General features: G+C 47.0%; 34 protein-coding genes (1 of these 34 running past the window's edge). 17 read left to right on the forward strand and 17 right to left on the reverse strand.

What is annotated here, in order from left to right; genetic code table 11:
* On the forward strand, nt 1-1,314 hold the 3' portion of the coding sequence (locus HMPREF3190_RS05720) for an NCS2 family permease (RefSeq protein WP_066781217.1). 9 nt of this gene lie to the left of the window's left edge; only the last 1,314 of its 1,323 coding nucleotides appear in the window; the start codon falls outside the window, past its left edge; its stop codon occupies nt 1,312-1,314.
* 273 nt (nt 1,315-1,587) lie between these two features.
* Here HMPREF3190_RS05720 and HMPREF3190_RS05725 read toward each other — a convergent pair whose 3' ends face one another.
* Nucleotides 1,588-2,007, reverse strand: coding sequence for a flavodoxin (locus HMPREF3190_RS05725; protein WP_066781220.1), 420 nt, complete (start codon nt 2,005-2,007; stop codon nt 1,588-1,590).
* A 483-nt stretch (nt 2,008-2,490) separates the two neighbouring features.
* On the opposite strand from HMPREF3190_RS05725, the gene trxB reads away from it, so the two are divergent.
* The 3 genes from trxB to HMPREF3190_RS05740 are packed head-to-tail and all read left to right on the forward strand — an operon-like array spanning nt 2,491 to nt 5,808.
* Complete coding sequence (gene trxB / locus HMPREF3190_RS05730) at nt 2,491-3,456, forward strand: thioredoxin-disulfide reductase (protein ID WP_066781222.1); 966 nt, start codon at nt 2,491-2,493, stop codon at nt 3,454-3,456.
* A 58-nt stretch (nt 3,457-3,514) separates the two neighbouring features.
* Nucleotides 3,515-4,582: a peptide chain release factor 1 gene (gene prfA / locus HMPREF3190_RS05735; protein ID WP_066781335.1), complete on the forward strand. Its 1,068-nt coding sequence runs from the start codon at nt 3,515-3,517 to the stop codon at nt 4,580-4,582.
* A 53-nt stretch (nt 4,583-4,635) separates the two neighbouring features.
* On the forward strand, nt 4,636-5,808 hold the full coding sequence (locus tag HMPREF3190_RS05740) for a N5-glutamine methyltransferase family protein (protein WP_066781224.1): 1,173 nt from the start codon (nt 4,636-4,638) through the stop codon (nt 5,806-5,808).
* A 134-nt stretch (nt 5,809-5,942) separates the two neighbouring features.
* Here the strand turns inward: HMPREF3190_RS05740 and HMPREF3190_RS07680 are convergent, their stop codons facing one another.
* Both HMPREF3190_RS07680 and HMPREF3190_RS05750 read right to left on the reverse strand, forming a co-directional pair.
* The gene (locus HMPREF3190_RS07680; RefSeq protein ID WP_066781230.1) at nt 5,943-6,707 is read right to left on the reverse strand and encodes an Ltp family lipoprotein; all 765 of its coding nucleotides are present in this window, start codon (nt 6,705-6,707) and stop codon (nt 5,943-5,945) included.
* A gap of 86 nt (nt 6,708-6,793) precedes the next feature.
* Nucleotides 6,794-7,624, reverse strand: coding sequence for a uracil-DNA glycosylase (locus HMPREF3190_RS05750; RefSeq protein ID WP_066781232.1), 831 nt, complete (start codon nt 7,622-7,624; stop codon nt 6,794-6,796).
* Between the two features lie 405 nt (nt 7,625-8,029).
* Between HMPREF3190_RS05750 and tig the strand changes: the two genes are divergently transcribed.
* The 4 genes from tig to HMPREF3190_RS05770 all read left to right on the forward strand — a co-directional run bounded on the left by tig (nt 8,030) and on the right by HMPREF3190_RS05770 (nt 14,605).
* Nucleotides 8,030-9,619 (forward strand): trigger factor, encoded by a 1,590-nt coding sequence (gene tig / locus HMPREF3190_RS05755; protein ID WP_066781234.1) that lies wholly within the window; start codon nt 8,030-8,032, stop codon nt 9,617-9,619.
* A 78-nt stretch (nt 9,620-9,697) separates the two neighbouring features.
* Nucleotides 9,698-10,333, forward strand: a complete 636-nt coding sequence (locus HMPREF3190_RS05760) for an ATP-dependent Clp protease proteolytic subunit (RefSeq protein WP_066781236.1) — start codon at nt 9,698-9,700, stop codon at nt 10,331-10,333.
* Between the two features lie 56 nt (nt 10,334-10,389).
* Entirely contained in the window at nt 10,390-11,898 is a 1,509-nt protein-coding gene (clpX, locus tag HMPREF3190_RS05765; protein ID WP_082715193.1) for an ATP-dependent Clp protease ATP-binding subunit ClpX, read from the forward strand.
* Nucleotides 11,891-14,605 (forward strand): valine--tRNA ligase, encoded by a 2,715-nt coding sequence (locus HMPREF3190_RS05770; protein WP_082715194.1) that lies wholly within the window; start codon nt 11,891-11,893, stop codon nt 14,603-14,605. Before clpX ends, HMPREF3190_RS05770 begins: the two co-directional genes overlap by 8 nt.
* Before the next feature lie 274 nt (nt 14,606-14,879).
* Here HMPREF3190_RS05770 and HMPREF3190_RS05775 read toward each other — a convergent pair whose 3' ends face one another.
* The 7 genes from HMPREF3190_RS05775 to HMPREF3190_RS05805 all read right to left on the reverse strand — a co-directional run bounded on the left by HMPREF3190_RS05775 (nt 14,880) and on the right by HMPREF3190_RS05805 (nt 22,623).
* Nucleotides 14,880-15,644, reverse strand: coding sequence for an ABC transporter ATP-binding protein (locus HMPREF3190_RS05775; protein ID WP_066781238.1), 765 nt, complete (start codon nt 15,642-15,644; stop codon nt 14,880-14,882).
* A 48-nt stretch (nt 15,645-15,692) separates the two neighbouring features.
* Nucleotides 15,693-16,619 carry an ABC transporter ATP-binding protein gene (locus HMPREF3190_RS05780; RefSeq protein ID WP_066781240.1) on the reverse strand — a complete coding sequence of 309 codons (927 nt, stop codon included), beginning with the start codon at nt 16,617-16,619 and terminating at the stop codon, nt 15,693-15,695.
* A gap of 179 nt (nt 16,620-16,798) precedes the next feature.
* Nucleotides 16,799-18,394: an ABC transporter substrate-binding protein gene (locus HMPREF3190_RS05785; protein ID WP_066781241.1), complete on the reverse strand. Its 1,596-nt coding sequence runs from the start codon at nt 18,392-18,394 to the stop codon at nt 16,799-16,801.
* 6 nt (nt 18,395-18,400) lie between these two features.
* On the reverse strand, nt 18,401-19,309 hold the full coding sequence (locus HMPREF3190_RS05790; RefSeq protein ID WP_066781242.1) for an ABC transporter permease: 909 nt from the start codon (nt 19,307-19,309) through the stop codon (nt 18,401-18,403).
* On the reverse strand, nt 19,310-20,314 hold the full coding sequence (locus tag HMPREF3190_RS05795) for an ABC transporter permease (RefSeq protein ID WP_066781243.1): 1,005 nt from the start codon (nt 20,312-20,314) through the stop codon (nt 19,310-19,312). It lies immediately after the preceding gene.
* A 2-nt stretch (nt 20,315-20,316) separates the two neighbouring features.
* Nucleotides 20,317-21,111, reverse strand: coding sequence for a class I SAM-dependent methyltransferase (locus tag HMPREF3190_RS05800; protein WP_066781245.1), 795 nt, complete (start codon nt 21,109-21,111; stop codon nt 20,317-20,319).
* A 399-nt stretch (nt 21,112-21,510) separates the two neighbouring features.
* A complete protein-coding gene (locus tag HMPREF3190_RS05805; protein ID WP_066781247.1) occupies nt 21,511-22,623 on the reverse strand; it encodes an endonuclease/exonuclease/phosphatase family protein in 1,113 nt (370 codons plus the stop codon).
* A 327-nt stretch (nt 22,624-22,950) separates the two neighbouring features.
* On the opposite strand from HMPREF3190_RS05805, the gene panD reads away from it, so the two are divergent.
* The 7 genes from panD (at nt 22,951) to HMPREF3190_RS05845 (ending at nt 29,715) form a co-directional block, all read left to right on the forward strand.
* Nucleotides 22,951-23,334 (forward strand): aspartate 1-decarboxylase, encoded by a 384-nt coding sequence (gene panD, locus HMPREF3190_RS05815; protein WP_449674323.1) that lies wholly within the window; start codon nt 22,951-22,953, stop codon nt 23,332-23,334.
* A gap of 278 nt (nt 23,335-23,612) precedes the next feature.
* Nucleotides 23,613-24,464: a pantoate--beta-alanine ligase gene (panC, locus tag HMPREF3190_RS05820; protein WP_066781251.1), complete on the forward strand. Its 852-nt coding sequence runs from the start codon at nt 23,613-23,615 to the stop codon at nt 24,462-24,464.
* A gap of 140 nt (nt 24,465-24,604) precedes the next feature.
* Entirely contained in the window at nt 24,605-25,573 is a 969-nt protein-coding gene (locus HMPREF3190_RS05825; protein WP_066781254.1) for a bile acid:sodium symporter family protein, read from the forward strand.
* Complete coding sequence (locus HMPREF3190_RS05830; RefSeq protein ID WP_066781256.1) at nt 25,570-26,445, forward strand: hydroxyethylthiazole kinase; 876 nt, start codon at nt 25,570-25,572, stop codon at nt 26,443-26,445. The genes HMPREF3190_RS05825 and HMPREF3190_RS05830 overlap by 4 nt, the downstream gene beginning before the upstream one ends.
* Before the next feature lie 74 nt (nt 26,446-26,519).
* Nucleotides 26,520-27,275, forward strand: a complete 756-nt coding sequence (locus HMPREF3190_RS05835; protein ID WP_066781341.1) for a thiamine phosphate synthase — start codon at nt 26,520-26,522, stop codon at nt 27,273-27,275.
* 98 nt (nt 27,276-27,373) lie between these two features.
* Nucleotides 27,374-28,054 carry a response regulator transcription factor gene (locus HMPREF3190_RS05840; RefSeq protein WP_066781258.1) on the forward strand — a complete coding sequence of 227 codons (681 nt, stop codon included), beginning with the start codon at nt 27,374-27,376 and terminating at the stop codon, nt 28,052-28,054.
* Nucleotides 28,051-29,715 (forward strand): sensor histidine kinase, encoded by a 1,665-nt coding sequence (locus HMPREF3190_RS05845; protein WP_066781260.1) that lies wholly within the window; start codon nt 28,051-28,053, stop codon nt 29,713-29,715. The genes HMPREF3190_RS05840 and HMPREF3190_RS05845 overlap by 4 nt, the downstream gene beginning before the upstream one ends.
* Before the next feature lie 187 nt (nt 29,716-29,902).
* Here the strand turns inward: HMPREF3190_RS05845 and HMPREF3190_RS05850 are convergent, their stop codons facing one another.
* The 6 genes from HMPREF3190_RS05850 to HMPREF3190_RS05880 all read right to left on the reverse strand — a co-directional run bounded on the left by HMPREF3190_RS05850 (nt 29,903) and on the right by HMPREF3190_RS05880 (nt 35,349).
* Entirely contained in the window at nt 29,903-30,754 is an 852-nt protein-coding gene (locus HMPREF3190_RS05850; RefSeq protein WP_066781262.1) for a metal ABC transporter permease, read from the reverse strand.
* Entirely contained in the window at nt 30,747-31,418 is a 672-nt protein-coding gene (locus HMPREF3190_RS05855; protein WP_066781263.1) for a metal ABC transporter ATP-binding protein, read from the reverse strand. The genes HMPREF3190_RS05850 and HMPREF3190_RS05855 overlap by 8 nt, the downstream gene beginning before the upstream one ends.
* A gap of 36 nt (nt 31,419-31,454) precedes the next feature.
* Nucleotides 31,455-32,777, reverse strand: a complete 1,323-nt coding sequence (locus HMPREF3190_RS05860; protein WP_082715196.1) for a metal ABC transporter solute-binding protein, Zn/Mn family — start codon at nt 32,775-32,777, stop codon at nt 31,455-31,457.
* Nucleotides 32,778-32,848: 71 nt separating this feature from the next.
* The gene (locus HMPREF3190_RS05865; RefSeq protein WP_066781266.1) at nt 32,849-33,508 is read right to left on the reverse strand and encodes a ZinT/AdcA family metal-binding protein; all 660 of its coding nucleotides are present in this window, start codon (nt 33,506-33,508) and stop codon (nt 32,849-32,851) included.
* 453 nt (nt 33,509-33,961) lie between these two features.
* Complete coding sequence (locus HMPREF3190_RS05875) at nt 33,962-34,618, reverse strand: ZinT/AdcA family metal-binding protein (protein ID WP_066781269.1); 657 nt, start codon at nt 34,616-34,618, stop codon at nt 33,962-33,964.
* Nucleotides 34,619-34,932: 314 nt separating this feature from the next.
* The gene (locus HMPREF3190_RS05880; RefSeq protein ID WP_449674309.1) at nt 34,933-35,349 is read right to left on the reverse strand and encodes a Dps family protein; all 417 of its coding nucleotides are present in this window, start codon (nt 35,347-35,349) and stop codon (nt 34,933-34,935) included.
* 159 nt (nt 35,350-35,508) lie between these two features.
* Here HMPREF3190_RS05880 and HMPREF3190_RS05885 point away from each other — a divergent pair, with 159 nt between their 5' ends.
* Complete coding sequence (locus HMPREF3190_RS05885) at nt 35,509-36,381, forward strand: AraC family transcriptional regulator (RefSeq protein ID WP_066781273.1); 873 nt, start codon at nt 35,509-35,511, stop codon at nt 36,379-36,381.
* A gap of 247 nt (nt 36,382-36,628) precedes the next feature.
* Here the strand turns inward: HMPREF3190_RS05885 and HMPREF3190_RS05895 are convergent, their stop codons facing one another.
* Complete coding sequence (locus HMPREF3190_RS05895) at nt 36,629-39,958, reverse strand: leucine-rich repeat domain-containing protein (protein ID WP_066781278.1); 3,330 nt, start codon at nt 39,956-39,958, stop codon at nt 36,629-36,631.
* Nucleotides 39,959-41,045: 1,087 nt separating this feature from the next.
* On the opposite strand from HMPREF3190_RS05895, the gene HMPREF3190_RS05905 reads away from it, so the two are divergent.
* A complete protein-coding gene (locus HMPREF3190_RS05905; protein ID WP_449674305.1) occupies nt 41,046-42,098 on the forward strand; it encodes a bile acid:sodium symporter family protein in 1,053 nt (350 codons plus the stop codon).
* The last annotated feature ends 34 nt before the right edge of the window (nt 42,099-42,132 follow it).

Here is a 42,132-nt window from a genome sequence, read left to right on the forward strand (position 1 = left end):
TTTTTTAAGATTTCTGCCCGTCAGAGTACGCTGGGTACAGAAATTCTCGGTGGTCTTACCACCTTCCTTGCGATGGGCTACATTATTGCGGTGAACCCCATTATGATGCAAGTAGCTGGTATGCCATTTCAAGCAGCGCTTACCGCAACATGTTTTGGCGCGGCACTGATGACTATCATCATGGGTTTGGTAGCAAATCGTCCTGTAGCACTAGCATCTGGCATGGGTATAAACGCCATTGTTGCGTACAGCTTGTGCGAATCGCATGCACTTGGTGTTGATTGGCGCGTTGCGATGGGAGTTGTGTTCCTTGAAGGTATCGTTATTCTTATTTTGGTACTGTGCGGCTTGCGAAAAGCCATTATGGACGCCATCCCCGTAAATATTCGCCGCGCTATCGGCGTTGGCATTGGTTTGTTTGTGGCGTTTATCGGTCTTAAAGGCGGTGGCATCATCGCTTCAAGCCCTTCAACGTATTTGACGCTCGGACACTTAAGCTCGCCTGCGTGTATCGTGTCACTGGTGGCTATTGTGCTGGCGCTGGTGCTTGAAACTATCCACATGAAGGGCTCGCTTTTGATTTCAGTTATAGGCGCTACGATTGTAGGTATTCCGCTTGGCGTTACGAAATTGCCTGATCATTGGAACTTCGGGCTTGATTTTTCAAGCTTTGCGGCGCCGTTTCAAATTGACCCTGCGTCGGGAAGCATGGCACTTTTGGCAGTGCTTACCACGCCTGCTCTGTTGATGTTTGTGTTCTCGCTGTTGATGAGCGACTTTTTCGATACGATGGGCACGATTGTTGCTATTGGTGATCGTGCGGGCTTTGTTGATAAGCAAGGCAATGTTGAAGATGTTCAGTCGATTTTGACGATTGACTCGGTTGCCGCCGCTGTTGGTGGTTTTATGGGCGCAAGCTCGATTACTTCGTTTGCCGAGTCGACGGCGGGTGCCGCTGCTGGTGCGCGCACTGGTTTGTCGAGTATTGTTATCGGCGTGCTATTTGCTATCTTTGCGTTTTTTGCGCCTATCATCGGCATGGTAAGCGCTTCAGCTACCTGCGGCGCCTTGGTTATCGTGGGATTTTTGATGCTCAGTGGTATTCGTGAAATCGAGTGGGACCATCTTGAAACCGCATTTCCAGCGTTTATTACCATTATTGGAATTCCGCTTACGTACTCCATTACGAACGGCATCGGTTTTGGTTTTATTTCGTATTTGGTAGTAATGGCTGTTTTGGGTCGTATCCGTGAAATTAAACCGCTGATGTGGATTGCCGCTTTAGCATTTTTGCTTATGTTTGTTGTTAGCTAATACAAACGAAAAACGTATGGGCGTGTCACTGTTCTGAAATATTTATAAGAGGTATAAAAAACCCACCTCGTGCGGATGCATGAGGTGGGTTTTGTGGTTTACCAGTGGGTTGGGCTTTGCAACATATATTGGCAGGTGGTGTAACTGGCAGATGCCGCAGTGCGTTTGCGTTTGTGTTCCAGATATCGTGCTTGTGTTACAGGTACTGCGCTAGCGCGTTACACCATGTTGTTAGCGTTCTACAGCGCACTCGTTATCGTACGTTGTAATGTCTTACGCAAGAAGTGAGCCAAGGCGCATACACTCTGCTGATGCTTCCTCATCGGGATAGTCTTTTGCGATCAGTGAATCAACAACATTCACTCCAGCATTTTCAGCGCGCTGTTCCCACAACTCCATCCATTCGCCATCATTCCAGTCGTATGACCCAAACAGAGCAACTTTTTTATCGCCAAGCAGTGGTTCGACTTCATCATACATAGGAGCAAATTCGCTATCCTCAAGATCTTCGTCACCCATAGCAGGGCAACCAAACGCGATTGCGTCAAATTCTTTCAAGCGCGATGCATCAAAATCACTCGCTTGAATGATAGTAGGCTCGCCACCTTTGGCAGAAACGCCCTGCGCCACTAAATCGGCCATGGCTTCGGTATTTCCTGTGCCGCTCCAATATACAATAGCAACTTTACTCATAACATACTCCTTACTCATGTCGCGCCACGTGAGCTGTGGTGCATAAATTGTATAAGCAAGGCTTTTCCATTGGCGCTTGTATGCTCAGTGAGCAGCATACGCGCTGGTTGTGCGCTCGAAACACCACAAGGACAAGCCATAAACTGCGATGCATGGTGCCTAACGTTTATCTGTTGCACGTATAGTGAGCGGCAGTAATAATCAATTTGCCTGCTCATTTATCTGCGCACCAGCATTTTGCACGCACCGCATTGCACGAAGCGAATACTGTTCGCTTACTTTGTACAATAAATCGGTGCTAACTTAATGAAAATTATCCGCTGTGTCAATACATAACAAAAATTCCACGAATCTCTGTTCAAAATTTGTCCTTAGTGGTAAGGTCGTGCAAAATAGCAAAAGTATCACACTTTCAAATTCTCGCTTCATTTCATATAAAAATACAATAAGCTACTCAGTAAGGTAAAATGAGAGGAGATTGGTATGGCAGAAGAACTAACTCAAAACGAGGATACAAAGGTTTTTAATCCTGAAACAGATATTATAGATGTTGCTGTTATTGGTGCTGGCCCTGCAGGGTTAACAGCAGGGCTGTATGCTACGCGTGCAGGACGAAATGTTGTGGTGTTTGAAGAAATTGCACCAGGTGGACAGCTTGCTAAAACAGAAATCATCGAGAATTACCCTGGCTTTCCTGAGGGATGTGGTGGATTTGAGCTTGCATGGAATATGAAACAGCAAGCGGAACATTTTGGTGCTATCGTTAAAACCGATGGCATAACTGCCGTTAATTTCGAAGGTGACATCAAGCGTTTAATAGGTGCTTCGGGCGTCGAGTATAAAGCACATAACGTTATTATTGCCTCAGGTGCACGTCCGCGTAATTTAGGCATTGCGCGCGAGGAAGAGCTGCGCGGTAAGGGCGTTTCGTATTGTGCTACGTGCGATGGTAATTTCTTCCGCAATAAAACGGTGGTTGTTGTAGGCGGAGGCGATACGGCTGCAGCTGATGCTATTTATCTGTCGCGCATTTGCGAGAAGGTGTATTTGGTGCACCGTCGCGATCAGTTACGGGCTACGCAGGTGTATCACCAGCGTCTTGCCGATTTATCGAACGTTGAGTTTGTGTGGAATAGCGTTTCAAAGGAGTTCCTCGTAGGCGAAAACGGCTTAGTGTCGGGTCTTGTTGTTGAAAACAAACTTACGGGCGAGCAGCGTACTCTTGAGGCGTCAGGCGTTTTTGTGGCTGTTGGCATGCTTCCTAATACGGAATTTTTGAAGGGCGCGGTTGCATGTGATGAGCGCGGCTACATTATTGCTGATGAGCATGGCACAACGAATGTGGAAGGTGTATTTGCAGCAGGCGACGTTCGCACGAAAACGCTGCGTCAGGTATCGACGGCTATTGCCGATGGAGCGCAAACCGCAGAATTGGCAGCTGAGCGTTAAGACGCAGGCGTAGAGTGTTACAGGTTAAGTGAGGTAAAAGCATATGCAAGAAGTAAGCATGCGCGCGAAATTAGAAAAAATTGTTGCTGCGTATGAAGAGTTGCAGCAAAAAATGGGTGATCCGGCTGTTCTTGCCGATCAAAAGGAATATAACCGCCTTGCGAAAGAATACGCAAATCAAGGGCCGCTTGTGGAGCAGGCGCGCTCGTATATTCAGGCAGAAGACGACTTAAAAGCTGCAAAAGAGATGCTTGCTGATCCTGATATGAAAGAGTTTGCGCAAGAGGAAATTGCGCGCATCGAGCAGCGTTTGCCTCGTATTGAAGAAGACATCAAATTCATGCTTATTCCGGTTGATCCGGCCGATGAAAAGGACATTATCGTTGAAATTCGCGCGGGCGCGGGTGGCGATGAGGCGGGCATTTTTGCAGGTGACCTTTTTAAGATGTACGAGCGTTTTGCCCAGGAAAAACACTGGAAAATTGAGCTTTTGGACGTGTCGCCTTGCGATGCGGGCGGTTACAAAGAAATTCAGTTCAAGGTAAAAGGTGACCACGTGTATTCGGTTATGAAGTTTGAATCGGGTGTGCATCGTGTGCAGCGCGTTCCTAAAACAGAAAGTCAGGGGCGCATTCATACATCAACGGCAACGGTTGCGGTGCTTCCTGAGGCCGATGAAGTGGAAGTTGAAATTAATCCGAGCGACCTACGAATTGATGTGTATCGCGCTGGAGGTCCTGGTGGACAGTGCGTTAACACTACCGACTCGGCAGTGCGCATTACACATATTCCTAGTGGTTTAGTAGTACAATCGCAAGATCAAAAATCGCAGCTCCAAAACAAAATTGCAGCGATGGCGGTTTTGCGTGCGCGCTTATACGATAAAATGCTGGCTGAACAGCAGGCCGCTGAAGGTCAGGAGCGTCGCAATCAAATTGGCACGGGTGATCGTTCGGAAAAAATTCGTACGTACAATGCCCCGCAAGATCGCGTGACGGATCATCGTATCGGCTACAACGGAACGTATAACGGCGTGTTGTTGAGTGCGGGCGGCGCGGGCTTAGGCGAGCTGATTGTTGCGTTGCAGGCGGCCGATCGCGCAAAGAAACTGGAATCGTGCGTGTAGTGTGCGCGTGTGTGGAGTGAGTGGAATGAGTGTGTGTGGAGTGAGTGTGTGGAGTGAGTAACACCGTTGCGCAAGCGCTTTCGCAGGTAGAACACGAAATTGCGCGCGCGTGTCCACATGCTCAGGCGAAAAGCGAAGCCCGCTTGTTGCTTGCTTGGGCGTGCAACATTGACAGCACGCGTGTGCCGTGCGAAATGGAGCGGGTGGTGTCGCCCGATGAGGACGCGCGCTTACAGCAGGTGCGGGCGTTGCGCGTGCAGGGTGTTCCCGTGCAATACTGTACAGGGAAGGCGAATTTTCGCTACTTGACGCTTGATATTACGCCACAGGTGCTTATTCCGCGTCCTGAAACCGAGCTGTTGGTAGACGAAGTACTTGATGCGTGCAAATCGTTTGATGCGCACGTTGAAGGTGCTGCGGTGCAGCAGACGCCGCTCGTAATGGCGCATGATGTTCTTGATGAGGGATGCGACCAACACGTAGCGCAGCATGACGCGCAGTACGCCCAGTATGCTTCTGGTGCTACTGTTTCGCCAAATGGTGCGCTCGGTTCGCACAGCAGCACGTGCCCCCAAGCCCTTTCGGGTACATCTTCTTGCCATGAAGCTTCTTGCAATGAAACCCCGTCCCATGAAGCCTCTGCCCATGAAACCCCGCGCTATACCATCGTAGATATGTGCACCGGCTCAGGCTGCATTGGGTTGTCACTCGCGTATGAAAATCCGCACGTGCGCGTGCTGGCATGCGACATTTCTGCTGACGCGCTGCGCTGTGCGGCTCATAATGCGCAAACGCTGCATCTGGATGATCGTTTTTTGTGCTTTCAGGGTAACCTTGGAGAAGCACTTCGTGATGTTTTAAGTAAAACGCCTGATAATTCGCTTAAATTGCAGCCTGGCATGATTGATTGCGTGGTATCGAACCCGCCGTACATTCCTCATGCGGAAATGGCAACGCTGCCCTCTGACGTGCGCAATTTCGAACCCGTGCTGGCACTTGACGGCGGTGCTGATGGCCTTTCTGTGTTTTATCGTTTAGCGCCGTGGAGCTTGCAGGTGTTGAAACCAGGCGGTATGTTTGCGTGCGAACTACATGAAACCTGTTTAGAGCAAGCGCAGAACTTTGCGCGCTCGGCTGGTTTTGAGCGCGTGTCAATACGTCACGATTTAGCAGGTAAGCCGCGCATTTTGAAGGCCTACAAGCCCATTGCCAGTCCATCTGTGTAACGCGTCTTTACGCAGATAAATAGCATAAAGTTTTGTGTTTGACGGACTGTATTGAATAAAGCCCCTTACCATTGGGATGAGCAAGGGGCAGAAGAATAACGTAACATTATACGTACACCAAAGAGTATGCGCGTTTAATCCTGCAAATGTGCAACAGCGTATTTAGCTTCAGATGCAGTAAATCTTTCGCCGTATTTGGAAACTAGTTGGTCATAGATGCGTGCTTTAGACATATGCATGTTGTCTTGATGTTTTCTGGCTGTGATTAAGGCATTTGCATTCCAGTCTACCTTGAGGTGGTCGATTGCATATTGTGCGTCTTTAGCATCAAATTTCTCGCCGTATTTAGATGTTAGCTGGTCATAAATACGCTGTTTAGATAGGTGTAGAGCGCTGGCATATTTTTCTGCTTGAATTAATGCATTTGTTTGCGAAATAGTTGGTTTTGGGCCTTTTGAAAAGGAAACACTTATATAATCTCCCTCACGTATTTGCTTATCTGCGGGTGTACTTTGTGTAATGTATTTACCAGCTGGAACTGAATCTGAAAATTCTTCTTTAAAGGTACAATGTACTTTGTTTTCTTGACACCATTTGTTTATATCATCTTGCGTCATAGCGCTAAAATCGATGACACTTACTTTTGGTCGAGTATCTTCTTTTACGGGCTGATACACTTTCTCAGTCTTTGGTGGAGTGGTGGTTTTCTTTACCGGTTGTGGAGTATCAATTTTCATATTTCCAAGATAGAAAAGTATAACTGCCACTATCACAATCCAAAACCAAGCACGTCTGTAAAATGGCTCTTTATTTTTTTTCGTGTCGGGTGTTGTATTAGAAATATCAGGCGTTGCACTAGAAGGACGTTGGGGTTTTCCATTTTTGTCTTGGTCTGACATCAGTAAGCTCCTTCTTTTGATAAGTGAAAAAATCATTTCTTTAATAATCTATATAAAATAATTTAGTAATGCAAGTTTAAAGATAACTATAAGCGCCACTGAATGGGGGTGCAGCCGTGTTCTTGCAAGAATGCGTTTGCTTGTGAAAAGGGACGCGAGCCGCGAAACGGACGATAGGTGTCGCTTGCGCTTTGCCGTGCGGCAAGGGGAGAAGGGTGCTTCGCGCGCAAAACGAGAACGTGGGTTTTCTGAACAGGCGCGCTGTTCGCAGGCTGAGAGCATGCAACATTCCACAATTCGCATGCCGCGTGTTCGCGTGAAGGCGCATCCGCGTATGGCGGCACGTCACTGCGCCGTGCATGCAGTGTTTTCAGTGCATCGTTGCACATTTCGTTTGCGAAATTTCCCCAACAACACACTACTTTTGGCTGTTTCTGTACCAACGCGCACCGAAGAATTGCCTCGGTAACAGCGTGCCAACCAAGATTTTTGTGGCTATTCGCATAACCACGTTTCACACTCAGCGATGCATTCAAAAGCAGCACACCTTGGTGTGCCCACGGCTCCAAATTTCCCTGTGTCGGAAGTGGCAGCTCAAGGTCGTCGTGCAATTCCTTAAAAATGTTGCGCAGCGACGGCGGTACGCGCACGCCCGGATGCACCGAAAATGCCAAACCATTTGCTTGACGTTCGCCATGGTAGGGGTCTTGCCCGATAATGATTACTTTTACCTGCTCAGGAGCACACATTTCCAGTGCTGCAAAACGTTTCGCTTCAGGCGGACAGATTATAACGTCCGCATCCATTTGTTGATGAATAGCGGTATTGATCTGCGATAATCGGTTTATAACATGCTGTTTGTCGCTATCGAGCAAGCACGAAAACCACGCTTGTGGTATTTGAGTATCACAGGTCATGCAATTCTCCTTTAACGCGTAAGTTTCAATACGTAACCAGGTGGGAAGCATACAGACAGAGAACTCTCCAGGCAGAGAACTCTCCAGGCAGAGAACTCCACAGGCATAGTATAGCAAGACGTATCCAGTGATGTTGAATCGGGCATGCCGTTTCTGCTTGCTTGTGAACGTGCATTCAAGTTTGCTTGTGCACGTGCACTCAATTGCGTACATTTCCGCACACCGTTTAATCCGTAAAACTTATGCACTCTTGTTTAATTTTCTAATCTGCTTTTATTACGACACTGAGTGTGCGATAATTCAACATTGATATGCGGGTGGTGCTTGTATGCACGCGCCTTTGCACATGGCGGGCATTACACGCCCTTAAACGCCCTTATATGTTGGAAAAATGGAGGAACGTAATTGAAGACTTCTGCAGAGACACTCGAGAACAATTTTGCAAAAGTGTCAGTAACACTCGATGCCGACCAGGTGTCACAAGCATTCAAAAAGGAATATAAAGAAATTGCCGGTAAGTATAATTTTCCGGGTTTCCGTCGTGGCAAAGCTCCTCGTGCCGTTATCAATTCAATGTGGGGCGCTGAAGCTATTGCAGCTCAAGTAACGGAAAATCTCGTAAATGAGAATCATGCCGTAGCGGTTGATGAGTGCAATTTGTTCCCCATTGGTGCGCCTAAATTCGACGATAAACAGCCTATTCTTGCCCAGGATGGCAAGGAGTTAAGCTTCAGCTTTGAAATTGAGCTTAAACCTCATTTTGAGCTTTCAAGCTACGATCCCGTTACTATTGAAGTTCCTGCCGAGAAAGTATCTGACGATGCGGTTCAGCATGAAATCGATTCGATTGTAGCTATGTACTCAACCTATGAAGAAGCATCGAGCGCTACAAAAGCTAAAGAAGGTATGTCGCTTGACCTCGAAGTGAAAGCTACTGACGATAAGAAGAAGCCTGTTGCAGCGCTGTCATCGGACACGCGCTCGTATGTGTTGGGCTCGAATACGCTTACTGAAGCGTTCGACAAGGCACTTGTTGGCTTAAAGAAGGGCGAGAAAGCAAGCGTTGAAATTGCCATTAACGAAGATAGTAAAGCGCCGTTCGACCAATTTATTGGCAAAACAAAGAAAATTGTGCTTGATGTGAAAGTGAAAGCCATCAAAAAGAAGCAAGAACCACAGTTAACAGATGAGTTTGTGTCGAAGAATTTTGGTCACAAAAATGAGGCTGAACTGCGTGAATTCATCTTAAAGATGCTTCAGGAACAGCACGAACAAATGCTTCCACAAATTCGTGACAACCGTATGCTTGATGCGCTTGCAGCACGTCTTGAGGGCGAACTTCCTGAAAGCATGATCGCTTCTTACAAAGAGCAAATTTACAAGAACCTGTTTACTCAGTTGCAACAGCAAGGCGCCACACTTGACCAGTATATGCAGGCTCAGGGTATTACGTCTGCTCAATTGCATGATGATGTTGCCGAGCAAGCGCAAGAGCGTCTACGTCAAGATTTAGCGCTTGATGCATGGGCTGCTCACAATAAGTTTACGGTATCAGATGAAGACGTTTCTGCAGAGTTCGATAAAAGCGCTGTTGAAAACCCGCGTGCATTTGAAGCAGCATGGCGTCGCGAGGGCAAATTACATATGGTACGCGAAGGCGTGCTGCGTCAAAAAGCGGTTGCTTCTGTTGAAGAAACACTTTTAACAGTTGAAGAGCCAAAAAAGAAATCCGCTGCTAAAAAAGCTAAAGCTTCAGAGAAAACTGAAACAAAAGACACAAAAGCAGCAGATAGCTCAAAATCAACTGCTAAGAAATCGAGCAGCAAAGCTGAAAAAGCCGATAAAGCGCAGGAAAACGATAAAGCGGAAAAAGCTCCTGCAAAAAAGGCTGCTACTAAAAAAGCTTCTGCAAAAAAAGATGACACGAAGAACAGCGACACGAAAGCTGCTCCTAAGAAAACAGCAGCTAAATCGAGCGCGACACGTTCTAAATAAGCACGATTAACAACGATGCAACGGGCGCACTCACCTGAGATGCGTCCGTTGTTTTTATACGAGAAGAAAGGAAATACGATGACACAGTTTGAATCGAGTGTTACAACAGGTGCACTTATTCCGTATGTTATTGAACAATCACCTCGTGGTGAGCGCAGTTATGACATATATTCGCGCTTGTTAAAAGATCGTATCATCTTTTTAGGTGAAGCGATTGATGATAATGTTGCAAATTCGATTGTAGCGCAGTTGCTTCTTCTGGAAAGCGCTGATCCCGATAAGGATATTTCGCTGTACATCAATTCGCCCGGAGGATCGGTAAGCGCTGGCTTGGCTATTCTTGATACTATGAACTTTATTAAGTGTGATGTGTCAACGATTTGCATGGGTATGGCCGCTTCTATGGGTGCTGTGTTGCTTTCCGCTGGTACGAAAGGCAAGCGTCTTATTTTGCCAAATGCTACTGTTATGATTCATCAGCCATCTGGTGGAGCACAAGGCCAGCAAACTGAAATTGCTATTATGGCCGAGCAAATTTTGAAAACGCGTGCGCGCTTGAACCAAATTCTTGCAGATAATTGCGGCAGAAAGCTTGATGATGTGCAGAAAGATACCGAGCGCGACAACTGGCTTGATGCTAACGAAGCGCTCTCGTATGGCATTGTTGATAAAATTACCGCTTCGCGTAATTCACTTGCAAACGACAAGAAGTAACACTACATGCGTGGCATGGTAAGCTGCCTAGGTAGGTATATGAATGAGGAGATAAGGTGAGTAAGACTAACCGAGGATTTGATGACAATACAACACATGGCAACCCACCCGTTTGCTCATTTTGCGGTAAATCGGCCGATGAAGTTGATTCTTTGATCACAACGCCAGCTGGCGCATGCATTTGTGATGAATGTATTGCCATGTGCGCGAAAGTGGTTATGGAGCAGCAAAATGATGGCGCGTTGTCGTCATTGATGCACGATCCGGAAAAACGTAAAGCGCTTGCAGGCATGCTTCCGCTTGACGAGGAATATTTGCATCCCGATGAGGACGACAAACCGCTTACGCCTGAAGACGTTCTTCAGGCACTGCCAACGCCTAGCACCATTTATCAGCAACTTTCTGAATACGTTATTGGACAAGACGAAGCCAAGCGCGCGCTGGCGGTGGCGGTGTATAACCACTACAAGCGCATTAAAGTAAAGCTTAACGATGAGAGTGACGATTGCGAACTTGCTAAAAGCAACATCATGCTTTTGGGTCCGACGGGTTCAGGTAAAACGCTGCTTGCACAAACACTTGCTCGTAGCTTGCGTGTTCCGTTCGCTATTGCGGACGCCACTACGCTTACCGAAGCAGGTTATGTGGGCGAAGACGTGGAAACTATCCTGTTGAAGCTTATAACAGCAGCAGATTTTAATATCCCTATGGCAGAGATAGGAATTATCTACATCGATGAGATTGATAAAATTGCGCGCAAGTCGGAAAACGTTTCCATCACGCGCGATGTTTCAGGCGAAGGCGTGCAGCAATGTTTGCTCAAGATTGTAGAAGGTACTGATGCAAGCGTGCCTCCGCAGGGTGGACGTAAGCATCCTATGCAAGAGCTTATCCATATCAATACTACAAACATCTTGTTCATTATTGGCGGTGCTTTTGTTGGTCTTACTGATATTATTGCTGCACGAACAGGGAAAAGCGCCATCGGCTTTAATTCAGACGAGCCTTTAAGCTCAACAAAAGTAAGCGATGCACTGTTTAAGAAAACGCTCCCTGAAGACTTACAGAAATTCGGTATGATTCCTGAATTTGTGGGTCGTATTCCTGTTATTACGTCGCTTGATGCGTTGACGGAAAGCGACCTCATTCATATTCTAACGCAGCCGAAAAACGCGCTGGTAAAGCAGTATAAACGCCTGTTCAAATACGACGATTGTGAACTTCATTTCGACGATGGCGCCTTGCGTGCTATTGCTCATGAAGCCGTTGAACATAAAACAGGAGCTCGTGGTTTACGTGCTATTTGTGAGCGTGTATTGCGTCAATTGATGTACGATTTGCCCGATATTGCAGGTAATACGCGTGTTACGATTACCGAAAGCGATGTGTGTGGAAAAACGCAACCAACTATTGAACGTGTGGATGCAGGCGAGGGCGAAGGCGCGCGTTTGGATGCGCATGCGCATGACGCTGATGCGTGTAATGGCGATAGGGTAGCGTGTTTAACACAATCGGGTAAGGCGAACACTGAAAGCGTTTCAACAGAGGAGGACATTCATGAGTAATCAGCAGCACTCTGTATCTCATGATGAGCAACATTGCGCAGATAGCAAAGAGCAAGCGCCTGAGCAAAGCTTGGAACAGAAGCGTTTCTTAGAATGGAAGAATGCAGGTTTGTTCAGCAGAAGCAAGGGTTTTGGTACGCACGGCAATCAACCATTTACCGTTGTTATTCCGCCTCCGAATATCACAGGCATGCTTCATATGGGACATGCTCTTAACGATACCATTCAAGACGCACTTATTCGTCGTGCTCGTATGCAGGGCTATCAAACGCGTTGGGTTTTAGGTACTGATCATGCTGGCATCGCCACGCAAACAAAAGTGGACAAAAAGCTGGCGTCAGAGGGTATTTCGCGTCTTGATATTGGGCGCGAGGCTTTTATCGAGAAGTGCTTCGAGTGGCGCGAAGTTTACGGGCGCACGATTGTCGAGCAAATTAAAGGTATGGGCTGTTCGTGCGACTACGACAACGAGAACTTTACGCTTGATGAGCACTATGCGCGCTGTGTGCGTGAAGTGTTTGCAAACTGGTATCACGACAAGCTTATCTACCGAGGTAAACGCATTGTTAATTGGTGTCCGCACTGCACCACCGCCATCGCCGATGACGAGGCTGAATACGTGGAAGAAGATGGGCATTTATGGTATTTGCGCTATCCTTTGGCGGACGCAAGCGCAGATGAGCCGTATATTGTGGTAGCTACGACGCGTCCAGAAACGATGCTGGGCGATACGGGTGTTGCGGTAAGTCCACGCGATGAAAGCAAGAAGCATCTTGTAGGCAGAATGGTGAAGTTGCCGCTGGTTGACCGTAAAATTCCTATTTTTGCCGATTGGCATGTCGATGAGAATTTTGGTACTGGTTTTGTGAAAGTGACACCTTCGCATGACCCGAACGACTGGGCTATGGGTGAAGCACACCAGCTTGAGCGCATCAACATTTTCGATGAAACAGCGCACGTTGTTGATGGTTACGGGCGCTTTAGCGGCATGACGCGTGACGAAGCGCGTGAAGCGATTGTTGCTGCCTTTGATGAGCTGGGGCTTCTTGAAAAAGTGGAAGACCACCACCATTCGGTGATGACGTGCTACCGCTGCCATACAAAACTTGAGCCGTGGGAATCGGAGCAGTGGTTTGTGCGCGTTGATCCATTGAAAAAAGATGCAGCTCACGTTGTTGAAGATGGAGAGATACAGTTTTATCCAAGCCGTTGGAAGCACGTGTATTTGGACTGGCTGGAAAACCTTAAAGACTGGTGCATTTCTCGACAATTATGGTGGGGACATCGCATTCCTATGTATTATTGCGACGAGTGCGGTTTTGAAGACGCGTTCGTTGACGAACCCAGCTGCTGCCCGCAATGTGGAAGCGCCTTGCGCCAAGACACCGACGTGCTTGACACGTGGTTTTCTTCTCAGCTTTGGCCGTTTGCTACCCTTGGCTGGAACGCAAAAGACCAGCAGGGAAGCGAGCTTGCTTGTGCGTATCCGACACAAGTGTTGTCAACTGCGCGCGACATCATGGGCTTGTGGGTTGCGCGTATGGTGATGTCGTCGCTGTACTGTACAGGCAAAATTCCGTTTGAAAAAGTTATCATTCACCCAACGGTTATGGGAGCTGATGGCAAGCCGATGAGCAAATCGCGCGGCAACGGCGTTGATCCTTTGCGTTTGATGAAAGATTACGGCGCTGACGGTATGCGTTTTGGCTTGTTGTCGCAGGTAAGCGGCGCGCAAGATCTGCGTTTTAATGAAGCACAGCTTGAAGGCAGCCGCAATTTCGCGAACAAAATTCGCAACGCAGCGCGTTTTGTAGCGATGCACTTAGACAACTACACGCCCGGTGCACCCGAAGCGCGCACGCTTGCCGACAAGTGGATGCTTTCGCGCTTGTATCACCTGGTAAAAGACGTTGACGCCGCATTTGATTCCTTTGAGTTTGCCGACCTTACGCGTTCGCTGTACAGTTTCTTTTGGAACGAATTTTGCGATTGGTACATCGAGTTTTCAAAAAGCCGTTTGTCGGACGGCGCGCCAGCTGACGATAAAGTAGCCTGCCAGCGCAATTTAGTGTTTGTACTCAGTCAGTCCATTCGCTTACTTGCGCCTTTGATGCCTTTTATCACGGAAGATATTTATCAGGAACTGCGTGCTTACCAGCCTGAACAGGAACCTGCTTTCTTGATGAGTTGCTCGTGGCCTGAAGCTGACCAGTTCAAGCAGTTTGATTGTGCAGATGCCGAGCATGCGTTTGCAAGTTTATGTGAAGTAATCGGCGCATGTCGCTCGACGCGAGCGCGCTACGGGCTTTCGCCTAAAACAGCGTTGACAGTAAGTGTTGCAGCTGATAAAGCAGTACAGCATTCGCTTGAGCAACAGCAAATGCTTTTGTGTGCAATGGCGCATATCGATAAGCTTTGCTTATGCGATAGCGTCTCAAAAGAGAAAGAAGTGTGCTCAGTTATGGGTCACTACACCGAAACGTGCATCAACTTGCACGGCTTGGTGGATTTTGCAGCCGAGCTTGCACGCTTGAACAAAGAGTACAAAAAAGTTGAAAGCGACGTGCTGAAGTTCTCGAAGAAGCTGTCGAATGAAGCGTATTTAAGCAAAGCGGCGCCGGAGATTATTGCGAAAGATCGCCAAAAGTTGGAAGACGCTCAAAAAAAGCTTGCATCGCTTGAAGAACAGCGCACGTTGTTGGCGTAGCGGGGCGCTTTGTTGGCGTAACGGGTGGTGGAACGCTACGGGCCTTGACGGCGGCGTAGCGTGCGCCGCACCGCCTGCACCATCGCGCTGCGCCCTTGTCGCCTTCGAACAATGCCAGTTCACGAAGCACCGCCCGCGCTGGTGCGTCCCGCACCCGCGCGCGTGCCTTAGGTAGCTTACATTGGTATTGACGTGGGGAAAGATGTATTGTGGTTGACGTGGGAAAGCGTATTTTCTTGCGTTGATTGTGGAGGTAAATCCGCACCCGTCGCGCCTACAGCGTATAGATGCTTGCAATAAGTTTGCGCACGTAAGGATGCTCGCAGCTGCTTAACTCGCTTGCGGCACATTCGGTAACAATTCCCGCGTCTTTCATGACGATAATCCTGTCGCTCATGCGCTGCGCAACCGCTAAATCATGATGAACGAACAGCATTGACACCTTATGCTCTTGGCGCAAGGTTTCCAGCAGCTGTAATATTTTTTCCTGTACCGTCATGTCAAGCGCGCTTGTTACTTCATCAAGAACAAGCAGTTCAGGCTCACATGCCAGCGCCCGCGCGATGGATGCACGTTGAAGCTGACCGCCAGAAAGCTCGCTTGGGCGGTGACTTGCATAATGTTTGCTTAAACCTACACGTTCAAGCAAGTTCTCGCAGCGCTCGCGTGCCTGCGCGCGCGTGCACAGCTTGTATGATAGCAGCGCTTCGCGAATGGAATAGCCAACGGTGCGCAGCTGATCAAAGGTTTGCGTTGGATCTTGACTTACCATTTGAATTTTTTGACGCATCACGCGTTTTTCCTGGCGCGCAAGCTTACTTATATCCTGGTCATTCCAATAGATAGCACCTTTTGTTGGCCGTTTGAGGCCTGCAATAATAGTAGCAAAGGTACTTTTGCCAGCACCCGATTCACCAACCAGTGATATGCTTTCGTGTTCATTTATGCACAAACACGCATCGTTAAGCGCACAAAAAGTACGTCCGTTACTGCGATACGTTTTAGTAATGTGTTCAAGTTTCATCAGGTGTGATGCCATAGAAGTTCCTTCGCACTAACAGGTGACTAACAGCTTACTAGCAGGTGGCTAACAGGTATCCGATTGGGGTTGTGTTCGCGTTGCGCTCTTAAAGCGTGGAACAGACGCCAGTAGTTCGCGCGTACGTTCGTTTTGTGGGTGTTCAAGAACGCTTTTGCTTGAGCCTTGCTCGATAATGTGCCCGCTATCCATCACGATCAGCGAATCGCACATATGACCAGCCAGCGCAATATTATGCGTTACCATGAGGATGGCGGTGTTGCGCGTTGCATTCAGCTCGAGCAATTCATCAACGATGGCGCTTTGCGTTGTTGTATCAAGCACGCTGGTGGGCTCGTCGGCAAGCAGCAATTTTGGTTCAAAGATACAACCCATAACAATTGCCACACGCTGGAGCATTCCGCCTGATAGCTCGTGTGGATACGACTGCAATACGCGTTGCGGGTTAGAAAAATGCATACGCTTCATAAGCGCTATCAGAGCATCATGGTTATATGGCTTCGCGTGAACATGATATAGCTCTTCAATTTGCGCGCCCATTTTCATCAGCGGATCGAAGCGTTGACCAGGGTTTTGAAAAATCGTTGCAATATTATTCCCGCGTACGTGCTGCATATTTTCTTCTGTCAATTCAAGTAAATTGTTGCCTTGGAAATAAATGGCTCCTGTTGTGGTAGCTTGATGCGCAAGAAGTTGCACGATACTATGAAGCACCGTACTTTTACCCGCTCCACTTTCTCCTACAATGCCAACAATTTCACCAGGCATAATTGAGAAAGAAACATCGTACACGACATGATGTCCCTCGTAGCTAATATTGACATTATGTAAGCGTAGCAGTGCATCTTCAAAGGCTTTCTCATTAAAGCGCTCTGAGTTGTGTAGCGCTGGTTGATGAGATTGCTGCAGGAGAGTATTGAGCGCCGAAGAGGGCGTTACAGCATGTTTGGAAGATTGTGAGGAGCTTGTTGTCATACCAGTCCTTATACGGTAATCGTGCGTACCACGGGTGCTGAGAGTGTTTCCACTTGTGCACGAGTGGTACGCGTGCTGTGACTATCGCGCGCTTGCGTTTGCAGCTGCACGTTGCAGGCTTATTCTGCGTAACGTGTTTGTGCTGCAGAGGCACTGTATCAGCGCCTCAAATGCGCTTATTAGCGCAGTTCGTGAGTAACGCCTTGATAGTCAACAGGAAGCAATTTATAGCCTTGTACGCCTTTTGCTTCAACAACATTGATTACTGGGTTGCCGATGTATACGTTCGGGCAGTCCTGAATAAGCATCGACAATACATCTTGTGCCATTGCAAAACGACGCTTCTGATCGAACTCGCTATTCATGCGCTCGATAATTTCGTCAACCTTAGGATTCGCATATTTACCAGCGTTTTCAGAACCCTTAGAATTCAGATACAAATTCATGAAGTACGTTGGGTCACCATTACCAAGTGATGTTGTGTTGTACAAAATCAAATCGAAGTTGCCGCTGTAGAAGATTGTATCTACGTTTTCAAACAGCTGCGGTTTAATCGCGATGCCGATTTTCTTGTACGCGTCTTGCAATGCGGGTGCAAGTGACACCAGCTCAGCGCGGCTTGAATAATAAGCAAGCGTAAACTCAAGCTTCTTGCCGTCCTTTTCCAGAATGCCGTCGCCATCACTATCGGCATAACCTGCGTCTTTAAGGATCTTTTTGGCCTTTTCAACGTCGAACTTGTCGGCTTTCGAGCTTACTGCTTTCGTGTACGACAAGTAGTTCGGGAACGGCGTTGCGTTTGCTGCTAAGTTGCCGCCAAGCAGGTTCTCGCACAGCGTTTTGCGGTCGGTTGCAAGGCTCATTGCTTTGCGCAGCGCTGGGTCTTTCAGCAGTTCACCCTTGTTATTGCAGAACATCAAAACAGTACGAACACTTTCCGTTTGAAGCACAGTATACTTTTTGTCGGCTTTCATGGTCTTCAAATCGATTGCAGCAAGGTTGGCAGCAACGTGTGCTTCGCCGCTCTTGATGCCCATTGCGCGAGCGCTTGCATCGGCAACATGACGCACTTCAACCGTTGGAATAGCAGGCTTGCCTTGCCAGTAGTTTTCGTTTGCTTTCAGCGTAAAGGTTTCAAGGCTTGACACGTTGTCGCCCATGTAAGGGCCTGTTCCAGAGTGTGACGGATCTTTGTCAACCACATCAACATCCACAATACCAAACAGCGGCTCTGCAATCTCGCCAGGGAACGTAGCAACAGGCTTCGAAGTGGTGAAGATAATTTTGTCGCTGCCTTGAGCCTCTACGCCTGCAAGTTTCGACTTTTTCGGACCTTGCGGGTTTTTCGCCAGCGCACGTTCGATGGATTTCTTAACCGCTTGTGCATCTACTTCTTTGCCCGATTGGAATTTAACGCCCTTACGAAGGGTAAATTCCCATTTCAGAGGGTCGATATTTTTCCATTCAGTTGCAAGAAGCGGAATGATATTCATTTGCTTGTCGAAGGTTGCAAGCGTTTCGGTAAGGCCGTTGCGCTCGGTAAACCAACCATCCCACCTGTTAACAGGATCGAAGCTTTTTGCGCTTTGCGGGTACACGATTACAACTTTTTGCAAGCCCGAGCCGCTTGCTTTTTCCTTGCCGTCTTTTTCGTCTTTCTTAGGAGCACCGCCTGCGCAACCGCACAGTTGGCCCAGCGCACTGCACGCAAAACCAAATGCGGCAACCCCTCCTACAAACGATCGACGCGAAACAGTTTGTTTTGTTTCAGTCATAGTAAACTACCTTTCTTTACTAATTCTGCTGCTAAGAGCGTTCCCAAATATATTAAACACGAGCACGGTTAAAAATAGCGCGCATCCTGGGGGAACCATAAGGTGTGGAGTGGCAGCAAACCCAACGCGACCGTCATTGAGCATCGAGCCCCATTCGGGCGTGGGCGGCTGAATGCCTAAGCCAAGGAATGAAAAACTGGCAAGCGTCAGCAGGATATAACCAAAGTCGAGCATTGCCATACTAATAACATGCGGAGCAATATTGGGAAGCAGGTGCTTCAGCGCAATTTGAGCGTCGTTAAGGCCGTTCATCTTGCACGTTGCAACGTAGGGCTTCGATTTCAGTGTTAGAATAAGCGAACGCGTGAGGCGTGCATAGCGAATCCACGCCACCGCAATAATGGCGAGCACGGCGTTTATGATGCCGGGCCCAAGGATACCAACAATGGCAACACCCAGCACCAAATGCGGAAATGCTTGGAACATGTCGGATATGCGCATGAGAACGGCGTCAACCCATCCGCCGCACCACGCTGAAATGAAGCCTATAATGCAGCCCAAAATAACGGGGATGATAACCGAAATGGTGGTGGTAAGCAGCGATGTTTTTGCGCCGCAAATAACGCGCGTGAACAGGTCGCGCCCCATGGCATCGCATCCAAACCAGTGCTGAGCGTTGGGCGTTAAAAACGCGTTTGCGTAGTCGACGGCGAGGGGGTCGTAGGGTACAAACTTGTCGCCTACCAGCGCTATTGCGAACAGAAGTACTACGAGCGCGCCAAGCACATACACGCCCGATTGCGCCACACGCTTCTTAAACGGAATGCGCGGCGTGGTGCGCGGCGCAGCGCCTGGTACAGCGCCTGGTACAGCGCCCGCTTGTGTTGAAGGGGAGGTGTTAGCAGGTGCGTTCATCTAAAACTCGCTTTCTTCGCGCTTGGAAGCATCAGCTGCTTGAGTGCCTTTCAACGTGCGAGCTTTGCGCGTGTGCGTGAAATTTACTTGCGGATTCAAAACGTGATACAGAATATCGACAATCAAATTAACAACGATAAAAAACACAGCTGTTATAAAAACATAGCCCTGCACCAGGAAATAGTCGCGCGTGGTAATAGCCTGCACCGCCATGGAACCAAGGCCTTCCAAGCTGAATACAATTTCGGTAGTAAGCGAGCCCGACAGCAGCGCACCAACGATAAGACCAATGATGGTAATCGACGGCATAAGGGCGTTTCGCAGCACATGTTTGCGCACGATTGTTTTCATCGAAAGTCCGCGCGACCGCAAGCCCACAATGTAGGGCTTTTTCATCTCTTCGATAACGTCAACGCGCACTTGACCAATAAGGCGCCCCAAGTACGAAAACGAAAGCGCAACAACGGGCAAAACGTAGCCTTCGGGCATGGTTGAATTGCTGATAGCAGGCAAAACACCTAGCGTTACCGCAAACAAGTAAATAAGAAGCAGGGCAAGCCAAAAGGTTGGCATGGAAAAGCTTGAGTATTCAAATATTTGAATGAGATAATCAACAACGGAATTGTGCTTAAGACCTGCTAAAACTCCAAGCGGAATGGCCACAACCAGCACCACGATAAGCGCCAGCAGCGACAAAATAAGCGTCACGCCTAAGTGCGAGAGCAATACGCTTGCAACGGGTGCCGTGAAGGTGTGCGAAACGCCAAAGTCGCCATGAAACATGCCAACAAGCCAGTTTAGATACTGTATGTAGGCTGGCTGGTCAAGCCCCATTTCGTGACGAACGGCCTCAACAAGATCGGGCGTTGGTGCGCTTCCTTGTGCTGTGAGCATCATCAGGGCAGGGTCGCTGGGGGACAAGTACATAAGTGCAAAGCTGATAAGCGTAATGCCGAACAAAACGGGTATCATTTGCAGCAGTCGTGCGCCGATATAGCGCAGCATTTCTATTTAACTCCTACTATCATGAACTGGGGAGATGAGGCGTAAAATGCCTGTTCTTCCGGTGACCAAACGCGTTTATACACATCGGTGTCAAGGTAGATTTTCGAAAAATGAAGCGACGTGAGTGTTTCTTTATCCCACGCAGGACGAATGCAGCGTGATAAGGGAAGTTGCAGTGCAAGTTGTTCACATTCATCACATTGCTGTTTGGTGGCATAGCCTTCAGCATTTTGGTAATTGAGACGCTGTTCTTGTTGGTCGCGAAGCCTCTGCGCGTTTTGTGCTTCGTTATACAGATAACTATACCAATTTGCATCGAAGTTAATAAGCACGCCACCTGGTTTTAAAATGCGATGCCACGCGCGATATGCTGCTGTGGGGTCGATAAGCGTCCACGTTAGATTGCGGGTGATAAGCACATCGAAAGTGTTTTCGTGAAAAGGTGGATGCAGCGCGTCTGCTTCATAGAACGTGATGGCTCCATCGGGAAGCTTCGCGCGCCGCGCATTTTGCTTTGCTTGTTCAAGCATGCTGGTACAGTAGTCAAGCGCGCTTACGTGACAGCCCATTTCCGCTGTTAAGATGCTGAAAAACCCGGGGCCACATCCCAGGTCGCACACGTGAAGCTGCTGCGGGTTTTTGCCATTCAGCACTTTGTCCAGCACTTCGCACACAACGCTTTTCCAGCGCTGTTTTTCTTGCGTGTCTAATTGTTCTTGAACGTGAATACTAAAGCTTTCAGACCGGCGCGCCCAGTAGCCGTTAATTGCATTGAGCAGTGTAGATGTAGCGCTCACTGTACCCCTCCATGATGTAACAAAAATACAGTTGCAATAAATAATGACGTTTATTGCAATTTATTACGGATATCGTTATTGTAACATTTTTTGCATGTGAGAGTGCAATAAATATTATATGAATTTGATTTATAAAATCGTAAAACTATAGTGAAACATTATAAATATGTGTATAGACAAACTTGTTAACAGGGGAAATACAGTAACACATTTCCGCTATCTATGCAGACTTATGCTGAATGTACCGATGGTTTATACTCCTGTATAGACGATACGAGCATGATAAGTATAGGCCTATAGGTGATAACTAAACCTATATAATTAGTAAGTAAACATCCATTATGTAGGTATGTTTGTGCCTATACCGCTCGTAAAATTATTCTCTATTAATATCTTTTACTATTGTTGTAAGCTAAACGTGAGCATGACGGGGTTATGATCGCTATATTGAAACTCATTGTTGATATGTGTTGCTTCAGCCACAACATTATCTGACACAAAAAAGCCATCAATCGTGCACGTATAGGTAACGCCTTTTTCGTAGGGAATGTCATCGCCGCGACACGTGGGTACTTCGGCGAAGTTGCTGGCCTTCACATAGCGAAAACCGGCAGGTAAATCGGTGTCTTTCAACACGCTGATCCACGGCGGAACAAGCTGCTTTGACGGATAGAACTTCTCGCTTCCGCCCAGCGCATGATTCCAGTCGCCACCGCATACTACATAGTTACCCTTTGCGCGTTCTTCTGTAAGGCAGTTACGCAAAAGCGCCAGTTGCTGCGCTCTCACGCGTCCGCCTTTGTCGTAGGCTGACATGTGCGAATTAATAAGTACCAGTTCATGCCCATTATTTACGGGAAGACGCATAACATCAAAACATCTATCTAAGTCAAAATATTTTGTAGGAAAGCTTTCGTCAACTGGATACGATCTGCGCTCGGCATCTGCAACAGCATATTTTGAAAGCGTTAGAATGCCCGATTGAACCGACCCGTGAGGGTTGGTAGGTGGATACATAAGAAACGGTGCATGGAAATTTTTCGAGAAAATGGACCCGTAGTTCTCAAATGCTTGTTCAAACGCTTGACGCTGGTTTACATAAAAGCTACGCGTGGAATTTTCATCTACTTCTTGAAACAGAGCGAAATCAACGTTGAGCGATTTGATAAGGCTAATATCGCCATTGGTGCAGTTGATAACGCTTTGCTTGCTTTCGGCGCGCGACTCGGAGCCTGTCGTTTTTCTGCCATCAGCCATAATGCCTTCATCCATGAAAAAGGTATAATCGGGCGTATACGCTCCAAACCCTACATTATAGGTGCTTGCACGATATGTTTTCCCTGCTTGAAGTATGTTTGATTGATTACCAGCGATGGTTTCTTGCTGATTGTCAGCAATGCGATAGTAGTGCATTTCTAAATAGAGCGCATAGCCACCAACAGCTAGTATTGCAAGAATGACAAGCGTAATAATAAGTATGCCAATAGCTTTGAAAAGCTTCGTTGGGTTCATGGAGCGTCCTTACTTTCGCGAGGGTGTAGTTGTATTGTATCGATATGTGGAATGTTTGGTACAAAATTTTGCTTTTATGGTTATCTTTTCACATTGGCGTGTAGGTTGTGTGTTGAGCATACGAAACGCCACCATACAAGTGAGCGTCTATCCGCTACAATGCAAGCTGCTACCATGCAAGCTGCTACCATGTAAGCTGCTACCATGCAAATGGTTATGGAGCCGCTTTGAATACAAGCGAGTGTTTTGTGTTGTGCAGCGTAAGAACACGAACAGCAATGTGTGTGAGCGTATGGTTTTGTATAAAACGAGAGGAAAAGGGTAAACGTGTTTCATACTATGCTTTCAGGAAAAATCCACCGCGTGCGTGTTACGCAGGCTGAATTGGGTTATGTTGGATCAATCACCCTTGATACTGCGCTGATGCGTGCAGCAGGTATTCACGAATACGAGCGTGTTGAAATAGCAAATGTGTCTACGGGCGCTCGCTTTGCAACGTACGTTATTGCTGGTGAAGAGGGCAGTGGTTTAGTATGTGTAAACGGCGCTGCTGCGCGTCTTGCCTGTGTTGATGACGTGCTTATAATTATGGCGTATGCGCAGGTAAGCGCCGAGGAATGCGCTTCGTTTAAGCCGCGCGTGGTGTTGGTTGATGCCAACAATAAACCGTGCCGCATTACCCATTACGAACAGCACGGGCAGCTAGCATAAACGCGTATTCGGCGTGTGTACCAGCGTTTGTCTGTATGAACGGGTTGCATTCGAGCTTGTGCGTGGCATGTGTGGTTGAGCCACGGTTGGTGAGTGTGTTCATCCGCGAAGCGTTCGTGGAAGCGGATATGTCGATCGAGTTGTCCTCACATGTTCGTGATGGTGTCGTTGTGTGCGAGCTGCTTTAACGCCCGTTTCCAATGAAACGTTCACGTGGTGTTCGCAAGGGTTGTGTTTGTGCTTGAACCGCCCATGTTTGATATATGAAAGGGTTTGATATGGAACTTCTTACTTCAATCGATCAAGCAAAACAGTGTGTTCGCGCGTGGAAGGCGCAAGGCTGCAGCATCGCGCTGGTTCCCACGATGGGCTTTCTGCACGACGGGCACGCAAGCTTAATTCAGGCGGCCCGCAAGATCTGCGACAAAGTGGTTGTGTCGGTGTTTGTCAATCCAACACAGTTTGCACCTGGTGAAGATTTTGATGCCTATCCGCGCGATATGCAGGCTGATAGTGCGTTGTGTGAGCGTTTAGGAGTGGATGCGATTTTTCATCCGCAGGCAGACGAGATGTATGTGAATCAGCGTGCGTATTGCGTTGTTGAACAGCTTACGTCAAGCATGGAAGGCGCTGCACGTCCGATACATTTTCGCGGTGTATGTACTGTTGTGTGTAAGTTGTTTCACATTATTGCGCCTGACGTAGCGTTTTTTGGTGAAAAGGATGCGCAACAGCTTGCAATCATTAAACGCATGGTGCGCGATTTGAATTTTGATATTCGCATTGTAGGAATGCCTATTGTGCGTGAGTCTGATGGCTTAGCAAAGTCAAGCCGCAATACCTATTTATCGCCTGAGGGAAGACGTGCTGCGTGTGTGCTATATCGCGCTATTTGTAAAGGGAAAAGCCTCATTGCAGCTGGTATGCCAGCGGATGATTTGTATGCAGCTATGAAAGCGGTGTGCGCCGAAGAGCCCTTGTGTTCGCTTGAATACATTTGTTTGGTGGATGCAGATACCATGCAAGAAATTCCTATTGTAGCAGGTAATGTGGTATGTTGTATGGCAGCGCGCATTCAAAACGTGCGCTTAATTGATAACTTTTGGTGGTCTGAACACGCCAACGCGTAAACACGTCGCACGAAGCGTGGTGTGTTTGTGAAAAAGTTTTTACATTTAAACAATTTCTTGCGGTTTCCTAGTACTCGAGCGCCTTATGAGTGGTATAGTTGCACAACTTTATCCAAACAATGCCACAAGGAGGCGATTTTATGCGTGTAAAAAGCGTGCTTTTTTCAATTTTGCAAACATTACCGAAAGTTTCCGGCATTGTAATTATTATTTTTTCTGTGCTGGGATTTTTTGAACCCAAAAGTTTAACATGGGCTGTTCCTTATGTTCCGTACTTGCTTGCGTTTATTATGTTTGGTATGGGGCTTACCATTTCGCCTGAAGATTTCAAGAAAGTGCTTCAGCATCCGCGCGATGTGTTTTTAGGCATGTTGTTGCAATATTCTATTATGCCGCTTGTTGCAGTAGGAATTTGTCATGTGTTCAAATTACCACCTGAACTGGCTATTGGTGTTATTTTAGTAGGGTGTGCACCCGGTGGTACCGCGTCCAATGTTATGACGTTTATTGGACGTGGCAATGTGGCGCTTTCGGTAAGCATGACACTTGCTTCCACGATTGTTTCACCCTTACTCACACCTGTTCTTATTTATGTTTTCGCAGGCAATTATGTGAATATGTCAGTGCCTGCAATGATGCTTTCGGTAGTTCAGATGGTTATTGCGCCCATCATTTTAGGCGTTGTGCTGAATAAATATTGCAAAAATATCTCGAAAGCCGCTACTACTGTTATGCCATTATGTTCTGTATTTGTGATTGCGCTTATTGCAGGTGCAATTGTTGGAAAGAACGCCGAACACCTGATGCATGCAGGACTGTTCTTGATAGGCGTTGTGCTTTTGCATAATTTGTTAGGTATGTTTGTAGGTTGGTTGGTGTCACGTCTTGTGCACCTTGATTATGATAAAACTACTGCTGTATCAATTGAAGTGGGTATGCAAAATTCGGGGCTTGCAGCTGGAATTGCAGCGTTGCATTTTGCTACAAATCCGTTAGCGCCGCTTCCTGCTGCATTGTTTAGCGTTTGTCATAATGTAACAGGTTCGGTATTTGCAGGACTCCGTCGACGTGGCTCACTTCAGCGTCAATTACGAGAGGATGCGAAATGAACGAACGCGAACTGCTGAATTCGTGTGCAGAGGCATGTAACAAACTTATTACGTGCAACAGTGTTGTAGCGTCTATTACTAATGCTGTTACCGTTAATTTAGTAGCAAATACCCAGCTTGCAGTAGGAGCGTCTGCTGCTATGGTGTATATGGATGATGAGATTGATGCGCTTATGCAAGTTGCGTCTTCGTGTTACTTGAACATGGGAACCTTGCTGCCTGTTCATGCTGACAGTATGGTGCAAGCGATGATAACATGCCATGATCTTGAAAAACCGTATGTTATCGATCCGGTTGGCTTGGGAATTGGCGCGATTCGCGATCATGTGTTGCGCGTTGCTCAAACGGTGCCGCCTGCTATTATTCGTGGAAATGCATCGGAGATTATTGGGCTTGCGCGCCTGTGGGAACTTGACGTGAAAAAGCACGCGTCACATGCGGCTGGAGCGTCGGGTGCATCTGCTGCGTCAGCTCCACGCGGCGTTGATTCTGTTGACACCGTTGATGATGCACTGCCCAGTGCGCGCGCTCTTGCAGCATTCACGCACGGTGCCGTTATTATTTCAGGAGAACACGATATTGTGACTGATGGCACACACACCGCTTTTCTGCTGGGTGGCTCGCCCTTTATGCCGCTTGTTACGGGTATGGGCTGTTCACAGGGAGGAATTGCTGCCGCATATGCTGCGGTAGCCGATCCGTTTGTGGCAGCACTGTGCACCAGTGCGCTCTATAAAGCTGCAGGTATGGAAGTACATGACGAAGCTCATGGTCCTGCGTCATTCCAAACGCTTTTTGTTGATGCGTTGTACAAAATTACACGCAACGACCCAGCTGCTTCATTTGAATCGGTGTTTTTGCGTCTTGTATAGCAGGTAGCGTGATGGAAAACTTTCAGACGTCTTTGAACACATCACCTCTGAATGCGCTCACTGCAGACAAAACGATGTCACATGTAATCACACATGCGCATGGTGCGCCGCGCGCGACTCATGAGCACGCTAAACAGTTTGATTTTTCACGCTACTTAGTTATTGGTCCCGAGAACCTGCCTGCTCAGGTAGGTTCTCTCACGGTTGAAGACGTTGTATGCGCAAGCGTTGAAGAGGGCTTTACCTGTGTTCAAATACGCTCAAAAGTGCTGTCTGCGCGCGATTTGATTGCGCTGGTTCAGCGTGTCGATAGTGCGCTTGTGCATCGTACGTTGCGCGATAAGGTGTGCCTTGTAATAAATGACAGGCTTGATTGTGTTCTTGCAGCGCGTGATGCAGGTGCTCGAGTTGATGGGATTCATGTTGGACAGAGCGATATTCCGCCCGATGTATGCCGCCATTATTTGGGTGAACATGCTGTTGTAGGATTAAGTGCCCCTGCAGCTGATATTGTGCACTACATTGCGCATGCAAAAACGCATTCCATTAGTTATTTTGGCGTTGCTCCGTATCATGTAACGCCGTCAAAGCCCGATTGTGATACCACATCAACAGGCGAAACAATCTATATTTCAGCTGATGATATTCAGCGTTTAGCTCAGATCAGCACTGTGCCACTGATTGTAGGCGGCGGTGTGCAGCAGGCCGATTTGGAATGTTTGAAACGCTCAGGTGCTACTGGGTTTTTTGTAATTTCTGCTGTGTGTTCTGCAGAAAATCCTCGTTTAGCAGCGCGCGCGTTATGTAGCACGTGGAACGCGCTTGCCTAGCATGTTCTGTTAATGGCGTTTTTTCGTGCTCGTGCGTGTTAATATATTCTTCAGCTTAATAGCTTATAGTACATACAAGTATTGGTAGGGAGGCATGTATGAAAATTCTTATCGCGGAAGATAGCAAAAAATTGTCACAGGCAATAAAGCAATGCCTCGAATATAAATACTCTGTTCAGCAGGCTTTTGACGGAAATGAAGCGTTTTATTATGCCAAAGACGGCATTTACGATCTCATTATTTTGGATGTTATGATGCCAGGTATGGACGGCTATACGGTTATTAAAAAATTGCGCGAAAACCAGGTGCAAACTCCTGTTTTAATGCTTACAGCACTGCGTGGTGTTGAAGAACGTATTCGCGGTTTGCGCTTAGGTGCTGATGATTATTTACCCAAGCCATTTGCAAAAGATGAATTGCTCTTGCGCATTGAAGCCATTTTGCGGCGCAGCAATAATCTGTATGATGCGCGCCAAATTTCGTATAAAGATCTGGTAATTAACTATGATGAGCATACGGTGCGCATTAACGGTAAAGTGTTGCCGCTGAAAGGACGTCAGTTTGACGTGCTGGAATACCTGGTATTGCGTCAAGGGCAACTGGTTTCAAAAAGCCAAGTGTTCGATAAGGTATGGGGATTTTTGTCTGATACATCAACTAATGTTGTGGAGGTGTATGTAAGCGCATTACGCAAAATTCTAAAAGCTCACGATTATGATAAGTATCTTCATACGATTCGTGGTGCAGGATATTTGTTTGGTGAGCGCGATAATCGGTGAAAATTTCTTCTGAACATACGCTTATTCATAAAGAGCTTTTGCGATCGACAGCTGTATTTTTTGTCGTATTTGCGCTGTTGTTAAGCGTTTTAGGTGTGTTTATCTATCATCAAGTGCATACGGTGTTATTTCGCGAAACCGATGCACAATTAGTGCAAGCTCGCGAGAATATTCAGCACGACGTAGAATTGTTGGCTGCTGAAGGCAGTGATATGGTGCTGTTTCGCGATGCAACTAACGAACAGGGCGTAGGTGCGCACAGCAATCTAAGCTCTGAGCAAGGCGAAGGAACACTGTACAACAATAACCGAGGCGCCGCAAAAAAGCGCAAACGCCAGCAGCGACGCAATTCCGGCATACATCACGCCTTTGAACAGGACCTTTTGTTCACCAGCATCATTCGTGCCACCGAGCACGCCATTCAAAGCAATTCGCGTTTGTTGTTTGTGGTGCGCGATTCATCGGGCGCCGTGCTTAACGCTATCAGCCTTTATACCGTTTTCCCCGAGTACGTAACGCAGCTTCCGCTTAATTCCGATGCACAAGCGAAACCCTATTCGCTTGCATGCGACGGTCATTTTATGCGCGGCGTTACGATTACGTTCCCGCGCGACAATGACGATGTGTCCTACGTGCAAGTGCTTGCCAATGTTGATTCTGAAATGGCAATTCTAGAGTCGGTTACCAATACACTTATCGGCGGATTTTTGGTTGCGCTTATTATTGCGGCGGCGCTTAGTTACATTCTTGCACGTCGCGCGCTTAAACCTTTGTTGCAATCGTGGGTGAAACAAACTGAGTTTATTCAAAATGCGTCTCACGAATTGCGTACACCACTTACCATTATTAAAACAACCCAAGAATTACTGCTTGATAAGCCAAACGATAAAGTTATCGATCATTTTGAAAATATTGCTGCGACGATTGAAGAGGTTGATCGTTTATCTCACTTATCAGCTGATTTACTGTTCTTGACGAAGTTTGATTCCGGAGCACATACGCTTAACAAAACGAAGATTGAACTTGATGGTGCGCTGCGTTTTATGGCGCATTTATATCGTGAAACAGTTGAGCTGCAAGACAAAGTTTTTCAGTTTAGCGCTGCATCGAATTGTAGTATTATGGCTGATGAAAAGAAAATTCGTCAACTTATTGCCATAGTGTTAGACAACGCTTTGAAATATACGCATGAAGGCGATCGTATTCAAATGAACAGTTTTCGCGAAGGCCACGATGCGGTAATAGAAGTAAAAGATACGGGCATTGGTATTTCAAAAGAAGATGCGAAGCGCGCATTTGAACGTTTCTATCGAGCAGACAAAGCGCGCAGTGAAGGTGGATCGGGACTTGGCCTTGCGATTGCATTTTCAATCGTAAAAGCGCACGGCGGTAAAATTACTATTGCTCCGTGGACAGCACCTGTGGGCGAAGGCGTGGGTACTGGTGCGGATGTTGGTGGCAGCGTGCGCGGCAGCGTGGATGTTGGTGGCAACGTGCGTACTGGCGTGTGCGATGGGGAAGTAAGCGACGTGTGCGCTGGTGTGCATGAGAGTACTGGTCAGACAAGCAACGAGCACGTGTTTTCTTCATCAGGTACAAGCGAGCAAAGCTCTCAGTTTCAAAGTGGCACCTGCGTTCGCATTAGTTTTCCGTCTGCGTAACAAAACGCCGCGCCACAGCACCGCGCCATAGCGCCACGCCAAAACGCCGCGCGCACAAAAAAACGAGCACTGCGCACGTGTTTGATGTGCGACAATGCTCGTGTTCTTCAGTACGTTCGCTCGAAAACTTTCAGTTTCGTGAACTAAGCTACAAGCTACATTACGGTTTCTGTTGGTTCGCCAACCTTTATGCGTTTTGCGCTTGTGCCTTTGATGCCTCTTTTTCAAGCTCTTGTTTAAGCGTTGGCTTTCTCCATATGCGTCCAACAATCAGGAAAATAACGATACCGATAATGGCTGCCATAACAATTGAGCCACCAGGGCGTACGTCGTTATAGTACGAGAAGCACAGACCGCTAATGGTGTAAATGACGCCCAAAATTACGGCAATAATGCAGGTTTGCTTATAGCTGCGCGACAGAATAAGCGCCGTTGCAACGGGCAGCGTTACCAGCGAAACTACCAGTAAAGCACCTACAACTTTGCACGCAAGACCAATCATAATAGCCGATAAGCACGTAAAGATGCCGTTTACAATTTTTACGCGAACGCCTGCTAAGCGCGCGAGTGTTTCATCAATGGCCGAGTCAGAAAGGCCTGCATACAGCACGATGCTGATAATAACCGTAGCTAAAAACGCAAGGAATGTGCCAATTAAATTGTCTATGGTTACGGCTGAAATTGATCCGAATAAATACGACTCGAAAGTATTTCCACCAGGCGCAAAGTCGGCCAAAATAACAGCTAAACCTAAGCCAGCGCTCAGGATAATAGCAACCGCCATATCGCCAAATTGCGGCATTTTCTCGCGAATTCCTTCAATGCAGAAACCAGCAACAATACAGCTGATCACAGCACCAATAACCGGGTCAAAGCCCAAAATCAAACCAAGTCCAACACCAGTAAGAGATACGTGCGAAAGTGCATCGCTTACCATGGATGTTTTACGGTTAATCATAACAATGCCAATAAGTGGCAGCGCAATGGCGAACATAAGCCCCGCCATAAGCGTGCGCCGCATAAAATCAAACTCAAGCATTTGCTATCCTTCCATCTTCAATGCGATAGGTTGAATCGAGTTTCAATCGTTCGCTGACCAGCTGATATTCATGCGAAACAAGCAAGCAGGTAATTTTTTGCTCCTGGTTAATTTTGTTCAGCAAGCCCAGGAAGCTTTCCTTGCTTTCTTTATCGACACCTGCGGTAGGCTCGTCTAAAATCAGCAATTTAGGATCGTTGATAAGTGCGCGGCAAATCATAACGCGCTGTTGTAAGCCGCCTGATAGTTGATTAAATGGAACGCGTGCATAACGCTCAAGATCCATTTTTGCAAGTGCTTGCTCTGCCACTTGGTAGTGCTTTTTGCGTGGAATGCGCACAATACCAAACTGCTTGTATAAGCCTTGCACAACAATTTCTCGACACGTGGTTGGAAACGCCACTTTGTTCATAACGCTTGCTTGCGGCACATAGCCAATCCAAGTAAGGTCGTTGTACTCTTTCATCGTTTTTCCAAAAAGGCTGATGGTGCCTTTATAACCTTTCAGTTCGCCTAAAATAAGCTTCATCAAGGTTGATTTCCCGCTTCCGTTTTCGCCTGTGATGCAGCACAAATCGCCTTCTGGTATCGAAAACGACAAGTCCTTCAACACAGGCATTGCATTGTAGCCGAAAACGAGATTGGATACCTTTATTGCATCCATGGTACCTCCCGTACGTGGTAGTGAGTGTTGCACTAACTAGATTAGAGATTCATAAATCTTTTCGACATTGTCTTTCATGATTTCAACATAGCCATTCATCTTCGCACCTTGCTCTTCGCTGACGTATTCCATCGAAGCCAAGGGAACTGCCTTACCGCCCACTTCATTGGCAACCGCTTCAGCGTCTTTGGGATTTGCGCCCAGTTCGTAGAATACGGTTGTTGTGTGGTGTTCATGGCAAAAGTCAACGGCTTTACGAATAGTTTTAAGCGCTGGCGACTCGGTTGAGGTAAGCCCTTGCAAAGGGAAGTGCTTGATGTTCAAATCGCGGCACAAATACGAGTACGCGTTGTGCGTTACCACAAATTCGCGACGCTTGAGCGGGGCAAACTTGTCGTGGTACTTGGCGCCCATAGCCGTAATGCGCGCCACAACATCCACTTTGTTCGAATAGTAATCCGATTGCATATCAGGATACATTTGAACAAGTTTGTCGTAAATGTGGTTGCAATACAGCTTCGCGTTGTTAAACGACAGCCATGAGTGAGGGTCGTAGGTAATTTTATCGGTACCCGACGACGAACCTTCCATAAGCTGTGTATGAGGAATTTCATCGCCGCCATCGTTGGTAACCAGGCGATACGAAAGCAAGTTTGCGCTTTTACGGTCTGACAGCAGCACCCAGTCGTCGCCTTCAGGTAGCGTAAAGCCAATATAGCCACTCTCATGACCCATTTCAAGCGCGTACACTTTCTCAGCTTCTACTTGAATGGTGGTATGCTGAGGAACCGTTTTACCTTTTTGCGACATAATTTTGCGTCCGCGCTGCGTAGTTTTTTCCAGCGGATCGGTTTTCGGAACGCGGAAAAACGCTACACGCATGATGTCTTGGTGCGTATGCCCGAACTCAAATCCGTACGTTCCCGGCTGAACATTCAGGCGTGCAATATATTGAAATTCCCCCATAGCAGCAGCTCCTCGATAGGTTATGAGGTCGATGCCATCGGATAATTTCAAAATAGGAAGCTTAGGAACGTTTTCTTGTACTTGATCGAGCCAGTGCTCCATGTTTGCACCGTTTACCACCAGCAAATCGGCTTCCTGCAGTTCACGAAGCGCTTTTGGCGTTGGCGCCCACAGGTGCGGGTCTTTGTTGGTTGGCATAAATGCGCGCAGGTCAACGGTGTCGCGTGCTACTTCTCGTACCAGGTCGTACACGGGGTAAAACGATGCATAAATTAAAGGCTTTTCGCCTTTAGCACGACGTCCGCTGCATGAGGTTGTGGCCGCAGCACCTGCCGCGCACAACGCGCCACCAGCGCACATCGTGAAAAATTTTCTTCTTGAATAAGTAGTCATACATCCGCCTTTATACAAAGAAGGGCCGCGAACGACCCTTCTCCCTTGTAGAAAAGATTACCAAATCGAGGTTATTCTTTGATTTCGTCTTCAATTTGAGCAAGCGTTGAATCGGGCTTCACGAAGGTTGGGAACCACTTGTCCTTCTTCAGCAATTCATCGGCGTTTGTACCGTAGCGCATATGGAAGTGTACGAGCTCTTCTTCACCATGAACAGGCATCATAAGAAGAACAGGATATTTTGCGTCAGCCTCTTTAGCCTTAAATACATCCCACTCAAGTTGATGTCCGCCGTGCATAACCTTTTTGCTGTCTACGCACTCATAGGTAGCTTTGGTTACCGTCTTAGCTCCATCTTTTGCAAATCCATCAAGGAATTCAATGGTGTTGCCTTTAATTCGAAGGCCGTTAAATTCGCACTTACGACGCTCTTCGAGTTCCTTTTTAATTGCTTCAGGGGTTGATTTCTTGTCTTTTGCTGCTTCTTCATACGCCTTTTGGACTTCAGGCTTGTCGAGATACTTGTGGAAACCATTCCACTCACCAGCCCACTTTTCCAAAGTGATCTTTTTCGCTGCTGGAGCATCAGCTTTCTTCTCTACCTGAGCAGCAGGAGCCTTTTGAGCAGGTTGTTCTGCCTGTTTAGGCTCTGAGTGTCCTGCGCAGCCGCCGAGAGCAATTGCCAAAGCAAATGCTGCACCAACGCCAAGCACCTTCTTAAATCCCGTCATGGAATCCTCCTTCGTTGAGCTAATAGAAATATTAGCTTTGGATAACTTGCATTGAATAATGTAGCGTATTCAAAGCAATATAGCTCAAATTCATAAATTCTTAACAATTGCTTAAACGTATGGTAAATAAGCTTTATAAAAATGTTTGGTGAACTTATTGCGTGTGACCTTGGAGAACGGGTGGTGCGCTTATGTTGACGGTGTGGGCAGTGTTGGCAGTTTCAGGCTTGGCTGTGCGACTCAGTGCGCTTGTGGCTTCGCGTTCGTGCTGTTTGCGTGGCTGTGTTCCTCAACAAGAGATGCGCGTTCTGGTAGCTTCGTGTTCCTTTCTTTCGTACAATTCCTTCGTTTGCAGGGAGAACTTGCTGGTAGTGCTTCGGTGGGGCTTGTAGGTATAAAAAGAAGGGCCTCAAAAGCGACCCTTCTTTTCGGTACACGGCTGTTAAAGCAAGTTTAGCCTGCAATTTCGCCTTGAATTTGGCTCATGGTTGAGTCGGGCTTAATGAACGCTGGGAACCATCTTTCCTGCTTCATCATGTCATCGATGCTGCTGCCATAGCGCATGTGGAAGTGCATAAGGCCTTCTTCACCATGAATAGGCATCAAGAACAGGATAGGATATTTTGCATTTGACTCTTTTGCCTTAAAGATATCCCATTCATACGTATGTCCGCCATAGCTAAACTTTTTGTTCTCGCTGAACTCATAGGTTGCTTTGCTTATTGTTTTGGCGTTGTCTTTCGGGAAACCATCAAGGAACTCAACGGTGTTGCCCTTAATGCGAAGACCGTTAAATTCGCACTTACGGCGCTCCATAAGGTCTTTTTTGAACGCTTCTGGCGTCATGTTCTTTTTCTTGGCGCCCTGTTCAAACGATTGTTTCAATTCAGGCTTGTCGAGATACTTATGAATACCGTTCCACTCACCAGCCCACTTATCCAATGAAACTTTTTGCGCTGGAGCTTCAGCTTTTTTCTGTACCTGAGCAGCAGGGGCCTTCTGAGCAGGCTGTTCAGCCTTTTTCGGCTCTGAGTGTCCCGCGCAGCCACCGAGCGCAACAGCCAATGCAAATGCGGCTCCAATGCCCAGCACCTTTTTTAGTCCCGTCATGGGTTCCTCCTTTGTTCAGCCAATATCGAGGATATTAGCTAACGATAACTTAATTTATAGTTATATCGTATTTGAACGTATTTGACGGATGATTGACATAATTCACACTTTTTTAACAATCGTAACATTTTTATGGTGGAGTGCGATGGGACACACAAAAAAGCGCCCGTGCGCAATGCACAGACGCTTTTTACATATTACGCTTACGAGCTAACGAGCAGATTTCCTTGACCTCTCGCGAGAATCTCGCCACCCTCTGGGAAACCTGTTAGTTTTGTTAGCTTTCGTACAGCGTTGATGCTGCTTCGTTTAGCTTAGTCAAGTGATTGTGAAAGCATCCAAATAGCTTTGCTGTAATCGCCGATAAGATCGTCCATCTTCGTAGAAACAAGGAAGTTTCCAGCGTTGTCGGCTTCTTCCTTTACGCCTTTAGCGCTTTCAAGCAGATATTTGAAGTCGGCAAGTACTTCGCTCCATACTACCGGAGCACCTACAAACTCGCTTGGAGCTTCTTTAATCTTGCTGTGAGCAGTAAACTGGCTGATGGTTGAAACAGGTTTCAGGTTGCACATAAGCATCGCTTCAGCAACTTCATCAACGTGACCGTTCACCATATCGTAATATTCTTCAAGTTTAGCGTGTGCTACGAAGAATGTATGGCCTTTCACATACCAGTGAAAATTTTGCAGCTTGTGATAAAAAACTACAAGGTCAGATAAAAGTTCGTTCATTTTTGTTTCCATGATTAAGCCTTCCTAACGGATTTGTTTTACCTTATGTTTGTAAGTATAAAGCTTGTTACATTGAAAAAATAGTATTATATTAGCTAATCTTAGTACGATATTGTAAAAGCACTATTTTATTGCATACAATTTATTAGGAAGGTACGCATGGAACAAACAACTACGTGCATAAGCTCGAAAACGCTGCCGTTGAGTATTGAATATGCCACCACTGGCTACGCGCACGACAAAGATGAGCTGGCGCATATGCATGACTGCCTGGAAATTTCGTGTGTGCTTCAAGGTTCACTGTATTGCTCTGTCAATGATGACCGCTTTCTGCTTGAACAGGGCGATTTGTGTTTTATCAACCACGGTCAGCTGCACCGCGCAACGCATGCTCCAACGCTTCAATCGAAGCGCGTTACGCTTATCGTAAGTCCGAACGTGCTGACGCGAAATTCATATGTGTTAGAACATTTTGTAAAGCCATTGCTTGATAATCGTACGTTTTCGCATGTGAAAATTTCGCAGTCAAATAATATCGCTACGGAAGTTCGCACGCTCATCGAGCGTATTGATGCGCTTGAGCATGAACAAGAGCCGGGTTGCGAGCTTGAAGAAATTGCGCTGGTGCATATGATTTTCCGCTATATGTATGCTGCATATTGTGCAGTTGCTCATACAAACGTGAGCTATGACGAAAACATTGGCTTACAACTAGCGATGACAACGTATATTTATGAGCATTTTTCCGAGCATGTTACGCTTGAGCATATTGCGCAGGCGGGGAGTGTGAGCAAGTCGAAGTGCGCGCGCTTGTTCCAAAAGTATGCACACACAACGCCCATTGATTTTTTGAACACGTATCGTCTTGAGCAAAGCACTGCGCTCTTGGCGTCTACCAATGAGGCGGTGTCACGCATCGCAGCACAGTGTGGGTTTAATCAGCAAAGTTACTTCAATCGGCTATTTTTGCGTGCGTATAATTGCACGCCGAAGGAGTATCGCACGCGTGTTCAGCACGGGCAGCGCAGCTAGCGCGGGTAGGTGCCGTTTACGCGTATGTGGTGCACGTGGGACGCGTGACTGTGCGAGCATGACGTGCCTGGGCATGTGAACGCAGGGGCACGTGGAACACGTGAGACGCGTGTGGCGTTCCAACAACCCGCGCGGGTAGGGCGCGTATGGGCATGTGGGTGCAGGGTGCGCACGTGCGCTGCGGCCCGTTCGCGTATGTGGCGCACGCCACGCTCAGACGGTGTTGCAGCAAGCGCGCGTGCTGTTCCTACTTCTTCTTCTTGCTGCCATAGCGGCGCCACGCATACAATCCGCCTGCAACAATAACCACAACAACAAGACCTGCAACAAAAGCCGCAATCATGTTTCTATTATGCATAGCTTGCGCATCGCTGGCATGAGCATCGTTTGCAGCTTGCGTGCTGCGCGTGGAGCTTTGTGCGTTTCCGTTTGTTGCGGCACTGTTGCCGTTTTGCGTTGAGCTGTTGTTAAGCGCGGTGGTGTTGTTACTGCCTGCTTGCGCGTTCGCGTCGGTATTCGATTGCGCGTTTGTGCCGTTTGCCAAGGAATTATGCGCGTTGTGCGCTGTGTACGGAGCCCGAGCACCTTGGTATGCGCTATTTCTGCCGGAGGCACCTGATGATGAACTGCCGCCATTGCCCGTTCCGTTTTCGCCACCAGCACCATTGGTGTTCTTGTGAATGTCGCCACCCGTGCCCGTGCCGTTGCCCGAGTCGCCGTTCGTGTCGTTATCGTTCGTGGTAGACGAGTTGTTGTGAGACGGATTCGTAGTATCGTTATTGTTTGGATTGTTGTTCGTACCGCCATCGTTGCCATCAGGCGAATTGCCTGGTTTGTGCAGAGGGTTAAGCGTTGGAAGCGGCGAGTTGTCTACTGACGTTTCCTTCGTGCCAACTAATTCTACCTGGTCAACAGCGTCAATATGCTTACCACGAACCGATTCAATGGTACCTGTTAAGCCTTTGTTGGCGTCAACTTCGTAGGTGGTAATTTTTGTGTCTGACCCGTCTTTGCCAGGCATTTGTACGCGCGTTGTACCTTTTGGAAGCGTTGGATCGTTTTTCGTTATTGTTTTGAACTTAACAGGCGTTGTTTCGGTTTTGACGTTGCCAACTTTGGTTAAGCCGTTTCCTTCAATGCGTACGGTGCCGTTCGCATACGTTTTCTTTACTGCCTTTGGCTGTGGTTGGCTTTCAACTTTTGTTTGCGTATACGCAAGCGATGAATCTGCTTCGTATTTCATTGTACCCGCACCAAGATCCTCTACTGTTGGTACATTGAGATCTAACCATATACGTGCGGAGTAGTTGCCATCAAGTCCGTTAATGTTGGGTTTATCTCGAAATGTAAGATCTATTGTACGGTTATAAGCGCAATAAGGAAGCCGCTCGCTTAGAATGAATTTGTTGCCTTCATAGTGGCCTTTAACTTGTATATTACGCTTTGATTTATCATCATATCTTTGTGGTTGACCGAGCGTTATACCATCGAGTGACTTAAGTGGTAATATCGTTTCTACCTGCTCGGAATCAACAGATACATATTGATGACCAAGGTCAAGCTTTTGCAAATGTGGCAAGTTTATGTCTTTAAATATGCTTGGATCAATAAGACAGTTATAGCGCATATCAAGTTCTTCAAGGGCCGTAAGATTTTTGATAACCTGAAAATCTTGTGCGCCATTATGTGTAGTAATACCTGACATAGTAAGCTTTTTCAGCTTTGTTAAATTTTGTAGTGCAGAGAGTCCATCTTTTACAAGAGAAAAATCGTCATCACTGATATCAAGTTCGGTAAGATTTGTTAGCTCATTCAACGTTGAAAGATCTTTGAATACGTATTTGTCGCCATCGTCGGCATCGTTATCGTCGGCATCATCATCGTCGGCATCGTAATCATAATTATCTTTAACATTGTTGTTCATGTAAAGAAGTTCTAGCTTTCTTGAGTTCTTCAGTGGTGATATGTCATAAACTGCATTGCCATTAATATCAAGTTCACGTAAATTCTTTAAGTTACTGAGCGCAGACAAGCTGGTAATGTGGTTGTCTTCCATATAAAGATCTTTTAAATTTGTCATATCTTTCAGCGGAGATAGATTAAGCTTAACATCTGATTGGTTGTTTACCTCATGCATAATAAGTGTTTCAAGACTCGTTAAGTTACTGAGCGCAGACAAGTCGGTAATTGGATTTTTTGAAATAGTAAGCCATTTCAGATTTGTTAAAGCTTTCAGTGGTGTGATGTCTGAAATCGAACATTCATAAATAAAAAGCTTTTTAAGATTTGTTAATTTGCTCAGTGTAGATACTTGCAAGTTAGGATTGTCTGAAAGATCAAGTGTCGTGAGGTTCTTTACCTTAGCTAGTGCGGATGCATCTTTAATACTACTGTAACTGAGATCAAGATCTGTTATATTCGTTAAGTCTTTCAGCGTAGATAAGTCTAGTTCAGGATTCTGCCAAAGATGAAGTTTAGTGAGGTTCTTTACCTTAGCTAGTGCGGAGGCATCTTTAATTTTAGCGCGATAGAGGAAAAGATCTTTTAGATTCACTAATCCTTCCAGCGTAGATAAGTCTAGTTTAGAATTATCTGAAAGATTAAGTGTCGTGAGGTTCTTTAAGCTTGCTAGTGCAGATGCATCTTTGATTCTATTGTCGCAAAGATTAAGTGTAGTGAGGTTCGTTAAGCTTGCTAGTGCAGATGCATCTTTGATTATATTGCCGCAAAGATCAAGTGTCGTGAGGTTCTTTAAGCTTGCTAGTGCTGATGCATTTTTAATATTACTGTCACTGAGATCAAGATCTTTTAGATTCGGTAAGTCTTTCAACGTAGATAAGTCTAGTTTAAAATTCTGCGAAAGATCAAGTGTCGTGAGGTTCTTTAAGCTTGCTAGTGCAGATGCATCTTTGATTATATTGCCGCAAAGATCAAGTGTCGTGAGGTTCTTTAAGCTTTTTAAAGCTGAAATATCTGTGATGGAATTAACTCTGAGATTAAGTTTTTGGAGCTTCGTTAATCCTTGCAATGGCAAAATATTGCTGAAGTAATTGCCGCTGAGATTAAGATTTGTTAGGTTCGTGAAGTGTTCCATCCCTGATAAATTATTTATACGATCATTGGAACTATTAGGGCGTTCTAAATTCGCTTCTGTGAGCTTTAAGGCTTCAGCCGTTGTAATGTCTGTTGCATTTTCTTTAATGAGCTTTTTTGCTTTCATGACGCTTAGCAATCGAGCTTTCAAAATTGGATCTTTGAAATCGATCTGTTTATCCTCGTGAGTGTTTGCCCCAGTATCATGCGCCGCGGTAACAAGGTGTGTTGCACCAGATGCTGTACCTGATACCGCACGAAGTGCCTGTGCTGGCGATGCTGCAGGTGTTTGTACAGATGGTGTGGCAGGTTTTACTGCAGGTGGGTTAGTAGGTTTCTGTGCAGCCTTTGCGGTCGATGAGGATGCAGGGCTTGCGTATGCCTGTTGCGGCGCCGATGCCGCAACAGCTCCCATGGCTGTTGTGCACATTCCTACGCTTAACATTACCGACAAAACGGCATTTGTTTTATTGCTTTGCTTCATGAGGAATTCTCCCATACCATATTCATGAGGCGTATTTGTCAATTAAAGTAGGGATTTATAGACAATCCTTGCATGGCAAAAATGCCCTGATTAAATAACTATAACGGAGAAAAATTATAATACAGAGCTTTTTTACTTACAATAGAGCGTACCCTATAAATCCCTTGATTAATTTATAATATTCACAAAAGAATTTATACAGCGACCAGGGCGTCGTACGTCACTGCTCTAACCGCTCGCGCATTGTCCTTGCGCCGCGCTGGCGCAGATGGATGGCGTGCTGCCTTCCACGTATACTGGCGTTTCACTGGCGACGCACTGGCGCAGATGCGTTGCTGCGTTCCCAGTGTGTATTCGTACCATTTTTGTGACGTGCACTCGCACCGTTCCTGTGACACGCACTGTTCCGATCGCTGCACTGCACCAGTGCCCGTACGACCGTTGCACCAACGCCGCACCACCGCACCACCAACATCGCACCAACAGCGTGCCGCCGCACCACACGAACAATATTTCTCGTGGTAGCACGCTGTTCTTTGTATATGTCTACCTCAAAAAGTGCTGCTCGTTCGCACAGAAAACACCTGCGCGCGATACTTCAAGAAAAAAGTTTGGAAAAGTACTTGCAAAGCAAATTCCATTGTGTATAATTCCTAGCTATAAATTCTTTGACGAGAATACGACGTTTCGATTACTGTGTTACAGCGAGTCGGGTATGGTGAAAGCCGACAGAGCAAGTGCGAATCGTTATCATCTCTGAGAAGCGAGACTGAAAGCTCATCTGGGGTCGCATAGTTCTTCCTAGGATGAATCGCGAACAGCACAGCAAGTAAGGATCGCCGGGATTCCCCGTTAGGAAAAGCGCATGTTGGTGCGTAAAGTGTCGTTCACACCGTATTTACTATTGACGGCTCGTGAGCGGAATAAGGGTGGTACCGCGGATAATGTTTATTCGTCCCTCGTAATCCAGTTCAGATTACGAGGGATTTTTTATTGCCTTGCGTTTATGTGCGCAAACGTAGTAAAAAATCCCAAACTTGTTTCGTTGCAAAGGGCTACGAACAATATCGTAAAGAAAGGGTGTGTTATGAAAACACTGCGTGTGCTCGGAAAAGGAAGTAAAGTATTAGCGAATTTTTCGTCCATTTTCGTTATTGCTATTGCCGTAGCCACTTTGCTTGTTCCCTCGCTTATGAGCTGGGTAAACACACGTTTGTTTACCGACTTTTTGGGGAACGGATTTTCGTGGCAGTCGCTTATCATCGGCTTTATCATGTTTTGCATGGGTCTGACGCTTTCAAAAAACGACTTCAAAGTACTTGCTCAAAGGCCGTTTGACATCTGTGTTGGTGCCGTTGCACAGTATTTGATTATGCCGCTTTCGGCGTTCGCACTGTGCAAAGCGCTACATTTGCCTGATGCGCTTGCTATTGGTTTGATGCTGGTAGGTTGTTGCCCGGGCGGTGTTTCGTCGAACATCATGAGTTATTTGTGCAGGGGAGACGTTGCGTTTTCGGTTGGAATGACTACGGTTTCAACCTTGCTTGCGCCTTTCGTAACGCCGTTTTTGATGACGCTTATGGCAAGCGGCATCAGCATCCAACTAAAACCCGTTCCTATGTTTTTGTCAATCATCGAAACAGTTATCGTGCCTGTTGTTGTGGGCTTTTTGATCAATTTCAAGTACGAGAACAACAAAACGTATCAAGAAGTGCGCGCGTGTATGCCAGGTGTTGCTGTTGTGGGTTTGGCGTGCGTTGTTGGTGGCGTTACCGCATCACAAGGTCATGCGTTTGTGGCATCGGGTGCCTTTGTGTTCCTGGCAGTGTTTTTGCACAACGCGGTGGGCTATGTGCTTGGATACAGTGCTGGCGTGCTTACGCGCATGTCACGTGCCAAAAAACGCACCGTGTCGCTTGAGGTTGGCATGCAGAACGCGGGGCTTGCAACCACGATGGCAACCAGCAATCCGCAGCTATCGCTGTTGCCTGAAGCTGCTGTTATCTGCGCTGTTTCATGCGTGTGGCACTCCATCTCGGGAACATTGCTTGCGGGTGCGTTTGCGCAGTGGGATGAGTATCAACAGCGCCGTGCTGCGAAAAAAGTTCCTGTTGAAAAGGACGTTCCTACAGTAGTGTAGCGTCGCGCGTGTGTTAGCGGATGGTGGCTATTTA

The sequence above is a fragment of the Umbribacter vaginalis genome (assembly GCA_001552935.1).
GTDB classification, from domain to species: Bacteria; Actinomycetota; Coriobacteriia; order Coriobacteriales; family Eggerthellaceae; genus Berryella; species Berryella vaginalis.

Coding starts and splice junctions, on each gene's coding strand:
- HMPREF3190_RS05805 (WP_066781247.1), bottom strand. CDS start 22,623: ATGAACCCAACGAAGCTTTTCAAAGCTATTGGCATACTTATTATTACG.
- HMPREF3190_RS05775 (WP_066781238.1), bottom strand. CDS start 15,644: ATGGCATCACACCTGATGAAACTTGAACACATTACTAAAACGTATCGC.
- HMPREF3190_RS05785 (WP_066781241.1), bottom strand. CDS start 18,394: ATGACTGAAACAAAACAAACTGTTTCGCGTCGATCGTTTGTAGGAGGG.
- HMPREF3190_RS05770 (WP_082715194.1), top strand. CDS start 11,891: ATGAGTAATCAGCAGCACTCTGTATCTCATGATGAGCAACATTGCGCA.
- HMPREF3190_RS05880 (WP_449674309.1), bottom strand. CDS start 35,349: ATGAACGAACTTTTATCTGACCTTGTAGTTTTTTATCACAAGCTGCAA.
- HMPREF3190_RS05790 (WP_066781242.1), bottom strand. CDS start 19,309: ATGAACGCACCTGCTAACACCTCCCCTTCAACACAAGCGGGCGCTGTA.
- HMPREF3190_RS05840 (WP_066781258.1), top strand. CDS start 27,374: ATGAAAATTCTTATCGCGGAAGATAGCAAAAAATTGTCACAGGCAATA.
- HMPREF3190_RS05875 (WP_066781269.1), bottom strand. CDS start 34,618: ATGACGGGACTAAAAAAGGTGCTGGGCATTGGAGCCGCATTTGCATTG.
- trxB (WP_066781222.1), top strand. CDS start 2,491: ATGGCAGAAGAACTAACTCAAAACGAGGATACAAAGGTTTTTAATCCT.
- prfA (WP_066781335.1), top strand. CDS start 3,515: ATGCGCGCGAAATTAGAAAAAATTGTTGCTGCGTATGAAGAGTTGCAG.
- HMPREF3190_RS05760 (WP_066781236.1), top strand. CDS start 9,698: ATGACACAGTTTGAATCGAGTGTTACAACAGGTGCACTTATTCCGTAT.
- HMPREF3190_RS05835 (WP_066781341.1), top strand. CDS start 26,520: ATGTCACATGTAATCACACATGCGCATGGTGCGCCGCGCGCGACTCAT.
- HMPREF3190_RS05860 (WP_082715196.1), bottom strand. CDS start 32,777: ATGACTACTTATTCAAGAAGAAAATTTTTCACGATGTGCGCTGGTGGC.
- HMPREF3190_RS05825 (WP_066781254.1), top strand. CDS start 24,605: ATGCGTGTAAAAAGCGTGCTTTTTTCAATTTTGCAAACATTACCGAAA.
- HMPREF3190_RS05780 (WP_066781240.1), bottom strand. CDS start 16,619: ATGACAACAAGCTCCTCACAATCTTCCAAACATGCTGTAACGCCCTCT.
- HMPREF3190_RS05750 (WP_066781232.1), bottom strand. CDS start 7,624: ATGACCTGTGATACTCAAATACCACAAGCGTGGTTTTCGTGCTTGCTC.
- HMPREF3190_RS05895 (WP_066781278.1), bottom strand. CDS start 39,958: ATGAAGCAAAGCAATAAAACAAATGCCGTTTTGTCGGTAATGTTAAGC.
- panC (WP_066781251.1), top strand. CDS start 23,613: ATGGAACTTCTTACTTCAATCGATCAAGCAAAACAGTGTGTTCGCGCG.
- HMPREF3190_RS05905 (WP_449674305.1), top strand. CDS start 41,046: ATGAAAACACTGCGTGTGCTCGGAAAAGGAAGTAAAGTATTAGCGAAT.
- HMPREF3190_RS05855 (WP_066781263.1), bottom strand. CDS start 31,418: ATGGATGCAATAAAGGTATCCAATCTCGTTTTCGGCTACAATGCAATG.
- HMPREF3190_RS05795 (WP_066781243.1), bottom strand. CDS start 20,314: ATGCTGCGCTATATCGGCGCACGACTGCTGCAAATGATACCCGTTTTG.
- HMPREF3190_RS05830 (WP_066781256.1), top strand. CDS start 25,570: ATGAACGAACGCGAACTGCTGAATTCGTGTGCAGAGGCATGTAACAAA.
- HMPREF3190_RS05865 (WP_066781266.1), bottom strand. CDS start 33,508: ATGACGGGATTTAAGAAGGTGCTTGGCGTTGGTGCAGCATTTGCTTTG.
- HMPREF3190_RS05725 (WP_066781220.1), bottom strand. CDS start 2,007: ATGAGTAAAGTTGCTATTGTATATTGGAGCGGCACAGGAAATACCGAA.
- HMPREF3190_RS07680 (WP_066781230.1), bottom strand. CDS start 6,707: ATGTCAGACCAAGACAAAAATGGAAAACCCCAACGTCCTTCTAGTGCA.
- HMPREF3190_RS05885 (WP_066781273.1), top strand. CDS start 35,509: ATGGAACAAACAACTACGTGCATAAGCTCGAAAACGCTGCCGTTGAGT.
- HMPREF3190_RS05850 (WP_066781262.1), bottom strand. CDS start 30,754: ATGCTTGAGTTTGATTTTATGCGGCGCACGCTTATGGCGGGGCTTATG.